This is a genomic window from Veillonella sp. (assembly GCF_041333735.1).
Lineage (GTDB): Bacteria > Bacillota > Negativicutes > Veillonellales > Veillonellaceae > Veillonella.
In genome coordinates this window covers 848,015-905,685 of the sequence record NZ_JBGKFB010000001.1, presented here as the reverse complement: position 1 = coordinate 905,685, position 57,671 = coordinate 848,015, and the positions used below count along the sequence as shown (strand labels likewise).

55 protein-coding genes, 3 pseudogenes and 1 riboswitch (2 of these 59 running past the window's edge) are annotated in these 57,671 nt (G+C 39.1%); of the genes and pseudogenes, 7 read left to right on the top strand and 51 right to left on the bottom strand.

Annotated features, from left to right (window positions below):
* The 6 genes from ACDF53_RS04045 to pta form a co-directional block, all read right to left on the bottom strand.
* Positions 1–405: the 5' portion of an MBL fold metallo-hydrolase gene (locus ACDF53_RS04045; protein WP_370815571.1), read on the bottom strand. 297 nt of this gene lie to the left of the window's left edge; 405 of the gene's 702 nt are visible here — the first part of the coding sequence; its start codon is at positions 403–405; its stop codon lies off the left edge, out of view.
* A 169-nt stretch (positions 406–574) separates the two neighbouring features.
* Complete coding sequence (locus ACDF53_RS04040; protein ID WP_105089883.1) at positions 575–931, bottom strand: helix-turn-helix domain-containing protein; 357 nt, start codon at positions 929–931, stop codon at positions 575–577.
* A gap of 261 nt (positions 932–1,192) precedes the next feature.
* Positions 1,193–1,735: a glutathione peroxidase gene (locus ACDF53_RS04035; RefSeq protein ID WP_295794532.1), complete on the bottom strand. Its 543-nt coding sequence runs from the start codon at positions 1,733–1,735 to the stop codon at positions 1,193–1,195.
* Positions 1,736–1,767: 32 nt separating this feature from the next.
* Positions 1,768–2,562: a hypothetical protein gene (locus ACDF53_RS04030; RefSeq protein ID WP_370815570.1), complete on the bottom strand. Its 795-nt coding sequence runs from the start codon at positions 2,560–2,562 to the stop codon at positions 1,768–1,770.
* A gap of 375 nt (positions 2,563–2,937) precedes the next feature.
* Positions 2,938–3,399, bottom strand: a complete 462-nt coding sequence (gene tnpA / locus ACDF53_RS04025) for an IS200/IS605 family transposase (RefSeq protein WP_005380067.1) — start codon at positions 3,397–3,399, stop codon at positions 2,938–2,940.
* Positions 3,400–3,624: 225 nt separating this feature from the next.
* Positions 3,625–4,623 carry a phosphate acetyltransferase gene (gene pta, locus ACDF53_RS04020; RefSeq protein ID WP_370815569.1) on the bottom strand — a complete coding sequence of 333 codons (999 nt, stop codon included), beginning with the start codon at positions 4,621–4,623 and terminating at the stop codon, positions 3,625–3,627.
* Between the two features lie 278 nt (positions 4,624–4,901).
* Between pta and ACDF53_RS04015 the strand changes: the two genes are divergently transcribed.
* Complete coding sequence (locus ACDF53_RS04015) at positions 4,902–5,579, top strand: lactate utilization protein (protein WP_370815568.1); 678 nt, start codon at positions 4,902–4,904, stop codon at positions 5,577–5,579.
* Here ACDF53_RS04015 and ACDF53_RS04010 read toward each other — a convergent pair.
* Both ACDF53_RS04010 and ACDF53_RS04005 read right to left on the bottom strand, forming a co-directional pair.
* Positions 5,557–5,832, bottom strand: coding sequence for a helix-turn-helix domain-containing protein (locus ACDF53_RS04010; protein WP_105089889.1), 276 nt, complete (start codon positions 5,830–5,832; stop codon positions 5,557–5,559). The two genes, ACDF53_RS04015 and ACDF53_RS04010, sit on opposite strands and share 23 nt — an antisense overlap.
* Before the next feature lie 346 nt (positions 5,833–6,178).
* Complete coding sequence (locus ACDF53_RS04005; RefSeq protein ID WP_370815567.1) at positions 6,179–7,531, bottom strand: FAD-dependent oxidoreductase; 1,353 nt, start codon at positions 7,529–7,531, stop codon at positions 6,179–6,181.
* A 377-nt stretch (positions 7,532–7,908) separates the two neighbouring features.
* Here ACDF53_RS04005 and ACDF53_RS04000 point away from each other — a divergent pair, with 377 nt between their 5' ends.
* Positions 7,909–9,102, top strand: coding sequence for a MalY/PatB family protein (locus ACDF53_RS04000; protein ID WP_370815566.1), 1,194 nt, complete (start codon positions 7,909–7,911; stop codon positions 9,100–9,102).
* Positions 9,103–9,266: 164 nt separating this feature from the next.
* Here ACDF53_RS04000 and ACDF53_RS03995 read toward each other — a convergent pair whose 3' ends face one another.
* The 7 genes from ACDF53_RS03995 to ACDF53_RS03965 form a co-directional block, all read right to left on the bottom strand.
* A complete protein-coding gene (locus ACDF53_RS03995) occupies positions 9,267–10,844 on the bottom strand; it encodes a DUF438 domain-containing protein (RefSeq protein WP_370815565.1) in 1,578 nt (525 codons plus the stop codon).
* Positions 10,845–11,183: 339 nt separating this feature from the next.
* Positions 11,184–11,804 carry a superoxide dismutase gene (locus tag ACDF53_RS03990; protein ID WP_296006869.1) on the bottom strand — a complete coding sequence of 207 codons (621 nt, stop codon included), beginning with the start codon at positions 11,802–11,804 and terminating at the stop codon, positions 11,184–11,186.
* Positions 11,805–12,119: 315 nt separating this feature from the next.
* Positions 12,120–12,659 carry an isochorismatase family cysteine hydrolase gene (locus ACDF53_RS03985; RefSeq protein WP_295838652.1) on the bottom strand — a complete coding sequence of 180 codons (540 nt, stop codon included), beginning with the start codon at positions 12,657–12,659 and terminating at the stop codon, positions 12,120–12,122.
* A gap of 94 nt (positions 12,660–12,753) precedes the next feature.
* Positions 12,754–13,272 carry a phosphatidylglycerophosphatase A gene (locus tag ACDF53_RS03980; RefSeq protein ID WP_370815564.1) on the bottom strand — a complete coding sequence of 173 codons (519 nt, stop codon included), beginning with the start codon at positions 13,270–13,272 and terminating at the stop codon, positions 12,754–12,756.
* Between the two features lie 10 nt (positions 13,273–13,282).
* Positions 13,283–13,678, bottom strand: coding sequence for a hypothetical protein (locus tag ACDF53_RS03975; RefSeq protein ID WP_370815563.1), 396 nt, complete (start codon positions 13,676–13,678; stop codon positions 13,283–13,285).
* Between the two features lie 107 nt (positions 13,679–13,785).
* Positions 13,786–14,130, bottom strand: coding sequence for a zinc ribbon domain-containing protein YjdM (locus tag ACDF53_RS03970; protein WP_105098866.1), 345 nt, complete (start codon positions 14,128–14,130; stop codon positions 13,786–13,788).
* Between the two features lie 502 nt (positions 14,131–14,632).
* Entirely contained in the window at positions 14,633–14,995 is a 363-nt protein-coding gene (locus ACDF53_RS03965; protein ID WP_370815562.1) for a MerR family transcriptional regulator, read from the bottom strand.
* A gap of 66 nt (positions 14,996–15,061) precedes the next feature.
* Between ACDF53_RS03965 and ACDF53_RS03960 the strand changes: the two genes are divergently transcribed.
* Positions 15,062–15,439 carry a carboxymuconolactone decarboxylase family protein gene (locus tag ACDF53_RS03960; RefSeq protein ID WP_295995640.1) on the top strand — a complete coding sequence of 126 codons (378 nt, stop codon included), beginning with the start codon at positions 15,062–15,064 and terminating at the stop codon, positions 15,437–15,439.
* Between the two features lie 105 nt (positions 15,440–15,544).
* On the opposite strand, the gene ACDF53_RS03955 is transcribed toward ACDF53_RS03960, so the two are convergent.
* Together ACDF53_RS03955 and ACDF53_RS03950 are read right to left on the bottom strand one after the other, a co-directional pair.
* Complete coding sequence (locus ACDF53_RS03955; protein WP_370815561.1) at positions 15,545–15,826, bottom strand: type II toxin-antitoxin system Phd/YefM family antitoxin; 282 nt, start codon at positions 15,824–15,826, stop codon at positions 15,545–15,547.
* Between the two features lie 62 nt (positions 15,827–15,888).
* The gene (locus tag ACDF53_RS03950) at positions 15,889–16,386 is read right to left on the bottom strand and encodes an ECF transporter S component (protein WP_295995643.1); all 498 of its coding nucleotides are present in this window, start codon (positions 16,384–16,386) and stop codon (positions 15,889–15,891) included.
* Between the two features lie 233 nt (positions 16,387–16,619).
* Here ACDF53_RS03950 and ACDF53_RS03945 point away from each other — a divergent pair, with 233 nt between their 5' ends.
* Positions 16,620–17,186 carry an NAD(P)H-dependent oxidoreductase gene (locus ACDF53_RS03945; protein ID WP_118353888.1) on the top strand — a complete coding sequence of 189 codons (567 nt, stop codon included), beginning with the start codon at positions 16,620–16,622 and terminating at the stop codon, positions 17,184–17,186.
* A gap of 137 nt (positions 17,187–17,323) precedes the next feature.
* On the opposite strand, the gene ACDF53_RS03940 is transcribed toward ACDF53_RS03945, so the two are convergent.
* The 17 genes and pseudogenes from ACDF53_RS03940 to ACDF53_RS03860 all read right to left on the bottom strand — a co-directional run bounded on the left by ACDF53_RS03940 (position 17,324) and on the right by ACDF53_RS03860 (position 33,820).
* Positions 17,324–17,611, bottom strand: a complete 288-nt coding sequence (locus tag ACDF53_RS03940) for a DUF2695 domain-containing protein (protein WP_295995648.1) — start codon at positions 17,609–17,611, stop codon at positions 17,324–17,326.
* A 57-nt stretch (positions 17,612–17,668) separates the two neighbouring features.
* Positions 17,669–18,433: a leucine-rich repeat domain-containing protein gene (locus ACDF53_RS03935; protein WP_370815560.1), complete on the bottom strand. Its 765-nt coding sequence runs from the start codon at positions 18,431–18,433 to the stop codon at positions 17,669–17,671.
* A gap of 78 nt (positions 18,434–18,511) precedes the next feature.
* Positions 18,512–19,019: pseudogene (locus ACDF53_RS03930) on the bottom strand (YfbM family protein).
* 31 nt (positions 19,020–19,050) lie between these two features.
* Complete coding sequence (locus ACDF53_RS03925; RefSeq protein WP_308694014.1) at positions 19,051–19,593, bottom strand: hypothetical protein; 543 nt, start codon at positions 19,591–19,593, stop codon at positions 19,051–19,053.
* Between the two features lies 1 nt (position 19,594).
* Positions 19,595–20,193: pseudogene (locus ACDF53_RS03920) on the bottom strand (hypothetical protein).
* A 56-nt stretch (positions 20,194–20,249) separates the two neighbouring features.
* Positions 20,250–21,057: pseudogene (locus ACDF53_RS03915) on the bottom strand (hypothetical protein).
* Positions 21,058–21,129: 72 nt separating this feature from the next.
* A complete protein-coding gene (locus tag ACDF53_RS03910) occupies positions 21,130–21,672 on the bottom strand; it encodes a hypothetical protein (protein WP_325191974.1) in 543 nt (180 codons plus the stop codon).
* A gap of 55 nt (positions 21,673–21,727) precedes the next feature.
* Entirely contained in the window at positions 21,728–22,408 is a 681-nt protein-coding gene (locus ACDF53_RS03905; protein ID WP_370815559.1) for a hypothetical protein, read from the bottom strand.
* 71 nt (positions 22,409–22,479) lie between these two features.
* On the bottom strand, positions 22,480–22,911 hold the full coding sequence (locus tag ACDF53_RS03900) for a hypothetical protein (protein ID WP_370815558.1): 432 nt from the start codon (positions 22,909–22,911) through the stop codon (positions 22,480–22,482).
* Positions 22,912–22,949: 38 nt separating this feature from the next.
* Complete coding sequence (locus ACDF53_RS03895) at positions 22,950–23,765, bottom strand: DUF2262 domain-containing protein (RefSeq protein ID WP_370815557.1); 816 nt, start codon at positions 23,763–23,765, stop codon at positions 22,950–22,952.
* Between the two features lie 119 nt (positions 23,766–23,884).
* On the bottom strand, positions 23,885–24,727 hold the full coding sequence (locus ACDF53_RS03890; protein ID WP_370815556.1) for a DUF6630 family protein: 843 nt from the start codon (positions 24,725–24,727) through the stop codon (positions 23,885–23,887).
* 256 nt (positions 24,728–24,983) lie between these two features.
* Entirely contained in the window at positions 24,984–26,714 is a 1,731-nt protein-coding gene (locus ACDF53_RS03885) for a YadA-like family protein (RefSeq protein ID WP_370815555.1), read from the bottom strand.
* Positions 26,715–27,043: 329 nt separating this feature from the next.
* On the bottom strand, positions 27,044–28,525 hold the full coding sequence (locus tag ACDF53_RS03880) for an LlaJI family restriction endonuclease (RefSeq protein ID WP_370815554.1): 1,482 nt from the start codon (positions 28,523–28,525) through the stop codon (positions 27,044–27,046).
* Positions 28,522–30,720 carry an AAA family ATPase gene (locus ACDF53_RS03875; RefSeq protein WP_370815553.1) on the bottom strand — a complete coding sequence of 733 codons (2,199 nt, stop codon included), beginning with the start codon at positions 30,718–30,720 and terminating at the stop codon, positions 28,522–28,524. The genes ACDF53_RS03880 and ACDF53_RS03875 overlap by 4 nt, the downstream gene beginning before the upstream one ends.
* Positions 30,713–31,783, bottom strand: coding sequence for a DNA cytosine methyltransferase (locus ACDF53_RS03870; RefSeq protein ID WP_370815551.1), 1,071 nt, complete (start codon positions 31,781–31,783; stop codon positions 30,713–30,715). Before ACDF53_RS03870 ends, ACDF53_RS03875 begins: the two co-directional genes overlap by 8 nt.
* Positions 31,784–31,786: 3 nt before the next feature.
* On the bottom strand, positions 31,787–32,503 hold the full coding sequence (locus ACDF53_RS03865) for a site-specific DNA-methyltransferase (protein WP_370815549.1): 717 nt from the start codon (positions 32,501–32,503) through the stop codon (positions 31,787–31,789).
* A gap of 327 nt (positions 32,504–32,830) precedes the next feature.
* Positions 32,831–33,820 carry a 5'-nucleotidase, lipoprotein e(P4) family gene (locus ACDF53_RS03860; RefSeq protein ID WP_370815548.1) on the bottom strand — a complete coding sequence of 330 codons (990 nt, stop codon included), beginning with the start codon at positions 33,818–33,820 and terminating at the stop codon, positions 32,831–32,833.
* 268 nt (positions 33,821–34,088) lie between these two features.
* Between ACDF53_RS03860 and ACDF53_RS03855 the strand changes: the two genes are divergently transcribed.
* Positions 34,089–34,970, top strand: coding sequence for a hypothetical protein (locus ACDF53_RS03855; RefSeq protein ID WP_370815547.1), 882 nt, complete (start codon positions 34,089–34,091; stop codon positions 34,968–34,970).
* A gap of 125 nt (positions 34,971–35,095) precedes the next feature.
* Here the strand turns inward: ACDF53_RS03855 and ACDF53_RS03850 are convergent, their stop codons facing one another.
* From ACDF53_RS03850 to purB, 8 genes are all read right to left on the bottom strand, one after another.
* Positions 35,096–36,559, bottom strand: coding sequence for a catalase (locus ACDF53_RS03850; RefSeq protein WP_325191982.1), 1,464 nt, complete (start codon positions 36,557–36,559; stop codon positions 35,096–35,098).
* Positions 36,560–36,852: 293 nt separating this feature from the next.
* Complete coding sequence (locus ACDF53_RS03845) at positions 36,853–38,121, bottom strand: pectate lyase (protein ID WP_346660530.1); 1,269 nt, start codon at positions 38,119–38,121, stop codon at positions 36,853–36,855.
* A 118-nt stretch (positions 38,122–38,239) separates the two neighbouring features.
* A complete protein-coding gene (locus ACDF53_RS03840) occupies positions 38,240–38,524 on the bottom strand; it encodes a hypothetical protein (RefSeq protein ID WP_316059314.1) in 285 nt (94 codons plus the stop codon).
* 109 nt (positions 38,525–38,633) lie between these two features.
* A complete protein-coding gene (dinB, locus tag ACDF53_RS03835; protein WP_370815546.1) occupies positions 38,634–40,127 on the bottom strand; it encodes a DNA polymerase IV in 1,494 nt (497 codons plus the stop codon).
* A gap of 2 nt (positions 40,128–40,129) precedes the next feature.
* On the bottom strand, positions 40,130–40,474 hold the full coding sequence (locus ACDF53_RS03830; protein ID WP_009352539.1) for a helix-turn-helix transcriptional regulator: 345 nt from the start codon (positions 40,472–40,474) through the stop codon (positions 40,130–40,132).
* Positions 40,475–41,014: 540 nt separating this feature from the next.
* Positions 41,015–42,298, bottom strand: coding sequence for an adenylosuccinate synthase (locus ACDF53_RS03825; RefSeq protein ID WP_024063803.1), 1,284 nt, complete (start codon positions 42,296–42,298; stop codon positions 41,015–41,017).
* Between the two features lie 115 nt (positions 42,299–42,413).
* Positions 42,414–43,562: an MFS transporter gene (locus ACDF53_RS03820; RefSeq protein ID WP_370815544.1), complete on the bottom strand. Its 1,149-nt coding sequence runs from the start codon at positions 43,560–43,562 to the stop codon at positions 42,414–42,416.
* Between the two features lie 208 nt (positions 43,563–43,770).
* Positions 43,771–45,066, bottom strand: coding sequence for an adenylosuccinate lyase (gene purB, locus ACDF53_RS03815; protein ID WP_370815543.1), 1,296 nt, complete (start codon positions 45,064–45,066; stop codon positions 43,771–43,773).
* A gap of 343 nt (positions 45,067–45,409) precedes the next feature.
* Here purB and ACDF53_RS03810 point away from each other — a divergent pair, with 343 nt between their 5' ends.
* Positions 45,410–45,820 (top strand): CAAX protease, encoded by a 411-nt coding sequence (locus ACDF53_RS03810; protein WP_370815542.1) that lies wholly within the window; start codon positions 45,410–45,412, stop codon positions 45,818–45,820.
* 154 nt (positions 45,821–45,974) lie between these two features.
* Here the strand turns inward: ACDF53_RS03810 and ACDF53_RS03805 are convergent, their stop codons facing one another.
* The 8 genes from ACDF53_RS03805 to ACDF53_RS03770 all read right to left on the bottom strand — a co-directional run bounded on the left by ACDF53_RS03805 (position 45,975) and on the right by ACDF53_RS03770 (position 55,119).
* On the bottom strand, positions 45,975–46,808 hold the full coding sequence (locus ACDF53_RS03805; RefSeq protein ID WP_370815541.1) for a hypothetical protein: 834 nt from the start codon (positions 46,806–46,808) through the stop codon (positions 45,975–45,977).
* Positions 46,809–46,812: 4 nt separating this feature from the next.
* Positions 46,813–47,217 (bottom strand): biopolymer transporter ExbD, encoded by a 405-nt coding sequence (locus ACDF53_RS03800; RefSeq protein ID WP_005385002.1) that lies wholly within the window; start codon positions 47,215–47,217, stop codon positions 46,813–46,815.
* The gene (locus tag ACDF53_RS03795) at positions 47,214–47,819 is read right to left on the bottom strand and encodes a MotA/TolQ/ExbB proton channel family protein (RefSeq protein WP_295199361.1); all 606 of its coding nucleotides are present in this window, start codon (positions 47,817–47,819) and stop codon (positions 47,214–47,216) included. Before ACDF53_RS03795 ends, ACDF53_RS03800 begins: the two co-directional genes overlap by 4 nt.
* Before the next feature lie 201 nt (positions 47,820–48,020).
* Entirely contained in the window at positions 48,021–48,278 is a 258-nt protein-coding gene (locus tag ACDF53_RS03790; RefSeq protein WP_370815540.1) for a hypothetical protein, read from the bottom strand.
* A 50-nt stretch (positions 48,279–48,328) separates the two neighbouring features.
* Positions 48,329–49,219 (bottom strand): DUF3829 domain-containing protein, encoded by an 891-nt coding sequence (locus ACDF53_RS03785; RefSeq protein WP_005384998.1) that lies wholly within the window; start codon positions 49,217–49,219, stop codon positions 48,329–48,331.
* A gap of 297 nt (positions 49,220–49,516) precedes the next feature.
* A complete protein-coding gene (gene meaB, locus ACDF53_RS03780; RefSeq protein ID WP_370815539.1) occupies positions 49,517–50,770 on the bottom strand; it encodes a methylmalonyl Co-A mutase-associated GTPase MeaB in 1,254 nt (417 codons plus the stop codon).
* Entirely contained in the window at positions 50,763–52,952 is a 2,190-nt protein-coding gene (gene scpA / locus ACDF53_RS03775; protein ID WP_295230905.1) for a methylmalonyl-CoA mutase, read from the bottom strand. The genes meaB and scpA overlap by 8 nt, the downstream gene beginning before the upstream one ends.
* Before the next feature lie 4 nt (positions 52,953–52,956).
* On the bottom strand, positions 52,957–55,119 hold the full coding sequence (locus ACDF53_RS03770) for a methylmalonyl-CoA mutase family protein (protein ID WP_370815538.1): 2,163 nt from the start codon (positions 55,117–55,119) through the stop codon (positions 52,957–52,959).
* 293 nt (positions 55,120–55,412) lie between these two features.
* Positions 55,413–55,589, bottom strand: a riboswitch (cobalamin riboswitch).
* A gap of 269 nt (positions 55,590–55,858) precedes the next feature.
* Here ACDF53_RS03770 and rarD point away from each other — a divergent pair.
* Positions 55,859–56,749, top strand: coding sequence for an EamA family transporter RarD (gene rarD / locus ACDF53_RS03765; protein ID WP_370815537.1), 891 nt, complete (start codon positions 55,859–55,861; stop codon positions 56,747–56,749).
* Between the two features lie 215 nt (positions 56,750–56,964).
* Here rarD and ACDF53_RS03760 read toward each other — a convergent pair whose 3' ends face one another.
* On the bottom strand, positions 56,965–57,671 hold the 3' portion of the coding sequence (locus tag ACDF53_RS03760; RefSeq protein ID WP_370815536.1) for a DUF3829 domain-containing protein. The gene runs 193 nt beyond the window's last position; 707 of the gene's 900 nt are visible here — the last part of the coding sequence; its start codon lies off the right edge, out of view; its stop codon occupies positions 56,965–56,967.

Below are 57,671 nucleotides of genomic sequence, written 5' to 3'. Positions count from 1 at the left end.
CCACCAGTTAAGGTCGCCAGCGTGGAAGATAGAATCAGAATCGATATTAGCAGTATTTGTCTTTACGTAGAAAGAGCCACCTTCATCGGTACTGCCATACATATGAATGCCTACATCATCTAATGTCGCATCATGACCTGGGCGCATGGTAATGCATTTCTTTACCTTGCCTTCTAAGGGTACATCTTGATGGCAAATGTAGCGTGTTTGAGGACCATCAAATTCCGTAATGGATGGATTAAAATGATCTGCATGAACATGGCTTACAAAGAACCAAAGCTCACGACCACGCTTTGCTAATTGCCAAACAATATTGTTAGGATCTTTATAATAATCAAACACATAGCAACGCTTACCGTCGTCTACAAGAAAGCCGCTATGCGCTAAAAAAGTAACATTCAACATTATTATCAATACCTCTCATTTATTGAGAATTTATATCATTCGTATTGTTTATTATACCATATTTTTCTTAATACATGGCATAAACAAAAGACCTTTTATACTTCGTACAAAGAGCTCTATAAAACACATATGTTTAATCGTAATAGGGCAGAAATGCCGCTGCCGCTTCTTACATGCGGCCAGCGGCTTTCATATAATCAATATATTGGTTCCCCCATATTTCAAGAGATGCAAGAACAGTTTTGAATCCAGCTCCGACTTCCGTAAGGCTATATTCAACCTTTGGTGGAATGGTGCCGTATACTTCACGGTGTACAAGGCCATCATCTTCTAATTGGCGTAACGCTCTAGTAAGTGTTGCTTGTGTAATTGGGTATAAGCGGCGCTCTAACTCACGGAAGCGCACAGGACCTTCAGATAATTCGTGCATGATCAATAAAGACCATTTGCCGGCTAATAACTTTTGGCTCGTTGCATAGGGACAGCGGCCCACTAAATCATGAACATTTACGAGTTGCTCTGCCATGGTGATTCTCCTTTTCGCTCTAATATAATTCAAATGTTATCACATATTTTTACTATTTCAAGCATTTTATGGTATCTTTTTTTAGGGTACAAATATTTATGTTCGCTAATATTACTATATACACAAAAGAACCGCTAGTTACAAAACTAGCGGTTCTTTTCTTTACCATACTAAGTACGCTACTAAACGAACACTTTTAAGAAGCAAGAGATATTATAAATCAATGTCACTTATTCCCTAAAATTTAGTCGTCTGCCAAAATCATAATAATGTTTTAATAAAAGATTCCATTTCCATCGGTTTTACAACAGGCTCAAAGCGCCCTACCACATTACCTTTACGATCTATAACAAATTTAGTAAAGTTCCACTTTACCTCATCGTCCGTTAGATAGTTAGGATCAATGTCATTGAGATAGTCTGTAAGCATTTCTGTCTTATCACTAGGCGGGAACCCTTTAAATGGTTGCTCTTTAATCATATATTTGAATAAATCCAAGGCACTTTCATCACGCACATCAGATTTACCCATCACAGTAAAAGTAACCCCATAATTTACCTTGCAAAAGGATTGAATTTCGGTATTAGAACCAGGCTCTTCCTCGCCAAACTGGTTGGAAGGGACCGCAATAATTTCTAAACCTTGTTCGTTGTATTTCTTATAAAGAGCCTCTAACCCCTCATATTGGTGAGTAAATCCACACTTACTTGCCGTATTAACAACAATAAGAACTTTGCCTTCAAAATTTTGTAGCGATTGCAATTCACCAGACTTATTAGGCAGAGAAAATTGATATACAGACATAGTAACTCCTAACTTTCACAATAAAACTAATATTATATTAATAATGTTTTTACATCGTAATTAAATTTAGCTGTAGTCTCAGCCGCAGTTTTTTGCCATTCTGTAGGTGCTGTACCGTCTTTTTCAAGGAAGAATCCAGAGTCAAGGTAGCGAATGATGATATAGTTGGAATCCTTTTGATCAAATCCGTTACCACGGGAGAAGTCGATGCCATGACCTGTATTGCGTGTTACGATGGCTTCCAATAATGGCAACGTAATAGCATTCAACGTGATTTTCATATCACATTTGTCGAAAATCTTTTTGAAGAAGGAACTAGGTTTTTCTTCCTTATAGACTAATAATTTGCTAATTGTACCATTAGAGGCACATACTACGCGGCGAATTTCATTAATAGGGATATCAATCTTACCATTTGAGATAACACCATTTTTAATGGTGATTTCTCGTTTCCCCATATAGGAGTAATCAAGTGGCAATTGAAGCGAATCTAAATTTGCAGGGAAGTCCGCTGTCAATTTATGGCGAGCAAAGGCAGCAATGATTGCTTTTGTTTCGCGGATATTGTGACCAGCATTAGATCCTTTACGGTCAGTATCTAAATCTTGACCTTCTATGTTTTTCCAATTGTGGTCTCTAAATATAATCGAATAGTTACTATTTGAATTTAAATATCTTGTAAGATATAGTTCATTTACATTTTCAAAATCAATGTCAGTTATCACCTGACCATTTGCATCTTTACAGAGCACACCATTGTAACTAATTGTTAACGTACGATCATTACCTTCAAAAACAACAGGATTTGTGTCGAATACAGAAATCATAGCCCTCTCCTTTTCACGACTCCAAACACAATGATACTTGTATGTATCAAACTCATTTAATCACTATATTGATTAAATATATTAATCAAATATTCTTAACTTAATGATACACCGTCTATATCAATTTGCACAAATACTAGATTTTTCTGATAATTTATTTTCTAAGATGTTTTACAATCACTATATGCTTTTACCAATATATGTATAAAAGTTATCAACCAATATATACATAAATCAGAACCACCCGTAAAACGGGTGGTTTGCTCACGGGCTATAAGCCCGTAGTACTAGGCCAGCGTCTAAAGGCGCTGGCTTTCACTACGTTCAAGCCGCATAGCCATTGACTCGTAACGTTCCCCTTAAAGGGGATGTGTATTACTTGCTACCCTTAAAAGGGTCCTCATATTCTTTTACACTAAGCTTATCTTTCATTTGGTCATGTAACTCTTGCTCACGTATATATTTCTTTACTGTAGCCTCATTTAAACCTACTGTACTAACATAATAACCCTCGGACCAAAAGTGTCGATTTCCAAATTTATACTTTAAGTTTGCGTGTTTATCGAACATCATTAGTGCACTTTTCCCTTTTAAGTATCCCATAAAAGATGATACTGATATTTTAGGTGGGATTAATACTAGCATATGCACATGATCAGCCATAAGCTCCCCCTCGATAATCTTGACGCCCTTATATTCACATAAACGTCTCAATATTTCACGTAAACTATTTCTGTATTGATTATATATAACTTTACGTCTATACTTAGGTGTAAATACTATGTGGTATTTGCATAACCATTTTGTGTGCGCAAGGCTCTGTGTCTTTGTTGCCATATAAAATCACCTTTCTTTTGCATATAATGCGGCTTGAACACCTACATTATACTTAAGCAAGGTGATTTTTTTGTATAACTTTCGTTGCCGCACCCGCATAGCGGGTGGTTTAATGATTCGCGACTACATCGCGAACCAGTCTAAAGACAATAAACAAAAAGCTGATTCCGAAGAATCAGCTTTTATTGGTTCATTGAAATGTTTCAAATGAAGTTATAGTTGAAATTACATGCTTTCAACAGCAGCGATAGCAGCAACATCTACAACGTCTTGAGCAGAGCAGCCACGGGAAAGGTCATGAACTGGTTTAGCCAAGCCTTGAATCAATGGGCCAAGAGCGTCAGCGCCGGAGAAGCGTTGTACCAATTTGTAACCAATGTTAGCAGCTTGAAGATCAGGGAAGATCAAGATGTTAGCTTTACCAGCTACGTTAGAGCCAGGAGCTTTCTTTTCTGCTACGGAAGGAACGATGGAAGCGTCCAATTGTAATTCGCCGTCGAATTTGAAATCAACATTGCGTTCTTTCAAGATGTTAACAGCTTCAACCACTTTATCTACTTCTGGAGTGGAAGCGGAACCTTTTGTGGAGAAGGACAACATGGATACGCGAGGATCTGCCATGCCAACAACTTTGCGAGCTTTTTCTACAGTGGATTCTGCGATATCAGCCAATTGTTCGCTAGTTGGGTTAGGCAATACGCCGCAGTCGGAGAATACGAGCATACCGTCGTCACCATATTCTTTTTTGCTTGTGAACATGAACATGGAAGAAGATACAGTTTTAAGACCTGGTTTAGTACCTACAACTTGCAATGCTGCACGCAATACGTTTGCAGTTGGGCAAGCGGAACCAGCAACCATGCCATCTACTGCGCCAAGACGAACGAGCATAGCGCCGAAGAATAAGCAGTCACCTTTCATAGTTGCGTCAGCTTTTTCAGGAGTCATACCTTTTTTAGCGCGCAATTCTACGAATGTATCAACCATTTCTTGGTAACGATCATAGTTAGCTGGATCGATGATTTCAGCACCTTCGATGGATACGCCAACAGCTTTAGCTGCTTCAGCGATTTCTGCAGGGTTACCAACGAGTACAGGTGTTACGAAACCTTCTTTCAAAATGATTTCAGTTGCTTTCAATACGCGTTCATCTTTGTATTCTGGCAACACGATTTTTTTACCTAATGGTTTTACTTGGTCTTTTAATTTTTGAATTAAATCCACGATTTTTGCCTCCTTAACATTGGCTTTATGCCATATCAATACTATTATTATAGCAAATTCAACCTATAGGTAAAAGTACAATTTATTTTCTTAGCCTATTATTCTAATTTTTATACTATAATTTTGATAATGGTAAAAGTTAATCTCATAACGTTACAATTAACAGCGAGTTGAATACTCCCCATGTAAAACGTTACAATTATAGTAATAGAACTCTTAATAGCAATAATCACACAAGATTTAACATTCTAATTAAGACAACTACTTTTGGAGGACTTATGGCCAATACAGAAACGACAATTAACGCTGTTATCCATCCCCAAATCAATGATTCACCCATCGATATAGAGAAAACGATTAAGGCCTTAGAGCGTAATAATTTCGTAGTTCATTATTTTGAAACAGGCACTGAGGCTGTTGATTATTTACAGTCTCGCATTCAGAACAAACGAGTAGCTATCGGCGATTCCCGCACCTTATTAGAGCTCAACGTACATGATGCCTTATCTGAGGTTAATAATGACATAACAGATATTCAACGTCCCCTTCCTGGTGAAAGCTTCCGTGACACTGCATTACGCACCATGGGCCGCGATGTATTTCTCACCTCTGTAAATGCATTATCTCAAACAGGGGAGATGGTCAACATCGACGGCACGGGCAATCGTGTAGCAGCTTCTTTATTTGGTTCCCAAGAGGTGTTCTTTGTGCTAGGTGTTAACAAGATTACCCCTGATTTAGCCTCTGCCATTTATCGAGCACGGAATGTAGCAGCTCCATTGAACAGTAAAAAGAACAAGAAAAGCTCCCTCAACCCTTGTGCCAAACTAGAAGAAAAATGTTATGACTGTGGTTCTCCGGATCGCATTTGCAACGCCTTAACAATTTACTATAAAAAGATGCGCAATATGCAAACCATGGAGATTATTATCATCAATGAATCCTTAGGGTTCTAATGGTTTGTGGCCCATTTAGAAAGTCTTGTACGCTCATCTGCCCTAATCCAGATACAACTCTATAAATAGTAGACCATCGCGGATCGATAGCGCCACTTTCAAGATCACTGATATAAGATTGGGCTAGACCTGACTTATCTGCCAACTGATACTGCGTCATGCCCAATTGTCTACGCCATAGTAAAATTAATACGCCTAGTTTGTGAACCTCTTGTCGAACCTGTATATCACGACAACATAGAATAGGATTCATAGCAACCTCTATCTACTTTCACACTCAACACATGGTTATGCCTTTACTATACCCATATCGTAGGTTGACTGACTAGTAGCAGTTGAAAAGTAATAACACAAAAGCCTTACTAAAAACTAATGTATCAATTAGTTCTAGTAAGGCTTTTTTCTATGCATATTATGTTCTGAATGTTTTCAACAATTCGTGTAATTATTGTATATATAGAGATAATTAGTACTAAACATGTACTATGTTATACCAATCAGCATAGATAATATCTAGATTTGTATAGTTTCTATACATTATCCATTCATTATGAATACACTTGAATAGTAAAATTGCCATATCATTATCCGCTATAGGATTATTGGTTAGCACTTTCTTGAGCTTTTTTGATTTCCATGTATTTAACCATGCCATCCACAGCTTTTTTTGCTTCGCGCATCGCCAATACTACAGTAGCCGGTTTATGTACAACGTCACCACCAGCAAAGACGCCATCACGGTTAGTCATACCATATGGATCTTCAGATGTAATGATGTAGCCTTTTTCGTCTACTTTTAGGTTATTACCTTCGCCGATAAGACGAGCATTTGGTTTATGACCAGCAGCGATGATGATTTTATCTACAGGCATAACTTGGAACTTACCAGTACCGTGGATGCCTGCACCATCTTCGTTAAGAGCCATCACTTCATATTTGAAGCCTTCTACCTTGTCTTTACCTTCTACGCCAACTGGAGAAGCGAACCATTGAAATTGGACGCCTTCAGCACGAGCTTCTTCGTATTCAGACAACAATGCTGGCATTTGTTCTTGGCTACGACGGTATGCTACAGTAACAGATTCACAGCCTAAACGTACGCATGTACGAGCCGCATCCATCGCTACGTTACCACCGCCGATGATGATAACACGGTCGCCTTTTTTAACAGGGATTTGCTCTGCATCAAGCTCGCCATTTTCTACCAATTGTACATTCGTCAACAAGTACATTGCTTGGAATACACCATGCACTTCATCATTTTCCATGCGTACTTCTTGAGGAATATGTGTACCAGTACCGATAAAGATGGAGTCAAAACCTTCTGCGAAGAGTTCATCCAATGTTTTATCTTGACCGATAAATGTATTACATACGAATTTAACGCCTAAACCTTCAAGACGAGCGATTTCACGACGTACAACGGATTTAGACAAACGGAATTCTGGAATACCGAATAAAAGTACGCCACCTGGTTCAGATTGACCTTCGAATACAGTTACCTTGTAACCAAGTTTAGCGATATCACCTGCTACGGACAAGCCTGCAGGGCCAGAACCTACAACGGCAACCTTACCAAGATCTTGTTTAATCTTCTTAGGTTTGCGAAGTTCATTGATACTTTCAAAATCAGCAGCAAAGCGTTCCAATTTACCGATATTGATAGGCGGTTTTTTCGCCTTATTCATGATACAGTTACCTTCACATTGGTTTTCGCGTGGACATACGCGGCCACAAATGGATGGCAAGTTTGTACGTTCTGCCAAAATGTCATTTGCTAAACCAAAGTTACCGTGTGCAATAGCTTGGATAAAACGAGGGATTTCGTTTTCAATAGGGCAACCCATACGACACAATGGTTTTGGACAATTTAGACAACGTTTCGCCTCAGCGAGCGCTTCCTCCATTGTATAATCCGCATCAAAATGTAGTGGTTTTAATTCGTTACTCATGGCACATGCCTCCTAACAAGGATCCAGTACTATACTTATACAGCGTTGCATGTACCTGAACAATCCGATGAGCCCTCTCACATAGGGATGTCGCCACATGCTGCTAAGATTTATCTTTTGTAACCATTCGATAGACGTGTGGTCACTGGTCAGACACACACTATTCTATAGTATATTCTAAATTGTGAAAGTCCCAACAGTCAAGCAAATAAAGCACCTTTTGTATACGAATATAGCCCCTATTCATGCAAGGATTGCATAGAAACAAAAGATACGGTATCAGTAATTTTTAAGTGTATATTTACATATATATCTATGCATGTATACTGAGAATAGATAAACTCCTCATGAATCTAGCAGAATATAAGAGGTTCACTATGAACACAGTAGACTTTACCGAAAAATACTATATTGATCGTCGCGGTTCTCATTCCCGCAAATGGGATGGCGAGCACTTAAAATTCAGCCGTACTGACCTATTACCACTATGGGTGGCTGATATGGACTTTATGCCCCCTCAGTGCATTCAAGAGGCCATTTGTAGCTATGTGAAAGCCACTCCTCTAGGTTATACCATGACAAATCCGGATTATATACAGGCAGTCATGAGCTGGTATAAACGCCGTCACCATTGTACGCTTCAAAAAGAGTGGCTCACCAGTGCTCCTAATGTTATTACAGGGATTATGTGGTGCATCGGGGCTTTTACAAAACCAAACGACGCCATCGCCCTTCTAAGTCCTGTGTATGGCGCTTTTGATACGAGCGCCAGCGATGCTCAACGTCAAATCATCGCTGTTCCTATGAATCACACTGAAGATAATCGCTACACCGTGGATTACAAAGTCTTTGAAACAGCGATTACCAAGCACGATGTTAAATTGTTCATTCACTGCAATCCGCACAATCCTATAGGCCACGTATGGAGTGAACAGGAAATGGAGCGAATATTCAGCATTTGCCAACGGCACAATGTACTCATCATTAGTGACGAGATCCATCAAGACCTTATCACAGGCCCAACGAAATTCACATCAGCCTTGACGGTAAGTAAAGGGGCCTATGCGGATAACATGATTGCCATGTCCTCCCTGTCCAAGTCTTTTAATATGGCTAGCTTACATCACGCAGAGGTTATCATCCCTAACGAACGACTAAGAAGCCAATTCAACGCCTATAAAGCTCATGTGTACCACACAGACTCGGACGTCATTGCGGAAGCGGCCATCACCGCAGCCTACACGCATCCAGAGGCGGAAGCATGGCTCATAGATGTACTAGCTGTCATTCGGGAAAACTATGAATATCTGTGCCGAGAACTTCGTACGGCATTGCCACACATCCGCATCAGCCCTATGGACGGCACTTATTTAGCATGGATTGATTTTGGCGCCTATATGAAATCCAAAGATATGCACGACCTATTCGAAAATAAATGCTGCATCGCACCAAGCTTTGGCGAATGGTTTGGAGGCGAAGACTACGCCACCTTTGTGCGACTTAACTTGGCAACGAGTCTTGAAAATATTAAGACTGCTACCCATAATATTATCAAGTGCGTACGTCCTTAATAGGCACCTCTCATCAGGAAATACATTAATTCAGGAAATACATTAATCATATTAGAGAATTCATTTTGTACAAATAAAAGAGGCTGCTCTAGCATCATTCAATGTTAGAGCAGCCTCTTTGTATTATAGCCTCACTGTATTAGCTACTAGTATTACACTAGTTCTTATTTAGTTCTAGCGAAATGTTCCTTTGCAAATTGCATGTCTTGTACGAGTTCTAATGTACCAATATAGTTATTATTTTGATCGCGTACAGCCATGTAGTTTACATAGAATGGACGACCTTGTTTTTCAAGCCATACTGCCACATTATCGCGGTCACCTTTACGGAAGGAGTCGATGATACCACGTACAATCGGTTCTACCTTTGGTGGATGGCAGGAGTACACATCACGACCGATAGCTGTAGTAGGACGTTTAAATACCTTTTCACCATCGTTGAAGTAGCGGTTGATGTCTTCATGGTCAACGAAGGTTACTTCCATTGGCATTGTATTGAGCATAGCATCGAGTTGATCTACAGTTAACGTACCACCAATTAAACCGATAGCATTGTCATCACCACTTTGTTTTGTAGTTTGTGTTGCTAATGCTGCATCAGCCTCTGACCATGCAATGCGTTTTACGCCAAAGATATCTTCATATTGTGCTGTATCTTTGTAGATTTGGTACCATTCTTCTTTACTGAAGTTTTCTGCACAGATTGGGAACAAGATATTTTGTTCTTTGTAGATCATTTCTTGAGCACGTGTAAGAAGCTCATCAAAACGTCTATACCAATCATCTACACTTTGACTAGATTTTGCTAAATCGCCTAATTGGTCGCGAATGTCACCATCAACAGTCCACATAACCATGGATGGGCCACCGATTGCATAATCTACCTTCAATTTTGGATATAATAAATCGCCTTTTTTAGCATAATGAACAGATACTTGGCGTACTGTATTTACATCATCAATAGTAGCAGTTTTATCGGCTACTTTAGGGCGGATAGATTCAATCAATGCATCGAGAGCTTTATTTTCCTCTGTTAATTGGTTGAGTGGATGACCTACAGTCTCTACCAATGTTACTACACTCTTGCTCTTTTCTTGAGCTTCTAGAACGGCCTCTACCTTAGCATGTTCAGCATCCATTTGTTCATGAATAGTAGAACCATGGAACAATGCAGAGTGAAGGTCACATAATTGTTGTACCTCTTCTAACGGTGTACCTTCGCGCATAAGGCCTTGTTCGGCTTTCATAATTTCACTAGCTTCAACATGCTTGAATTGGCTCGCAAAATCTTCACGAACAGAACCAAGTTCTTCGCCAGTGCCTAAACGTTTCAAGAAACCTTTCAATTGCTCTACACGTTCGCTATCTGTAACAGTGTCCTCTGCGTTAGCTTCTGTATTTTCGTTGGTATTAGCTTCTGTATTTTGAGTAGCGTTAGATGCCTCTACGTGAGTAGCAGCAGCCTCTACAGGAGCATCCTTAGCAGATGCATCATCACCATGTAGGTTTGGCATTTCACCTTCCAAGGTAAAGCCGGCTTTCATAAATGCGCTCACGATATCAATCATGGATACGCCCTTCATCTTAGCTCCTTTAGGAATAGTCATGATTTTACCAACAGAGTTCAACATCACCTTGTTAGTGATTTCACTGAACCCTAAGCTTTTCATAATCTCTGTTACTTCAGGATATTCTTTTACCAAATCATATACAGATTTGGACAAATCTAATTTCTTTTCCATTTTGGTCCCCTCGTGTCAAAAATATTGTGTATTACTTATGTGAGTAACCCTCTATACAGCTTTGTATACAAGGCAATTTATATTCTGAAAGGTACATCTTTAATAACCTATGGCTCTATGATAAACGATATGAATTAAAAAATCTGTGCCCATGGCTATACTTTTGAAAGATATTCCAAAAATATCGAAAATTTTTCATATAAAAATAACGGATAGCTGAGTATGCAAAGACATCTAACCATTTAGAATGCTTTGAACCAACTATCCGTTATCTATTAACATAAGTATCTAGTTTTAAGAGAGATGAGAGTTCTAAGAGATTTATTAGTTTTGAAAGGTTTAGCCTTTTAATGCTTTTTCGTAGTTTTCAGAAACCTTATCCCAGTTAATAACGCGGAAGAATTCCTTAATGTAATCTGGGCGACGATTTTGGTAATGCAAGTAATATGCATGTTCCCAAACGTCTAAGCAAAGGATTGCTGTTTTACCTTCTAGTAGAGGGTTATCTTGGTTCGCAGTAGATGTCACTTCTAATTTGCCATCTTTGTTTACCACAAGCCATGCCCAACCAGAGCCGAAGCGTGTTGCTGCAGCAGCGGAGAAGCTTTCAACAAAAGCATCATAACCACCAAGATCAGCGTCGATAGCCTCTTTCAAAGGACCTTCCAATTTAGAAGTGTCTGGTTTTGTCATGATGTCCCAGAACATAGTGTGATTCTTATGACCACCACCGTTGTTGATAACTGCTTGACGGATATCCTCCGGAACATTAGCAATGTCACCGAGGATGCAATCTATGCAACCATAGGCAAGATCAGGATATTTAGCGATAGCTGCGTTCAAATTATTAACATACGCTTGATGGTGCTTGTCATGATGCAATTTCATTGTTTCTGCGTCGATAACAGGCTCAAGATAATCGTAAGCATACGGTAATGGTGCGAGTTCGAAAGGTTTCATAGTAGTCCTCCTTAAATTTAGGGCATGGAACGATGTGTATCAGTACGTATCGTTCTTGTGAAAGCGTTTCGATGCACCTGCATCTTTTATTCATTATTGATATGAATTATCATTCTTCATTTATTGTACACTCTATATAGAAAATCGTCAATGTAAATACCCATAGAAAAAGGCTATAGGAAATCCTATAGCCTTTGGGTTCGTTACCAATATAAAACTCTAATTATCAATGCTATATGTTTACTATGCATCAATAGTATATGTTAATCACTATACACCGATGTAATTCAATCTACTATAGTGATAACAAGATAATTATTCAACGATACATTGGCACATTTTCATTGTTGTTAATGCTGCTTGATGGGATTCTTCCGTAACGCCAGCACAGCAGCTAGAATCTACGTAAACAGGGATTTCTGGCAAACCTGCTTTCAGTATAATCGCATTAGAAACAACGCAAATATCAGTACATAAACCAACGAGCGTGATAGACTCAATAGGGTTCACCGAATTCATACCTTCCAAACGTGATAATAGTTCAAAGGATCCAAAATTTGGCTTATCGATAAAGGATACAGGGCTCATGATAGGACGCCCTTCTGCTGCCTCGATTAAGCCAGACACAATATGCCAACCTTCTGTATTCTTCACACAATGTGTCACAGGTAAGAACTTACCCTCTTGGCTTTCAAGATAATTAGTATCATGTGTATCGCGTGTAAATATGATAGGCCCGTCAAAGTTCTCAATTTTTTTGCGCACATTGTCTACAATTAACTGTGCTTGCGCTGAACCGAGGGCGCCATCTACGAAATCTTTTTGCATATCGATAACAACCAGAACCTTTTGCATAGTTCCTCCTGTATATAGTCTACAAAGAATACATTAATTATTCACTACACTACTAGTTATACTCTTAATTCTAGATAACTTCAATAGCAGGCGTTTATTCTTTTCCCTCAGCCAACGCATGGCGCACCCGATGAGGTTCGTTATGAGCAAGTTTCCCCGCTGCAGCGGCCGCTACGGCGCCTACAAGATCATCGAGGAATGTATTGCAGTGACCGCCCTCTTTACTATCAAGTTTTTTGATAATACCCGGCTTTACCTTGTCTAAATAGCCATAGTTCGTAAAGCCAATAGAGCCGTACAGATTAACGATAGAAAAGGCCAAGATTTCATCGATGCCATAGAGGCTTTCATCATTAGCCAAAATGTGTTGCAACGGCTGAGACAATTTATTTTGTTCCGTTAACTTGTCGAGCTCGATGCCCGTAATAATCGCATTGTGTACCTCTCGTTTTGAAAGCACGGACACCACATGCTCACGGCACTCTTCAATCTTTAAATTCGGCATATATGGTTTTTGAACGTATAAAACGAGCTCTGCAATATCCTCTAGCGTAACGCCACGCTCCGCCAGTAAGTCATACGTATATTTCTCTAAATCTTTTGTAGATTCCATAAGTGCTCCTTTATTTTTTCTTAGGCTTATCTCCGGATAACATAACAATACTAACTGGAATGGTTATCACCAACTCTTCCTCTGTATCGACATGCTTTGTATTCCAAGCCGCCTCTTTGGCAGCCTCTTCAAAGATAGGGTAAGCCTCTCGATCTAATTTCCAATTATTAGGCCCTGCTTCAACGGCCACAATATTACCCTTATCATCAGTCTTAATTTCCACTGGAACAATCAAGGTACCGTCAGCGCTCGTTTTGAAAGCCTCACTAGGAATGATGACATTATAAGAGATTTGTTGCTGTAATTCATAGGCACGCTTATCTGTAGGCTTTAAATCAGCCGCCAAAGAACTAACAGTTCCCATCGTAGAAGCCAATAAGGCCAGTAACACAACACGTTTTAACATAGTTTCCTCTCGATTAAATATTCTCACGCTACACGCAGTATACGTTGATTATATCATTTATGATATGAAAAAATCCCTACCGAATATATCGGTAGGGATTGCTTACATTAGATTTTCTTAACCATTTCGGATTTCAATGCCATCGCACCGAAACCATCGATTTTGCAATCGATATCGTGGCCATCACTAGCATCAGTGATGAGACGAATATTTTTTACGCGCGTACCTTGTTTCAAGATGCCCGCACCTTTTACTTTGAGGTCTTTTACAACAACAACTGTATCGCCATCAGCTAGCTCGTTGCCGTTAGCATCGCGAATGATACCTGCTTCAGCTGCAGCTTGTGCGTCAGCTGCTGTCCATTCATTGCCACACATAGGGCAGATAAACATATGACCGTCTTCGTATGTGTACTCGTCGCCACACTTAGGGCAGTTAGGTAAATTTGCCATTTAGATCTCCTTTTCTCACTACATAATGAAAGTATTATACCATATAACACATATTCCACTAAAACATTATAACTACTCTATAAAATAGTTATATCTCTATTAATCAATGCTTATTGTATCGCATATTAGTTCGCATTATAATAATAGTGTAGCCGACGAGGTTGGGCCTCTCTTCTTTTTAGAAGGGGGTGAAACTATGAGTGATTTTGAAATTTTATCAATTGTCATAGATATTTTGACAATTCTCATTTCATTCGGCTCACTTATTGCCCTTATTTGCTTTACAAAAAGCAAATAGCCCTTCGTTACAGCTCGTAGCTAGATAAAACGAAAAGGCCATTTCCTGATTTTTTCAGTTTTTTGAGATGAGCCTGACGTCTCTACTCGCTCGGCTATCTACTCATATTATAGGTTGAATACCATATATCGTCAAATTATGATTAATAGGAGGTACCTACCTCCATATTGATACAAGTGCTATATACCATCTACAATAAAAAACCTAATCAATCTCATTTTTCTTTACTAAAGTTTCATACAAATCCAACTTATCTTCAAGATTATTCTTATAGCCTTCCAATCGTTTGATTTCGGCCTCAATAAATCGATAGTGTTCCTGCAACAGTGTCATTCTTTCATGGACCGTATGAGATCCGGCATACCGTAAGTCCGCATATCGCTTGATATTCGCAAGCGGCATTCCCATGTCTTTCAAGCGTTTTATAAACTGCACAAAACCCACATCCTCCGCATGGTAATTGCGAATGCCGTTCTGTCGCTCAATGTGAAGGAACCCTTGATCCTCGTAATATCGCAATGTAGAAATAGACAGTCCCACCAATTTTGAAAATTCACCGATTTTCATACTTTCACCACCTTGACCTCAAGTATACTCGAGCATATATCATACGTCTAGACGGAGGTAATAATTATGAAAGAAACACGTTTTAACATTGGTATGAACACATTGAAACAAATTGACGGACTGCACGGCGAGGAGGTGTATAACACAATTCAAGAGATTTCACCGGCCATAGCCGATTTATTAGTCGAGCTATTCGGCGACATCTACACGCGCCCCAATCTGGATTTCAAGGAACGGGAACTGATTACGCTCGCATCCCTTTTAACGCTGGGCGGTTGCGAGGCACAGCTGAAAGTACACACCAATGCGGCACTCAATGTCGGTATTGCGCCCGAGCAAATCGTAGAGGTCTGTACCCACTGCATCCCCTATGCGGGATTTCCACGCGTGCTGAACGCACTGTTTACGGTGAAAGCGATCTTTGAAGAACGCAACATACTGTAATTAAGGAACGACCGCAACAAAAAATCTATTACTAAATATTAGTCTATTTATAACTAACAAAGGGAGACTCAGAACGGAGCCTCCCTTTATTCATCTATACCATAACTATTCGGCCTCAGCTAACAACTGTTCTATGCTGAAAAAAGTATCCTCAATAGGACCCATTCTACCTTTTCGTTCGTCTTCCTCAGCCAATGCAATAGCCTCTAATAATTCTATCTGTGCTTTCAATTTATTATAGGTTTCATATCCCATACATACCGTATCACCACGACCATTCACCGTCATAATACAAGCTTCATCCCTTGTTTTCAAAACTGTAGAGATTTCATTATATTTATTTCTTAAATCCGACGATGGTCGGATACTTTCACGTAATAACCCCATAAAAGCACCTCCTCATATACAAATTACATCATAATTTGTATATGAATTGTGAATCAGTAATCCTATCCCAATCGTTTACGCAAAATCGCATAGAGTATCATGCTCACGATAACGCTCATAACGGCTTGAATGGTGTTAGTTAAAATACCGGCAATGGCTACGCCTGGATCAAATACGAAGTATTCGGCGATGAAGTAGCCTGCTACGATAATAATACCACCTACGACAGTTGCTACCAACGCAGAGGTAGTTGTCTTATTGTTATAGACAGTCCCGACAAGATAGCCTTCAATGCCTTTCACCACAAAGGTGATTGGTACAAAAACTGCGTAGCCAAGGAACAAATCAGCTAGCGCTGGGCCAATAGCACCGATATAGGCACCATATTTTCGACCTAATAATAAAGCGGATGTCATGATAACGACATCTCCAACATTGAAATAGCCGCGTATGCCAGGTACTGGAATTTTCGTATACATTGTAAGCAATGTAGCGAGGGCAATCAATACGGCTGTGAGTACTAACGCGGATGTAGTACTGCGGGTTTGAACGTGTTGCATAGCGTCCTCCTTATAAAGAAAATAGGCATGTGAATAATTACATCACATGCCTATACTATAAACCTTTATGGTAACACTTGCAAATACAAGGAATTAACAATACATCCTCAGCAAATTCTATCGTCATTTACTTTCAGAATAAATGTTCTTCACTAGACTTTAACTTAATATAGATACCATTTTATTATACAGATTCTCTCAAGCAACGATAATTAATCAGAAAGGAACTAGCCATGAACATTTTAATCATTTACACCTATCCTAATCATCAAAGTTTTAATAGTGCTATTCTGAAAGTAGTGCAGCAGAATCTTTCAAAAGACCACAATGTAAAAACCTTGGATCTATATGAGGAGCAATTCGATCCTGTATTGCGATTTGATGACACGCACAAACGTCGAGATTTAAGCACTGTGCCGGACATGGAAAAGTATCGTAATTTGATTACTTGGGCGGACCATATCATCTTTATCTACCCTATTTGGTGGGGCGGCATGCCAGCTATACTCAAAGGCTTTATCGATCGCGTATTTACAGCGGGCTTTGCCTATTCATATGGTAAAAGAGGCCTTATAGGTCATTTACAAGGAAAATCCGCTTGGATCATCACCACCCACAACACGCCATCCTTTGTAACGCTATTTATACAAGACTACGGCAAAGTCATGAAAGATCAAGTACTAAAATCCTGCGGTTTCAAACCGGTTACACATACCCAGTTAGCGGGCACAGAAAACAGCTCAGATGAAAAACGCCGGCGCTTCTTAGACAAAATCGCTAACATCGCCGGAAGTATATAAAGTTTCTAGTATACTATGATTTTTTACCAAAGATTACTTGGTTGCCAAAATCACAAATAAATTTACATTAGACTGCTTACAGTTTGCTCTAAATCAAAAACAAGCTGTATACGAAGATCTCCCCAATTACATAGATATTACTCTTCAAATCTCTCTTCTACATTGTAGAGAACCTCGCAATCACAACCGCCACCTTCGTTGATAATCCAGTCTAGTACACTTTCAACATCTACCTTTTGTTTTTCTAAAAACTCTCTTGTGAAAGTCAGACTATGATCGCAACCGTCATTGGTCTCTAATTTCTCGTCTACATAATCAAATAATTGCCAAAATAACTCTTCATCCATAGGTAAACTATCTTTAAACGATTGCCTTTGCTCGTCTGCATAAGCTTTTAATAATTCCTTTTTACGCGCTTTATCCATTATGATTACTCCCTTTTATGGCTTATAAGTTATAGCTCATGACTTATATTTCAAGCCTTATTTCTCATATAATTCTGGTCGTTCTAAAACTGTACCATATTTTAATTTTGGCAGTTTAACGAATTGAGGATACAACTGCTTAACCTCTTTACAAGACTTTAATGTAAGATATTCTAAATTATTAAGTTCTAAAATGGGAGAGTAGTCTTTATCTATCACCTTTGCCGTTAAAAAGCTAAAAAAGCGCAACTGTTTCATATGGCGTAAAAAGTCTAAGGATTGAACCTTAAGAATTTTAGGAGCCGCGAAATCTCCTTCTAGAGCAAGACTTTCAAGGTGCTTCAAATGCGCTAATGGCGTATAATCATCAATCTGTTGAAAGTTCTCAATCGACAGAGCCACTAATTTTTCTAATTTTGATATAGGCTCTAAACTCGATACACTTCTACCGGATCCAATGTGTAAATATTCTAGTTCTTGTAAGTTCTCTAATTTTGAAATATCTGGATAGACGCCCCATTTTATATGTAATTTTTTGAGTTTCCGTTGGGTACATACCGCATCAAATAAATTCTGGGGCATTCTTGTGCAAAACATAAGCTCTGTAAAAGCATCCGGATTCTCTAGTAAAAAACTACACCACTCCTGTAAAATACGTTTCTTATCTTTGGCAGAATAAGGCGCATCTAGCTGAGTGCAGTTAATCATCAGTCTGTCTTCACCTTCATATTCAGAAACCTCAACCACAGATTTTAACTGTGTCTCATCCTTATGATAGTAGTCAAAGCCATATTTAATTTGCTTTTCTGTTAATACTACCATGTTATAATGCCTCATCTTCGTCAGTCCCATAATTAGTTTATCTATAACGAGAGCCATAGCCAACAGATTACAACAGGCCTAGCAAATCGATACAAGCACATGCCCGTTAGCCTCTAGCACTTGTTTATAAAAACGTTTCATTTGCTCGAAATCATGAAGAAGTTCATCTTTGATTTCTTCCTCTTCCTCATCGTAGTCCCAGATATCTGGATATAGCTCTGCCTCTTTGCAGGCTGTCATATCAAAAGATTCGAGTAGCGCTTTCCATATCAAACTGATCTAGAGCTGCCACGATATTGGCTAAATGATTGTGTTCTGTATATGCTACATAGTCTGATATATTCTCAACAGCCGTTACGCCTAGTACCGCTTGGCTAAGAGGGTTTTTATCGTCCTTATGGTCAGTGCCCACGCCAGTTAGCACAAAGTGGAGTACATCCCACATCTTGTCGATATCAAGCAATAACTCATCGTCGTCATTCCACTCTTCAACACTTTCAAGAATTTCCTCTTCTTCTGAGCCCATAGCTTTAAGCTCTTTTAAATTCGCATCGCTTAAACAGCTATAATTGGCAATTAGTCCCATAATTAAATCCTTTCATAAACTCTTCTAACCATTAGAAAAATAAATTTTCCGATTCTGTAATACTTCTATCATCTTCATGGAAATAGCAGGTATATACAGGTTCACGATGCGCCGCATCATAGAATTTCTGTAATACAAGTGAAAGTTTCATGTCTATTGGCATATGTAAAGCTTTCACAATGGGTTCCCATAGTTCCATTGGCGAATAAGAGATAATCTGAGACTGCTTATTCTGACCATATTCTTCAAGTACTGCCGCATCAGAATACTTACTTGAGTCACAGTAATCATGCCAACAAATACTAAAAACGATTAAGTGAAATAAATCGTCTATACTTTCAGCTAAACGGCCAGCGGCACCCTCGCTACTCCAATACCCTATGGATCCGTCCTCCAATAGATGATATTCACCGCCAGCGCCATCTACAGCAAATGCCATACCGGGCACAGAGAACGTGCAGCGACCTTCAGCCGTATCTCGTTCCTCCAACGCATCTAGCAAGCGAAAATCAAATAGTGTATCAAAATTTTCAGCTAACTTGGCATCATTTCGCAATATATCTAAATAACCCATCTTACACGCTCCTATTAGCAGAAATTATTCCTAGCAATTTAGCCTCTCCTTCATCAGATGTATCTAATAGCGGAATAGCTAACAAAAGTACTTGCAAGGAGTAATAATAAAAGCTAAAGAATAAATCATCAGGGAATACGTCCTCTTCCTCATATCTAAGAACATCTTCATCTTCATCATATTCTTCAGACCAAAGGTATTCTTCGTTGAGCATATCCTCAAAGTTCGGCAATGGATCTGCATGCTCTAGCATAAGACCATCTCGAATGCACTCAGCAATCACAGTAAACAACTCAACCAATTGTTCTGCTAAATACTGAGCTACCTCATTATGAGCGCTCTCTTCCTGGGCTTTCTTAAAAATACGAAGCAAGAAAATCATGGCAAATGGTGTAGCATGCCACAACGTGGATTGGTGCTCAATATTTAGTGCTATCGTCCTCACCAGCCGCATCAACAGCTTCAATACTTTCCATGTTCCACAACACATCAAGTTCATGTAGGAAAATCTGTAGCACGGCCATAGGTTGTGGTTAACCGATGCCACGGTATATCACTGACTTTTACCGTTTCTATATATTGTTTCGTCATAGTATCCATTATAGTTATACCTTTATCAATATACGCCCTATGTAGAAATCGCCTTCGGTCACTGATTATTTCTCAATAACCTCTTTCACCAGTTCATAGGTATCTATAAGACGTAGTTTTCCAATCCGGGGCTCATCTGTAATCTCCTCATAGATATCCTCAAGCGTTCCTCTTGGTGCTAGTGTCCATAGTTTACACGGATATAGTTCAACTGTCCCGATAATTTCCAAATTATCCAGTAACAAGCCTAAGTCCTTATGATTGAACCAACAATCTGTATCGATACCAAAATTTGTATTATCTTTCCGGCATGCGATTTTGCTATTTAAAAAGTGCTCCATTGTTGGTTTTTCTTCTTGTAAAAGCCGCGTACAGGCTAAATGATATTCGATTTTCCGCGGCGATTGATCCACGTCAGAGACGAATATAGCACCATACTCGTTTTCAAACTTAACAGCTAATACGTCGCCCATCTTAAAATGAGGTTCTCTCTTCGTTTTAGATTTACGAACCTTAACAGGCTTCGGATTTTCGCTCTGTAGCTGCAGGGCTAACTTATCTAATACCTTTTGACGCTGTTTAAGGGCCTTACTCATCGATTTCTAGCCAAAACTCATGAGGGCCCTGAGCGATTATATCTAAGGCTTTCTGTTTGACGTCATCTGGTAGATGCCCTATCTTCCACAACGAATAAGCCACAGCAGTCCAATAAATCTCTGTATAAAACTCGTCAGTACAAAAATTTTGTTCCTCACCTAAAATGTCAGAAATGATCGTATCTACACTGACACCATCCTTGTACCGCTCAACAATGGCATTATAAATATCATGACCGTCGTCACTATCTATGATCTTCACTCCGTCAATTGCCATACGATTCTCCTATAACAACACAAAACCGCTTGAAATACTCTTTTATTGCTGATTATTTTCCCATTTTACATATTAAAAGAATAGACTTTCATAAGGCGTAATGCTACCATCCTCTTCATGGTAAAAGCCTTGATACAGAGGTTCTCGATGTGCCGCATCATAGAACTTTTGTAATTCAACAGCCACATTTGCTTCGGAAGGCATACCTAGCGCCTTGACAACCTCTTCCCATATATCCATTTCTGTATAAGAAGCGATTTCATCATGACGCTCATTGGCATAGGCTTCGAGAGTACCCATGTCTGTATATTGGCTAGAATCACAATAATCATGCCAGCAAATGCTATACACCAACAAATGGATTAAATCATCTATACTTTCAGCTATACGACCACATTGACCTTCGCTGCTGACATAACCGATAGAGCCATCCTCTAATTGATGATATTCACCACCGGCACCATCTCGAGCAAAAGCCTTTCCATCCAAGGAAAAGGTGCATCGCCCCTCTACCTCATCCCGCTCCGTTGGCTCATCAAGCAAAAAGAAATCAAATAGAGCATCAAAATCTGCCGCTAAGCTAGAGTCTTCCTGTAATATTTTTAAATAATCCATATTCTTATCCCTTATTCTCCTATTTGCTATCTCTTATCGTCTCTATCTGATTGCCTTAATCCATCTCACCATGAGCTGCTACAAACTCATCTTTAATCTTTTGAATTTCTTTTTTAGCGGCCACATATTGCTTTAAGTCTATTTGTCCGTTTTCTTTTTGTTCAGTTAAGGCTTTTTCTTTGTTTATGATTGTAATCCAATCTAACTGTACACTAAAGTCAGTATTCACACCGTCACTATTTTCTCGTAATGCCAGTAATGCAAATACTTCGTCCATATCGAGATTAAACATGTTACTTTCAAGATTGATAGGTTCAAAATAGTAACGAACCGTATCTACCCCAAATTCGTCGTTTAATTTAGCCCATTCTGCCCCTGAAAGCACGGTAAACCCAAGCGTATCGTTTCCAAGGCTTTCAGTAAACCAACGCACCTCATAATCAGGCTGAACGAAGTCGTTGAAGTATTTGATAGTTACATCCCGATCTTTCTCATCACCGTAAGGAATTAAGAGTTCTTTATCGTCCTTTTGTAGCACAATATCGTCACCATAAGGCTTGCCATTACTAACGGTTTGAATATGGATAGGCTCATCCATCATATCATTGAAATAGTTCACCACATCTTCGTCATCCTCGCGCCAGTCAATCCAGATAATAGCCTCAGAATCAAATAAATCATCTAAATCCATATCATGACTAAAGAAATCTTTGACTAATGTATACATATCTTCCATAGTCTCTCTCCTGCATATCACTTATATTTTTAGGTAGAATACAACACCAGTATCACCACTGTAAAACAACTCTATAAGGTTTCGTATATCACATCTTGTTGAGCCGTAAAGCTTTCATCAAAAGGAACCAAAATATATAGATGTCCTGCTGGGGATTCTCCCACATCATAGCCTAGTGCAAATGCGTCGTAACAACCTGATTTATCTAACATTATATCCGTTAAGGTTAGTACAATAGACTCTTCTTGCGGTATTTCCTGTTGTATGATTTCCTGCGCTAGTTGATCTAATTCATCTAATTCAACATATAATTGCTCCCACAGTGGTAGTGAAAACACCTCAGCCTCAGTATAATTGGTGCAACTAAAATTAAGTTTTTGAAAGACTTGTCCTACATTCTCTAAACGATTGGTGCCCAATCGGCGAGATACAAAGTAAACCCCATACGGTTCTACAGTCCAGCTTTCAACGTTCCATAATGTCATTAATTCAGATTTTATCATTATGATACCCCACTAGTTCGCCACACTCCACTAGTTCATTATCCTGCAATATCCGCATCAACAGGGTTCCCATCCGCATCAATATTGGCTATGATGCAGTGTCCCCAGAAAATATCGTCATCGTCATAATAGACCTCTATGGTACCATCATTGCGAAACGCCAATTCGCCCATCGTAATACGCTTGGCAAATATTTCTGCCGTAATCGGATCTTGGTCATCATTATCGAGCCAATCATTAGCGAGATCTAATAAGGTCTCACTAATATAAGTACTAATTCGTTGCTCAAATGCTTTGAAATTATCGATTTTATTGAAAGCCGCCAATGCCACTGTGCAGCTTTCATCAGAACCCTCGTCTACATCAAGGGTGAATGCATAATCATCAATTCTCGCTGTGTAATATTGATACTCTCGATTTAGCAGGAAGTCACCCCTATCAGTATGAAGATATTTAGGGGTTTTCAAATAAGCCGACAACGCCTCTAACTCGCTATGTTTAGCATGTTCCTCTAACACCTCGAGCACATAATAACGATTATTCCAAGAGGGACGCATATAGCCTATATCCTCTACAGGTTTTACTTTCTTAACTAATAGTTTATAGACACCATGGGGCTCAAAAGAATAACCCCATCTATCATCAAGGCCCTCAATAATCCACGTCAAAATGCCTTCGCTACGGTCAAGCACGCCAGTTCGGGTATCTAGGATAGCATCGGTAAACACTAATGGTCTATGGTACTTATCTAAATAAGGACTAGCCCCATTTGCATCACTACGCGGCAATGCATAAATCTCAAACACTTCCGGCTCAAACTCGGCTTCATATTCTGGTAGACGTACAATACTCATAATACTCTCTCCTATTCATCACATTTATACAGTGCAAATTGTTTACAGTTAAGAATTACAACCTTTTTATAGATACGGCCACATTATAATCGTGCCACTACATTATAATTTTCGTTATATCACAAACGTTCAGCTACATCGATTCTATGTAATAATTCTTTCGCTAGTTCTTGGGCTCTTTTAAATTCCTCATTTGAAAGTACCATGAGCACCAAACTATCTGTACCGATGTCCATACCTACTAACTTATGGTTTTTCCACGTGGAATTAAAATGTGCGCACCAGTCCCCAATACATTGACTGTCATCAAATGCGGCTGTATCAATAGATACATCGCCAGTTAAATTTTCACCAGTAGATAAATTTTTATTATGGATTAACTTCTGCACATGATAAAGAAAATCCTCTAATTCGATTTTCAAAGATAACTCTACAGCACGACCAGTAGATAGCAACTTCTCATAGAGATTCCACCAGCTATCTTCTAGTTCTTCCATGGAATGTAACTTTGCTTTGGACATGAATGATTTGGCTTGTTTAGCATCGCCTAGCAACAACGTTGCTAACTCTGTAAATGTAGATCGCATCTGATCGATATCTTGATACGCTACTTCTACACACAAACTACAATCAGGTACTCTGCGTTTTTTCACAAAAGCTCGCATCATCTTCACTGCGTCAGGATAACTTACATCAGCCATACGATAAGTCTTGCCATCTATATCTAAGAATAAATCTACTGCATCCTGCTTTTTACCTACACGTGCTTTCATGGCTGTACATCCATCGATGGCATGAGGTGGGTATAGCTCCATATACATGAAAAATCCATCTTCCATAGCCTTGAGGGTATTATCTATACCTACGATATTAAAACCATTTCGATTATAATCAGGGCTCTTCATACGCCATTCTTCGTAATTGTCGAAAAGTTTTTCTTGAATCCAATTGTAAAAGCTCATATATACTCTCCACTATATACTGCAACTTATATGTAATACATATCTTAATTAATGTCTTAATATATATCTTAATTATAGCATTATTAAGGAATACTTATAATAAAAGCACCGTACTTTTACATTTAAAAGAAATACATATTATATAGACACTGTACTTTCATATTTAATAGAAAAAAATACCCCTACAAGATACGTCTTATAGGGGTATTAATCACACTATTTAGATTCTTATTTAGATTCTTATTTAGGTTCTAATTTATTTAGATTCTAATTTAGCTGCCAATTCATTATATTTTTGTGCTAATTCATTATACTTTTCAGATAGGTCTTTCATATCTTTCTTGAGTTGTGCCGCCTCTTCAGTAGTTACCTCTTCGGAGCTTTTACCAAATTTGAAATTAGCACCTAAGCTGATAGTGTTACGACCATTACCAACGGTAGTGGCAGCATTAAACATTGTGTTTTTATTAGGACGGTAGAAGGCACCTAACGCCGCTGCATTAGCATTTTTATAGTTACCAAAGCCAACGGAGTAGGACCATTTATCATGTTTATCGAAATCTAATGGATGTAAACCAGCAAGCGCTGCAGAAGCGGCCGCTACACTAGATACTTGTTCATCAGTATACGCTTTAGCTTCATTTAAGCTATTAGCGCCGCCATTAATAATACGATTATTTAATGTATTAATATCACCTTCTATAGTAGTGATACGGTTTTCATGATTATCTACCACGTCTTTAATGGCATGTAGTTGGGAGCCATTAACTGCATCAGTAGATGTAGCAGATACACGGCCTGCTGCTACATTTGTAATCGTACGTTCTGCACCACTATCACCAATGCTCAATGTGCCAACCGCATTTCCACCAGCAAAGTTATAAGTTCTGCCGCCGATAACACCAGAATTAGTAGACACTGCTGTAGCAGTAACAGACTTAGCACCTAATGCAATGCTATTGTCTGTAGCAGCCATCGCATTTGTACCGATAGCAATGCCGTTTTCCTTTGTTGTAGTTGCGCTATGGCCGATTGCTAAGGAGTCCTTTTCTGCTGCATTCGCTAATGTACCAGCAGCAAAGGCACTTTTACCAGCACTAGTTGAATAATTACCTAATGCTACAGCATCTTCATTAGAAGCCACTGTTTTAAAGCCTAACGCTGTGGAGTACGCACCACTAGCATTTGCATAAGAACCAACTGCAGTCGTATTCATAGCCGTTGCTTCTGCATTAAACCCAAACGCAGAGGACTGATTACCAGAACCTGTAGAGCTATAACCTACTGCTGTAGCATAATCATTTTTTGCTTTTGCATTATAACCAATCGCTGTACCCATATCGTTATTGGCCTTTGCATTATTACCGATAGCAACAGTATTTTGAGCAGTTGCTTCAGCTTTACGACCAATAGCATACGCATCGTTGTATGTTGCTTTCGCACTGTCACCAAAGGCAATAGCATTGTTACCTTGAACCTTGGCACCAGTACCACCTACCAAAGCATTATTGCCTTTAATGGTGTTATTCATGCCCAAAGCTACAGAGTTCTGACCATCAATACTATTACGGTTACCAATTAATAAAGAGTTAATTGCATTGTCATTATTAATATGGTTAAAACCACCTGCGATATTATTAGTACCGCCAACAGTATTGCTAGTACCTACTACCAAGCTGTGAGTAGCAGAGTTTTTATTATACCAACCTGATACGATACTGCCTGGGCCAGATACAGTATTATTAGTACCAGAGGTGATCGTATCATTAGCGGAAGATCGAACTGTATTCTTGTCTCCACCAAGCAATATATTTTTTACAGGGGAGAACATATCCTGCTCAACTTTATTATCCCCACCATACGCAATAGAATTTTGCATGTTTAATGGCGCAGCAGTTGCAGCGCTAATATCTAAATTAGATGCAGCAAACGCTGTTGTAGTAACACTGGCGGTAATCATAGCCGTTAAAAGCAATTCTTTTTTCATAGGTTGTACCCCTTTTAAGACAACAAAAACAATACACTCAAAAAAAGATTCAAAGTTACCTAATGAAACCTGAATCGTATAGCACCCCTCTATGCACTATTCATGATTTAACATGAATAAAGTATGAATATTACTCTAATATTATAATTCTAGCTCATAAGAAATGCAAGAAAATGCAAATTTCCAGTAAAATAAATAAATTTATGCTTCACGACCGCTCCACAAAGCAGTCTAAAGACACAAAAAAAGAGCCAAGATTTAAATCTTGGCTCCTAAAAAGACATAAACATAAAAAGATATATAATTTTTATGTTTATGTCTTTCGTTATTTACAAATTCAATTCACTTATAGGCATCTTTTTTCTTTGCAAATAATATTCAAACATTCTATGTGCAGGAAGTTCACGTACTTGAATACATTCTAACCCAATTTTATCAAGCATTTCTATTTGAACATAGCCTACACAATTAATATTATTTTTTTCAGTAGGCATCAAAAAACAATTTTTCACCTTATGTATATTATTCAACTCAATAAAAGATTTATATGCTAATTGATATAAATATTGTTTTGTAATATCTCCGATACCTGGTTGGCCCTCTACCTTATTATTTTTTAAATACATCGTATAATATTTGGCATCTAAAATAACAAAGATACATTCATTATTATATCTTTCTACAGAAATTAAATCTGGTATTAGCGTATCTGAAAAAGTTGTATTACTATCTTTAGATACCCATTTGGGACGTTCTATTAAATCTTTTAACGTCTTAGGATTATTATCCTCCATATCACTAGGAATTTTTAATGGTTGTAATAATGGCAATGATAACAAAGGGGCCACAAGCTTATTATCAAAAACATCTGCGCAAACAGTTTCCCATACTAAATTAAAACTAGTTGTCCCAAATAAAGCAATGCTATCAGTATCACTTACTGATGTATTCTCCAGCAACAAGGCAGCCATAAGTTTTAGTACATACTGTTTTCGAGAGTTAAATTCGGTATTAAGCTCATTGAAAATACGATGAAGAATGTATTCTTGATCACCAAAATCATCTAATAAAAAGTCTGTCAAATAAACCCCATGCATGTCCAATAAATCCATCAAGGATATTTCTTCAAGTTCACGACTACACTTAGTAAGCAAACACTCATGAATACGCTGAATAAAATTGTCATCATCAATGATATTCTTTCGTGTCCAAAAATTTATATAATAAGGTTCCTCCTCTTGCCAAAGGGGATGAATAAAGTCAATTGTTCGATTCCAATTGATTTCGCCATCACCATTGAGTTCATGTGTGCTCTGTGTATTGATATAAATCCCATTTTGAAAATAGTCATCTAACAAAGCTATGATTAATGCTATTCTACTAAATGCTGCCAATTGGTTACTCTCACTATATAGTTGTATAGATTGATTATTTGTATTATATCGATGTAAAACTTTAAGAACTTGTTTTAATAACTTTCTACATTCAGTTTTATCATCCTTATTATCATGTGAAAATAAGTATTTAGGATAACAACATAACAAATAGCCTTCAATAATTATAATACCTACATAGTTAAACACATAACAAGAGTTATCTTGACCATCAATTCCATCAACTAGCTCTTCATCCAATGTAACAAGATTTGATAACTCTAAATTCTTAGGCATACCTTTAACTGACTTTAAAATCCCATAAACCTTGAGATTTCTAATGAATAGATCTAATTGATTACTATCTATCTCAGAAAACAATGTCATCAACTCTGACTTTGTGTAAGGTTTCCTTTCACGGATATAAACCGACTTCATACCTCTGAGACCTTCGTTTCACTATCTTCCAATATTGTTTCTTCTTTATTTTCTAACCATTTAGAATTGACAACACCCTCTGGGAAAATTTCTATCCCAATCTCATCAAAAGCACTACAAATAGATGAGTATCGGCAATTACCTTCACACTTAAAGAACAATCTTCTTTTTTGTTTAACTACATCATCAAATAAGTACATTAATACCTTATTTTTAAATACTTCTTTAAAGCTATCATTATCTTGTATTGTAGACTCTTTCAAGAAGAATGGACCCATCAGTTTATCCTCATTAATACTATAAGCTTCTGTAGATAACTCATCATTGATTGCCTTACGCAGGCTATTCCACGAAATTAATGTATTCGATTGTCCAAGTTTAAATTTTGGCTTAGTAGAAATATCGGATAACTTATCTTCCCCATCATCAATACCATAATATGAAAAATTCCATCGACGTTTAAATGCTGTATCCATAGGATATACACCTTGATCAGCACTATTCATCGTAGCCCATATAAACATATTTGATGGTATTTTAATAGTATTAACATCTATAGCAACACCTAATTGACGTTGTAAATACCCTCGCATATCATTGGTTGTATTAATACTATATTCACTCTGTCCATTATTATCTCTATCAAGAAGTTGGAATACATCTCCAAATACTGCGGCAACATTGGCACGATTAATCTCTTCAATGATTAATACATAGGGTTTATCTGGATTTTGTAATGCTTTCACTAAAGTTCGCATAAATGGGCCTGGAACGTATTCATATGCAATTTTCTCTTTATAAGAATCTTTCGACATTAATCGGACATACTTCCGCAATGCTCTACCATGATTCCGTTCAACTGAATTATTATTGGCAGCCTGAGTTCCATCTTGCTTAATCGTTGTGAACTCATCATCAAAATATAATCCTAAAAGAGCAGGTAACCGTGTCAAATCATTATTATTTTGAAAGGTTTCTACAAGAGCATCATATTTTTCTTGTGTAGTCTTAGTCTCATCTAGTAATACTGAGATAACATTTTTCGTATCTTCATCTAATCCATCCAATTTACTTGTCTTCATAATCGGTTTATAAGAACCTACAAAATTTGCATACGTATAATCTGGATGAAATGTTATTCTTTCAATCTGTTCATCATTATTGCTAACTAGAGCCTCTGCTTCTAGCTTTAATGCATAAGATTTCCCTGTCCCTGGTGCGCCAAAAAAAATTCGTTGTCTAGATATATTATTATCGATATAGATAGGCTCATCTAATTTTGAACTAATGGCTGAATCTACATTAGATTGATTGGAGTAACTAGTATTAATATTGTTAGAAGATAAACGCAAAAAACATCTAACTCTGCTCTCATATTTCTGTAAATCAATAACTCTATTAGGCACAATATCAACTACATTATTGGAATACTCTAAAAAAGAATTTAAGTTATCCTTTAACAATGACTTTAATATTCTTAATGAGCCCTTAGGCTCTTCATCACCATTAATATCTATTGGTCCATTAGCATCAAGAATTTTTCTATATATGCTATCCAAATTAAAAATAATATCCTTATTATTATCTACAAGTTTAAATACGGCAGGTTCAGATAATACAGTTATTATCTCTATCAAATTCTTTTCTGCTTGTTTCAAACGGTTTGCATAATTATCTTGTTGACTATAATCTTTTTCAACACCTAACCAATATAACAACACACCTAAATATAGCTCTCTATCAGTTTCAATCAAAGAATTAATAATGTCTATATTGATTGTATATATTAATTTTTTAGGGTATCTAACCCTTCCTGTTCTCTCAGCACTATAGGGCTTAGAACTATCTAAAAATTCGACTTTAGCCAATCTCCAAATCAACTCAAAAGCAACAATTAAAGATTCTATTTGCGCTGTAAATATTGGGTTTGCATTAAGATTACTCAATAGATTATCTTTATCAATACTTATAATTTCAAAAGTATCTATCATACTAATTATTTTTTCACTTAAATCATTAGTTAAAATAATCTGATCCTTATCTTGAACTGAATACTCTAATTCTCCTGGAGAATCAGAAACGACCCATAGGAAAATAATCATAGCTAAAGCACTTCTAATATTAGGGAATGAAGATTTTATCCCTAATTTTAAATCAATATCAGGATATATAGTCAAAGGGTTTGGTCTATTCATTATTATCTCTCTTTATATCATGCATAATTACACGTGCTATTTTTCTAGCTAATAACGGCGGAACAGCATTTCCAACTTGCTTCATTTGGGACATTTTACTGCCAATAAACTTAAAAGTATCAGGAAAAGATTGTAATCTAGCCGCCTCTCTTACAGTAATAGCTCTATTTAAAAATGGGTGAGTAAATTTTCCAGAGGAAGGAGTATCAAATCTAGTTGTTATTGTTACTGCGACATCATTCTGTTTCATTCTACTCCAAGTCCCACTATATACAGACTTCGTAATATGTTCCTTTGGAAGTACTTCTTTCCCCGCATTTGGAGGAATCAATGATAAACGCTCTAATGCCAATGCAGAGTGTTTTGTTGCCATATGATTATATAGGATTTTAGATCCTTTACGCATTTTCTTTTCATAATCACTCTTAGGTGAATTTCGGTATTCCTGTTCAAATTCACCTTCACCAGATTCAAGATATGCTAAGTCACTTATCGCATCCCAAATAGTAACCTTTTGCTTACACGGTAAGGGCAATTCAGGTGGAGTCGCTAAATATTTTCCAATAATAATGGCTCTTCTACGATTTTGTGGTACCCCATAGTCTGCTGCATTCAGAATGCCATATCGTATAGAGTATCCATAGCCCTTAAACAACCCCTTAATTTCATTAAGGAAGAAACCTTTCTCTGCTGTTAATAAATTAGGAACATTCTCCATTACAAAATATTTAGGCTTTACGAATTTTACTACTTCAACATAATGTTTAAATAAAAAATTTCTTTCATCATTTATTGTTTTTCTTTTCCCCTTTTGTGAGAATCCTTGACAAGGTGGTCCACCTATTACTACATCTATTTTATTAACATATTCTCCAAATACTTTGCTCAAATCTAAAGAAGTTATATCGCCCACAACAACGTTTGTTCTCTTGTGATTCTCCTTATATGCAGTCGCAATTGATTGATCAAACTCATTTGCTAATAATATATCAAACCCTTCCATCTCAAATCCCAATGAAAGTCCTCCTACGCCTGCAAACAAATCTATAACAGTAGGTTTCATAAGTTATCCTTTTATTCTAGAAACAGCTATATCAAAATACTTTTTATCTAACTCAATTCCAATAAATTGTCGATTATTTTTCTGTGCTACAACACCTGTAGTTCCACTTCCCATAAATGGATCAAGTACACAATCCCCTTCATTAGATAGAACATCAATAAAGTGTTGTATTAAAATTTCGGGTTTCTGCGTAGGATGCTTTCCATATCGTCTCTCACCATTAGGGGTAACCGAAGTTTCGATAAAATCATGAATAAGTCTTCCCTGATTATTAAAAACACCCGTTCTCTTTTTATACGTAAAATATATCCAAGCCTCAGTAGAATTCACAAAGTGTAGGTTCATATTTCTTGGCATAGGATTAGTTTTATGCCAAATCCCCGTTGTCTTATAATAAAATCCATGCTTCTGAGCTAATCTTATAATTGTCTCTACCTTTATAATAGCCATAAAGACAATCATTGAACCGCCTTTTTTTATAACTCTAGCTGACTCTTCAAAAAAACAGTCCATAGATTTTTCCCATTCCGAAAAGTCCATATCATCCCAGCCTGCTGATCCAAAAAAATTATCTCTCATTTTACTAAGATTTGTATCGCGGTTTCTCATAAAATTTCCCAAATTATAAGGAGGATCTGTGATAATTAGATCAATAGAGTTTGTATCAATTTTTTTCATTGCTACTATACAATCTTCATTATATAACTTCGTTTCTAACACTATATTAGCCTTCCTAAATGGGTCCATAATAATTAATTGTACAAATTGTTTATTTGCACCCTTCATTATACAAAAATACTATCAATCTTTTTATAATATAAAAAACACACTATAAATACAAGGTTACCTATTTATAACAATATTAAATGGTAAAACAAAAAGACACAAGGCATTTAAAGCCTTATGTCTAATAGATTTCAGTTGGCGCGCCTAGAGGGAATCGAACCAGTGACACGCAGTTTAGGAAACTGCTGCTCTATCCTACTGAGCTATAGACGCATGTATACTTTATTATATCGTTTTTAATAAAGTATACGCAAGGCGTCCTTATTGTTGTAGGTATTGGTTATTCACTTGTTTTTGTTCTTCTGGGCTAAGGTTTTGGTAGCCTTTTGCTAATGCACTAACCCAGGATCCGTAGGAAGGATTTGGGAATACAACAAAGGTAGTACCAAAGTCTTCTTTATGTTCATCGATGATAGCATTTCTTTCAGCTAAGGTCTTACCTTTTGTACCAATTGGGAAGTCACCGGCATTATCCCCCATAAACAAAATGACGTTGTATTTCTTAGTGATTGCATCAAAACGAGGTTGTTTGTCTGAGTCTTTTTCAAATAGTAGTACATGGTCTTTATCGACAGATGGGAATCCTAGTTCCTTAAAGTTTTGTACTGTTGCATCATAGTTAACAGGTGCATATCGATTTGAAACGTAGAATATTTCAACACCTTGTTTATGTACTTCATTTAGAAATTCAGCAGCGCCTGGCATCGCTTGTGATTTACCTTGATGCACAGCTTGACGCCACCAAGGAGAATCGAAGCGACCATTGCCATTAGCAACGCTTTCACCCATCAGTTTAGTATTATCCACTACGGTTTCGTCCGCATCAAGAACGATAGCAAGAGGTTTTCTTTGATGAGATGGATCAGTAACGGCCATCTTAACAAGATTTAGCGCCACATTGTACCCTTGATACGCCAGAGCTCTGTACTCCGCAGAGGTACGCATCCATAAGAGACCCATTGTTTCTGTTTCGGCTTGATACTGCTGTTTTTGCTTCAGTGCTGCCTGCTCATCTAGTACTACTGCAGCTTTTGTGGGCTCACTGTTAGCAGCTACAGTATTATCTACCGTATTCGTAGCCACTATACTATTAGTCGGTTGAGTTGATTGAACCTGCGTTACCATCACTGTAGGAACTACAGGATTTGCTTTCACCGTCGTCAGAGAATCCGCCTGCACTACAGAACCTACGCAAAGACTACCACCAAGACAAGCCACCGCTACGTACCATGCTAAACTACTACGTTTCATAATTGCCTCCTATCCACATTGGCTCTCTGTATACATACAATACATAATGTAATTCTACATAGTTATGCAAAATCCCTCTATGGATTTGTATGTATTCCCAAAATAATAAAGAACCTATACATAATATCTCCAGTCAATTCAATTTAGGTAGCTGTATACACTCTTTTAGAGATACGTAAATACATCTCTAAATCTATCTACACAAAGAATATGCTATAATACAGCTGTTGATAGTATTAGAGAGTTCTTATAAAAAGAGGTATATGTAATGAAAGTATGTAAAGGATCGATTATTACCAGTTCACTATTAGCTATATTGGCTATATCATCTGCGTACGGGGCTACACCTGTACAGCCAAGTGAAAGCACAGACGCTGTAGTGGTTGATATGGATTATTCTAATATTCCAGAGCTAAAAAGTTCTATTGAAAGCGCAACTCCAGCCATAGTGCAATCTACGCTTGATGCGTCTAAGGGAAAACCTACTAAAGATAAGCCCGTCTATTCAACAGTGACTATGTCTGGTAACCGTGTTGTATCCGTAAAAACTTACAAAACTAAAGAAGAACAAGAAAAGGCCATGTTAAAAGAACGTAAACGCTTAGACAAGGTCACTGCAGAACGTCAGGCTAAAAGAAAAGACGAAACACGCACATATATGCTAAAAGGTTTAACACCCATACCGTCCTATCCACCTGTAAGCGAAACACGCGTATTACAAAGTGAAATGTTCTCTAGACCATTCGGCAGACAACTTGATTTGCGTTTAGTGGAGGCTTATACACAAGATTATGACAAGGCTAAACCTGGCAATATTTATGTCTATGCAGATTATGTAGACTACACATCTAAGCAGCTGTTAGGTGAGAAAGATGGCACTACTGCTATTTCAGCTATGATTCTACGTGTAATCATGAGAAAAGACGAAAACAAAGCTTTCAGCATCGATGTAAATGCATACTTCATTAATCCCACAACACATACCATTTCCATAAGTCGGTCCGAAGATGTAAAGGGTATCGATATTAAGAAAGAGGAAAGAGCTGAAGCTGTATTTAAGCTACCATCCCACCAATTACAAGCTGGTGATCCACAGTATGAAATCGCTAAGCTTATGTATCAAGACCTAACAAATAAAAAATTTGATTAATAATATTTAAATACACTCACCATGACAAAAGCCCCACCTTACTATGAGCTACATAGCGAGGTGGGGCTTCGTCTTAGTTTAAGAGAGTTTTGTAAGGGATTTATAAGTTTGAGAGATTTATTAGTTTATTTTACATCGCTGAAATCGATGTTCATGCCCAAGGCTTTAGCTACGCCTTCACCATAAGCTGGATCGCATTGGTAGCAATGTTTTGCATGGCGTTCTTTGATGAAATCAGGTACACCATCCATAGCGGCAGCTGTATTTTCAAACAAGATTTGTTGTTTTTCTGGGCTCATGAGACGGAACAATTTACCTGGTTGTGTATAGAAATCGGAATCGTCTTCGTAGAAGTCGTATTGGTATGCTGCACCAGATACGTCTAGGCCAGGGTTTTTGAATTGTGGTTGTTCAGCCCATTCGCCAAAACTATTTGGTGCATAACCAATAGTAGAGCCATGGTTACCATCTACACGGCCTTGTCCATCACGATGGTAGATATTTACAGGGCATTTAGCGGCATTAACAGGGATTTGATAATAATTTGCCCCTAGACGATAGCGTTGCGCATCGGCATAAGAGAACAAACGACCTTGAAGCATTCTATCAGGAGAGAAAGATATGCCTGGAATGATAGTTGTTGGTGCAAATGCAGCTTGTTCTACATCTTGGAAATAATTTTCTGGGTTGCGGTTAAGTTCCATCACACCAACTTCAATCAATGGGAATTCGTCATGATACCATACTTTTGTTAAATCAAATGGATTGTATGGCATATTGTTAGCTTGTTCTTCCGTCATCACTTGGATGCATAATTTCCATTTAGGAAAATCGCCTCTTTCGATAGCCTCAAAGAGGTCACGTTGGTGGCTTTCACGGTCACTAGCTATCACATTAGCCGCCTCAGCGTCGGAAAGATTTTCAATCGGCTGTTGGCAAACCCAATGGAATTTAACCCATACACGCTCATCGTTTTCGTTGATAAGACTGTATGTATGACTGCCGAAACCATGCATTGTGCGGTAGGATTTAGGAATACCACGGTCACTCATGACGATTGTTACTTGGTGGATTGCCTCTGGCAAGCTAGTCCAGAAATCCCAGTTTGCTGTCGCATCGCGAAGATTTGTTTTCGGATTCCGTTTTACAGCGCGGTTCAAATCAGGGAATTGCAATGGATCGCGGATGAAGAATACTGGTGTATTGTTACCTACAAGGTCCCAGTTACCTTCTTCAGTGTAGAATTTTACAGCAAAGCCACGAATATCGCGTTCCGCATCAGCCGCACCACGTTCGCCCGCCACTGTAGAGAAACGTACGAATAATGGTGTTTGTTTACCTACTTCAGAGAAAATTTTCGCTTTTGTATATTTTGTAATGTCATTGGTTACTGTGAAAGTACCAAATGCACCGGATCCTTTAGCATGCATGCGGCGTTCAGGAATCACTTCGCGCTCAAAATGAGCTAATTTCTCCATGAGCCAAACATCTTGCATCAATACAGGACCACGTTTACCTGCTGTAGCAGAGTTGCGATTATCTGGTACGGGAGCGCCAAAGGCGGTTGTTAGTTTCTTTTCATCACTCATGTTACAAACTCCTACTTAGAATAAAAATAAGTAATAATATGCAACCTTAAAAATTGTATGAAGCATAGCATTACATAAAAACAATAAATATTATCAATTAATAATCATTATTCATAATTACGATTAAATCATAACACATAAATGGCGATTGTACAATACAAAATCTTGTATACATGCTCTCATATAGAAACAGTACATGAGAAAAGCCTATAGGAAATCAATCCTATAGGCTGTCTTCATCGTTATTAGGCGTAACACTTACATATGCCATCTATACATATAACTAGAATATATCATCTATGAATTTTATCTGCCCCTGCATCATGCAAAACATTTTCTTTTACTTCATTTACAGGATCTATTTTAGTAAACAGTTCAGGTTTCCAATCTACAGGTGTTAACGTATCATTAAATGTATCAATAATTTGTCCGTTAAACATATTATTAACTGTAGTAAGTTGTTTTCCTCCAAAGACTTTCACAAATGATGTATAGTCTTTACCTGCTATATCCGCCACATTGTCTTCAGCATAGATTTGGGAGTTTTTCCCAACACCAAGGGAGTAAGCATATGCATATTCACCATTGGTAGTATCTGACGCAAAGTAATTGTTATACATATGAACCTGTCCATACCGTACTCTTGGTACGCGTTGCACTACATTATGGAAATAATTATGATGCAAGGTTACATGTAATTTTCCTTCATCTGCTACGTTTGAATCACTATTGCCTATCAACATAGTCTTATTATGGTTTTCAAATGTTGAATAAGAAATCGTTATATAGTCAGCTTCATTGGTAATATCAACCAATCCATCTCTATGCTCATATTTACGACCAAAGTATTTTTCTACTGTTTCAGGGCCATCTTGGAAGGAGCAATGATCTATCCAAATGTGTGTACCACCTTTTATAGAAAGACTGTCATACTGAGAATTCCAATTGCCCTCTGGTCCATCCTTAGGATCCCAAGCAGGAAAATAATCATAAGGCGATTCAAAGCGTATATTTCGTATGATGATATTATCTGAATCTAGAACCAAATCTACACCCTTTAATTTCGCATTGTCCATGCCAATGATACTTGTATTGGCTGGCACATGAACGGTAATAGACTGACTTTGATTCTTTTGTGACGCCTTCTGCTTTGCTTCTTGCTCATCTTTTAAACTCTTAGGCGCTGTGCTTTTCGGCTTATGAGTTTCTAAATATTGTTGAAAGTCATAGCCATCGACCATGTAGTCTTTCATAGTCAATGGTTTACCATTATCATCGGTATCAAAATCTATAGTTCCATAGACTAATACAATCTTAGGTGTAGTATTTTTCCTATTCTTAAGAGCTGATACAAATTCTTTTTTATTTGTTACTTTAAACACATTCTGCTCTGTAGCATTAGCACCACCAGTAGTCCCATTGCCTATAGAAGCAAATCCATCCTGTTTCGGTAATGCTTCACGCATAAAGGTAGGACTTTCAGCTGAGCCACGAAAAGAGGTTATCATTATAACAGCAATTAATGTAATAAATAATCCAAAGAATATCATTATCTTTTTCATACATCTAGTTCCTTAATTTCTACTACACCATAGTATGCTATGTCCTCATTCTCCTCATAGCAACAATAAGAGAACCCCTTCATAGTACCAATAGGCCTATAAAGGGGTATCATTTTATTTACGCTGGGCGGCTCCAGTCGACTTGTACGTCGATGGCTTCCCACATGCGTGTTAAAGCTAATTTGAAATTGTCTAAAGACTCTAAAGGTTTTACAGTTAACCGTTCATAGGTATCAAGACCTGTAGCATGCTCGATAGCGTGTTCATCGTTCAAGTAAGCGATAACCTTATCGGCCCATTCTTGTTCAGGTAACTCTACGGATACTGTTTTTGCTTCTGTATCATAGGACAAGAAGCCATTGCTGTTGATGCCATAATGGATGGCTACACGAAATAAACTCATATCTATACCTCTCTTGCGGTAATTTCTAAACACTATATCCATATTGTAACATGAACATTTATATTAGCGAAAGTATTCAATATAAACTTTATAAGTCTATTGTAAAGAATTATACATCCTCGTTAGTCTCCCCTACCTCATCGTCTTCAAGACCTACTTTCATGTTATCAGATGTCTCATTCGCTTTACTAGAATCCACATCCGCTTTAGTAGATTGTGCATCTACTGCGGCCTTAAGTTCTGATCTCTTTCTACGCGCCCCATTTTCTCCGTGAAAGCGCTGCCATAGAGCGCCGCTCATAACTGCAGTCTCACCGAACTTAGATTCTAAGGAGTCTAACACACCAGCCAGCTTATTTTCGTTTTCATTTTGAGAAGACTCAAAGAGGCTATCCTGCATCGGTACCTCTTCATCGAGACCACTAACAGTAAGACCTAATAGGCGTATAGGGCCGGGAGGATTCATAAAGGCAATCCCCTTAGAGCTACAATAGTTCGTTCCACTATAATTAGACTGACTATAATTAGATCCATTATAGCTAAGATTCCTAGATTTTATCTTTGTAGTAGCCCCTAGTGCTTCCACATCTTTCTTCGTCCCTTTAGGCTTCTTGCTCGTCTTATCTTGCATCAGCTTGTTCCACAAAAGCAGTGCTGTTTCAAAGAACACATGCTCATGATCTGACGGAGTATCTAATCGTTTCTGCCGTGATACGGTAGTGAAGTCATCATAGCGCACCTTAATCGATACGGTGTGCCCCAAAAGATTGCGTTTCCGCAAGCGTTTTGATAGACGATTGGCAAAATATCTAAACTCAAGTTCAATGGCACTGCCATCAACGAGGTCCTCTTCATAGGTTTCCTCTGCTCCGATGGATTGTATTTTACGATCTGTTTCGACTGGCCGTTCATCAATACCATTCGCCAGTTCCCATATGCGTCGCGCCTGATTGCCTACAATGGGAATGAGCCTCCGTTCATCAGGCAATGCTTGAATGTGACGCATTAAGTGAAAGCCTCCTGTTTTCAAGATTTTTTCTGTACGAGGACCTACGCCCCAAATGCGTTTAATCGGCAACGGTGCTAAGATTTCTTTCTCACGACCATAAGGAATCACTACAAGGCCATCTGGTTTGTCTAAATCAGAGGCTAGTTTAGCTAAAAATTTATTAGGTGCTAATCCCGCCGAGATGATGAGCCCTGTCTTTTCATACACACGGTCCTTAATGGCACGCCCTAACGCTTTAGGCCCACTATACATAGTAGACATGCCACTTACCTCAAGAAAGGCTTCATCGATAGACAATGTCTCAATGTAGGGAGTAAATTCCTTCATAATAGAAAAAATCTGATGTGATACCTCTTTGTAGCGGTCCATACGCGGATACACATAAATTCCATCAGGACATAATTTCTTAGCCCTCGAGATAGGCATGGCAGAATGAACCCCAAATTTACGAGCCTCATAGGAACAAGTAGCAACAACGCCACGTGAAGAAAGACCACCCACGATAACAGGGTGGCCTTTATACTCTGGATGATCCAGTTGTTCGATGGACGCGAAGAATGCATCCATATCAACATGCATAATCCAACGTCTCATTGTTACGCTTCTTTTTCGTGCTCAGAAATACGGCAGTATTTAATTTGCGCACAAATGCACTCATCCTTAGATTTATATAATTGAGGGATGATTTCTAGAATGTCGCCAAATGTAGCTTCGTTAATGGAGTAACGTGTCCATAAGCCATTACGTTGAGAGTTAACTACACCTGCATCAATTAAGATTTTCATATGGTAGCTCAACGTAGATTGGGATAAATTGAAGCTAGCTAAAATATCAGCTGCACATAATTCATTGCAAGACAACATGTCGATGATGTGTAATCTTGTTTCATCGCTTAATGCCTTAAAAATCGTCGCTAAACGTTCATAAGAAACTTCAACCATATCTTTAACTCCTCAAATCCGTATCAAAAAATGTCAATCTACTTATTGATACTATTATATACTATTTCTTAATGTAAATCTATTTTTTTCTTTATATTTGTATCTTAATAATTTATTATGAATACCAAATAATTATATATGAGTAAATTTTACCACATTATAAACTAATTTCAGCACACTATAGGCTATTCGCTATGAATATTTTAAATAAATTTTCATCTCATAGATTTATTTAGTTATACACTAAAATGTATATATAAAGATTTTGTGCAATTATTTTCTATAGAATTTTCGATATAGCGATTTTCTAATAACCATATAGCATACTTCGATATACCGCACTACATTAGCAACCGAAAGGATTAGATATAAACTATACTCATTCTATCCATTATAAGATTTCAATACAAAAGGCCCCTCATAGAGGGGCCTTATCTGTATAATTCTATAAATCGATTGCATAGTAGAAAAACCATAGAATTTATAATGATAAATTCCAGTCTACCCTAGAGCAATCCTATTATATCAAATTGGTATAGCTTAGAATACGTTTACTAAATCGATTGTTTGGTTACGGTTAGGGCCAACGGATACGATACCCAAAGGTACACCTGTTACTTCTGCAATACGTTCTACATATTTGCGAGCGTTTTCAGGAAGATCTTCGTATTTACGGATACCAGAAATATCTGTTTCCCAACCTGGCAATGTTTCGTAAACAGCTTCGCATGCTTCAAGATCTTTCAAGTTAGCTGGGAAGCCTTCTACATCTTTACCATTCAATTTGTAACCTACGCAGATTTTCAATTCTTTGAAGGAATCAAGGATATCCAAGCGTGTAATAGCGAGGTAATCCAAGCTGTTAAGACCAGCAGCATATTTTACAACCATAAGGTCTAACCAACCGCAACGACGAGGACGACCAGTTACAGTACCGAACTCATGACCAAGTTCACGAAGGTTGTCGCCAGTTTCATCAAGAAGCTCTGTAGGGAATGGACCTGCACCAACGCGTGTTGCATAAGCTTTTACAACGCCGAAGATATTTTTCAAGTAGTTTGGACCAATACCAGCGCCTGTGGAAGCACCACCAGCGATTGGATGAGAGGATGTTACGAATGGATATGTACCATGGTCAAGGTCAAGCATAGTAGCTTGAGCGCCTTCGAATAATACCTTTTTGTCCTCTTTAACCGCTTTAAGAACAGCGATGTTAGTATCTGTTACATATGGTTTCAATGCTTCAGCATATTTGATGTAATCCGCTAAGATTTCATCATAGTTAACTGGTTCAGCATCATAAACTTTAGTAAGCATTTTATTTTTAAATTCTACATTGTATGCTAATTTTTGTTTGAATGTTTCAAGGTCATACAAGTCGCAGATACGGATGCCGATACGGTTAATTTTATCAGCATAGCAAGGACCGATACCGTTTTTAGTAGTACCGATTTTAGCATCACCTTTAGATGCTTCCTCTGCATTATCTAAAGCGATATGATATGGCATGATAACATGCGCACGGTCAGAAATATGAAGGGATTTTGCAGATTTACCTTGTTTTTCAAGGCCTTCGATTTCTTGTAACAATACTTTAGGGTCGATTACAACACCAGTACCCACGATATTTTGTTTGTTATCGTACAAAATGCCGCTTGGTAAAAGGCGAAGAGCAAATGCTTTATCATCTACCACAACAGTATGACCTGCATTATTACCACCTTGACTGCGCACTACAACGTCTGCACGTTCCGCGATCCAGTCAACGATTTTACCTTTACCCTCGTCACCCCATTGAGTGCCGATAACCATACTTGTTGCCATATCTATATCCTCCATGTGAAAGTCTAAATAATTCACTAACATTATACAACAATGTTCGGACTCTGTGAAAGTATTTATACAAATTCAATCTTTAGTTTCTTCCCAAAAGCGTGAGCTATTTTGGTTCTTTCAGCCAAAAGCTCATAAGTAGTCCTACAGCCCCTACAGGGATCAGTGTCATCAATGCAGTTTGTACATCATAGATATCAGCTATATGACCTACATATGGCGCTACAAGTCCACCTAAGGTAATACCAAGGCCTAGTGTAATACCTGACGCAAAGCCTGCATTTTTAGCAAGGTATTTTTGACCTAGTACCGTAATTGGACCGTATTGAGAGAATACGCCAAAAGCCATTGGGATCATGGCGCCGAAGAAGCCCCAGATGTTAGGCACAAAGATAAACACTAAAACAGATGGCAAGAAGATAAGATTGCCTAAGCGAACTGTTTTAAGGAAGCCTAATTTATCAGATAGAGCCCCGCCCATATAGGTAAGAACAGCGCCCATTGCAAAGTACATAGTGAGGGCCAAGCTAGAGGCACCAGCTTCGCCGTTAATAACGGTAATGTACAGAATAGGAATAAAGATGGATAACACAGAGAATAAAATAGATCGAGAAGCTATTACAAAGAACAGTTTCCCAAAGCTAACCCAATCGTTGATCCCACTATCAGTAGATTTAGCAGAGCTTTTACTTTCACCAATAGCATCGGTATTTGTAGAGCCAGTAAAGGCATACACATATAGCAACACGCCAATCAATGCAATCGCCGTGAACAACCAAAGGAATTGGCCGCCAAAGACGTACACACCACCAGCAAGGAGCGGGCCCAGTGCAAAACCAGCGCTGCCACCTACCGCAAAGCGCCCCATGGCATTACCAAGTTCATTGGATTGCGTGCGGTTCACGAGAAGAGCCGCCTCAGGATGGAACAATGCAGCCCCAATCCCTGCAATAAGCGATAGAGCCAATATCATTTCATAGCTCGTCGCCAGTGCAATGGCGCTGATAGAGACTAACGTTACGGTAAAACCTACAGGAATGAACCACGGCACGCGCCACCGATCCGCCACATATCCCAAGATAGGTTGAGCAACAGAAGCCACTACGGTGTTACAGAAAATAATGGACGCCGATTGATAGTAATTAAGGCTAAAATTAGCGATAAAGAACGGTATGAGCGCCGCTAGTGAACCTTGTCCAAAGTCATTAATACAGTGAAAAATAGGCGGTCCGTACTTTCGTATGATACGTTTCATATAACCTCCTAATACAATAGCTAATTTTCCTAAGATACAGAAATTCTTACTAGGGAACCTACTCATAATTGTCCGTAAACAGTATAAATAACCGGTTACTTTCAAAATAAAAAGGGTAGATATAGCCAACACCTAATGCACGTGCCATAGGCTTGTTGGTCTATACCTACCCTAGTCTTTCATATGTTATATGGGAAGTACCCTACAATTATAGGCCAAAGCGAGCCATGATTGTATCAACATGTTTCAATAATTTATGTGGATCGAAGCATGCATCGATTTCTTCAGCAGTCATGTATTTCTTGATATTTTCATCAGATTTAAGACCTGTAGCGAAATCTTTGCCTTCAAGCCAGCGTTCCATAGCGTATTTTTGAACCCAACGGTATGCTTCGTCACGTACCGCACCTTTATCTACAAGGTGAGTCAAAATTGTTTGACTGAATACAAGGCCACCTGTAAGGTTAAGGTTTTTAAGCATTGTTTCAGGATATACCAACAATTTATCGATAGTGCGAATTGTAAGGTGAAGCATGTAGTTCAATGCAATTGTTGCATCTGGCAAGATAACACGTTCTACAGAACTGTGGGAAATATCGCGTTCATGCCACAAAGCTTGGTCTTCGTAAGCAGATTGAGCATAACCACGAAGCAAGCGAGCCATACCACAAATTCTTTCACAAGTGATAGGATTGCGTTTGTGAGGCATCGCAGAGGAACCCTTTTGTTTAGGGCTGAAATATTCTTCCGCTTCGCGTACTTCTGTGCGTTGCAAGTGACGGATTTCTTTGCCGATTTTATCCAATGTGCCGCCAACAACAGCGATAGTAGACAACAATTCAGCGTGACGGTCACGTTGTACGACTTGCGTAGCGATTTTAACAGGTTCAAGACCTAATTTTTCACATACGTATTGCTCTACGAATGGATCAATGTTGGAGTACGTGCCAACTGCGCCGGACAGTTTACCTACAGCAACGCTTTTACGAGCATGTTCCATGCGTTCGATATCGCGTTCTACTTCAGCCATCCATAACGCTAATTTCAAACCAAATGTAGTTGGTTCACCGTGGATACCGTGAGTACGACCAATCATAGGTGTATATTTGAACTCAGCTGCGCGACGACGCAATACTTCGTGCAAGCGTTTCAAATCAGCAATCAAGATGTCGCACGCTTGTTTCATCATGTAACCAAGCGCTGTATCTTTAACGTCTGTAGATGTCAGACCAAGGTGGATATATTTAGCCGCTTCAGGACCTACGTATTCGCCTACTGCTGTTACGAAGGAAATGATATCGTGGTTTGTTTCCTTTTCGATTTCATGAATGCGCTCAACGTCGAAATCGGCTTTTTCGCGAATTGTTTTTGCCGCTTCTTTAGGGATAATGCCCAATTCAGCTTGCGCCTCGGATGCGAGGATCTCCACCAATAACATTGTGTCGAACTCGTTGCGCTCGCTCCAAATATGGCCCATTTCTTCTCGTGTATAACGTGGTATCATGATGTCTCCTTTGCATGATAAAAGCTAGATTTATAGGATTATTGTACCATATGTGAAAGCTCCATTCAACGAAAGACCGACAATTTTCCGAATGATAATTATATTAAATTTACTAATCGTTCGTATTTATTAAAGATGACAGCCATTCATTGAAGTCTTATGATACGTTTCGACTTATGATGACTTGACTTATAATGACTTTACTTATGACGTCTTTTCTAAGTAAACAATTAATAGAATTGAGTTATATTAACTCCGTCTCTATGTATTCGTGCTAATAAAATGATATACTAGGATTATCTTAAATATACATAGACTTGTATATCATTATCGGGAGGCTTTCATGGCAAATTTAAATCGCAAAGAGCGTCGTGCACAGCGCAATGAATCGAATACTATAGGCATTTTATTACGCCTATTCTTTGGGCTCAGCTTTATCGGCTTGGCTGTAGTTCTATTTGGAGAGTTTGATCTCAATTATGTATTCTCCATCTTTACAGCAGATATCATCGTATCCTTAATTTACGTAGTACTCAATAAATCTCGCATTACTACGTCCCTAGCAGTTAACACCAATGTACGCGTTATCATCGCATTCCTCATCATGCTAGTAACAATGTTCTTCTACGCCTTTGCGTTATGGCGTGTCGATCAATTTAGTGCACCTATGCAAGTTACATTATTTATCGGCGGTGCTATCGTATACCTTGCGGTATTCAACTCTACCAAAACAATGCTTACAAACCAAGATTAATGGGATACAGTTTTTCCGTATGAATTATATTTCCATAATATTCTGGAGAGTATAAATAACACGCTACAATTAACTAATACTGCAAAAGTAAAATAATTAATACTACAAAAGTAAAAGAGGCATATCTTACATACATAGTATGTGATATGCCTCTTTATTGTCCCATAACGACAGGGATTGTTAAGGTTTGTATACGTCCAGAGTTGTTGACGATGCTGCCACTAGTTTTAACAATGCGCAGTGCTTCTTCCATCACATCAGGCGGTACGCCATCCACCACGATGCGCGGTGTATTCGGAGCAACGATAACATGACCATCTTCACCAAAGTTCACCTTCACCGTAACAGTACCCGTCACGGAAGATCTCGCACCTTGTTCTTGGACACGACGAAGATATGCACTTGGATTGATAGCAGGTTGTCGTAATAATTCTTGCTGACCTGGGGTCAACAGGCTCCACGCAAGATCTGATAAGAATGATAAGTCAGCTGATTCCGTACGACCATCACCATTGGCATTAGGGTCAGATGTAACATCCTTACCCATAGGCGCTTCTTTCGGTTTTGATTGTTTGTCATGAGTCACAACTGCTTGCTCTACGCCAGCCGCTTCAGATTCAATGGCCTTAGGAATAGCCCATTCTCGTCGCTGCTCTTGTGTACTAGCATTTGTATCTAATGTTTTAGTTCGTTCATTTTCACCAGGGGTCACTTCCTCCATCCCAGATCGTGGCTGAGATTGAGGTTTTTGTGCTGCCCGTTCAGGATCTGCCTCTACTGGTGCTACCTTCTCCTCAGGTTGTGGAGTCTGTTCAGTCACCTCTGCGCTACTTTCACTATCATCAGGCAAGTCAAAGCTAATTTCTGCCGCATCATGAGCTGCACCAGTGCCCGCCATACCTCGCAAGGAAAACCCCATCCCAGATACGAGTATCGTCGTAATGCCTAAGGACACGATGAACGGTTTCAAATAATGCGATTCAAACATAGAATCACTTCCGTTCCGTTGCGACACTAATATATTTAGCGCCATTAACCTTGAGCATATCTAACAGAGCGATAACCTCGCTGTAATACACATCCTTAGATGCACGGATAACAAAGGCTTGTCGCGGTGCTTGTTTAACGATAGACCGCACCTCTTCCGCCAAGCGTTCCGAAGAAATTTCCTGATTATCGATATATAACGTATGCGTTGTAGTTAAGGTAATCGTAATAGGCTCGATAGATTTTGCCGTAGATGTAGATGCAGATGGCAAATTTAGAGGAATTTGCTGTTCTGTATTCATGTACAGCGTACCCACCATGAAAAATACCAATAAGAAGAATACGATATCGATCATAGGGATAATCATGATTGTCGGTTCTTTTTTAACCCCTAATGTGCGTCGTCTCATATATCATGTTCCTCGTTGTACGCATCGAGGATATTACCACACTCATGCTCTAATGTAGTAATAGAATCGTTGACCTTTGCCGCACAGTAACTGTGAAAGCCAAGTGCAATGATGGCTACGGTCAAGCCTGTCGCCGTTGCTACCAAGGCTTCAGATACCCCGCCCGTAATGATGGTAGGAGCCCCAATATCGCCACCTACGACAGCAAAAGCGCGAATCATGCCAAGAACGGTACCCAACAAGCCCAATAGTGGAGCCATAGTTACAATCATGCTAAGCCAGCTTAAACCGCGTTTCAAGCGTTCATCTGCATAGGATACGATATCTTGCAAACGATTTTCCAAGCTATTGTAGTTCTTCGCACTGCGAATGGCACGGGCAAATAAAGAGCCTAGCTCCAATGTGTCACGTTCCAATACGCTCGGCAACATAACCCAGCTTTGGTTCTTTTCTAATACCTTATTAAAGCGACGCAAGTCCTTTGTAAACTTGCGATATAAAACGATACGCTCAATGCCAATCATCAACGCAAAGAGCAAAAAAATTACTAGCGGATACATTACAAATCCACCAGCCACAAATAAATGCGCTATGCTACTCATACTAACCTCCAAAAGCCGTTACCCTCTAGGCCCCATTAGAGTTAATTATATCACGTTTTAAGGCATCTAAAAATATGTATGGGACAAAAAAAGGCTATACTAATAGTGATATACCTATTAGTATAGCCTTTAATGTAATCTTAATTTAGCTATAATCCTGATTTAATTTAACCTAGGAGGCTTGTAATCTCTTACATCCTATTAATCTTTTTTAAGGAATTTCACAAGTATGCCACCGATTGTTAAGGACACGCCAAAACCAGTAAAGAACATACCGAGGGAATACATCCATGCATAGGTTTGATTATTAGAAGAAATCGCTTTAGCTGCGTCTCGTGCATTAGTAGCGTTTCTTGCAATTTCCAAATTTGTTGTAGCTGGATCTGGATTTAATAATAAGATGATAACACCTATAATCAGAACAACTATACCAACGGGTAATAACATTTTCTTGCTCATTTAAATGTTCCTCTCCTAACATTACATAACATGGTATATACGATTAGATATTATTTATCAAGTTTATTCATATCCAAGCGATTTACACTGCCAATAAAGCTATTGTAGGATTCAATCATATCATTGTAATGATCAGCTGTTTGGTCACCTAAGAATGTACGAATTCTACCAATAGTTGTATTTAAATGATTTTTAGCAGAGTTATAGTCCGGACTAGTAATGCTACTGGACACATCCATGATACCTTGCAACTCTTGGTTCGCCGCATTTACATCGATTTGCTTGCCTTCTTCAAAGCTATCCAATAATGCAGTTAAACGTAAATGAACTTCTTGAGCAGCAGCTGCATTTTTCTTACCGGAATCTTTAAGTTCTTTCAATTGTTCTTGTTGATTTTCCGTATTATGTTTGTGAATTACTGCGTCTAACTGATTATATGCTGCATAGAATTGATCATATAGTTGAACGTATTTAGGTCCTAACTGTTGTTCCTTAGCATAATTATCTGCTTGATATGAATTAGTTTGGTAGTACGTATCCAATTCATTTGCTACTGGTACAATGTCCTTTAATACGGCTAATACGTTATCAAGAGGTTCCTTCATATCATCATATGGTATACCCGCATCTTTAGCGGCTTGTAATTTTTGTTGTAAGCTATCAAACTTTGGTGCCATAAAGCTTGATAAATGTTGACCCTCTCTTAGTTTTTGAATGGAAGGATTAATAGCATATCCAAAGCGTACGGTACCACTGTTAAAATTACCAACTGCTTCTATATACTGATTAAAGACTTGAATGTCTTTTTGCGATGCCTTTTGAGCGCCTTGCTGCACCCCATTGGCAATCTTAGAAAAACTACAACCACTCAAAAATAATGGAGCTGTTAGAGTAGATGCACACAATACGGCTGTTAACATTTTCTTTACTAGTGGTTTCATAATGAACCTCTCTTTTTAATCACACACACAAGTAACAGTTCATGATTAAATTATATATCATATATGTTATTTATGAAAGTATCAACCGTATTTTTTATGAAATTTGTTTCATGAATATGCTTTCACAAGCACATAAAAAGGCATAGTATACATCTCCATTGGGGTAAACCCAATAGTAATGTTTATACTATGCCTTTTCTGGATACATCTTATATGTCTAAATCAGTATGATAGCTAATCGGAGTGTCTTAATAGATAAGTTATGCCAGCTTATCAAATAGGTATGTAGCTATCTACTTATTTAATGGACTTATCGAAAACGCCAATTAATTCTTCAACGGCTTGAGATTCGCTCATTTCACCATCTAAGACGGCTGCTTCCACTTCGCCCATACGACCTTGAATGACGACATTATTAAAGAATAGGTTGTGCAAGTGTTCGTCAATCATATCGCGTACCCAACGGAGGGATTGTTCTTGACGGCGTTTTAAGAAGACCCCATTTTCTTTACCTTGTTCAGTAAATTCTTGGATTACATCCCACAATTCATCGAGGCCATCCTTTGTAACGGCTGAGCAAGTGTAGGCTTGGGTTTTCCATTTTTCCGTAGCAGGACGAATGTAATGCAACATCCGATCGTAATCGCTACGAGCGATGAGAGCGCGCTTGAGGTTATCCCCATCAGCCTTGTTGACCACAATAGCATCGGCCAGCTCCATAACGCCTTTTTTGATGCCTTGTAATTCATCGCCTGCACCTGTTAATACGATGAGCATAAAGAAGTCTACCATGGAACGCACGGTAACTTCACTTTGCCCAACCCCAACGGTTTCAACGAGAATGATATCGTATCCAGCAGCCTCGCAAAGTAGCATGGTCTCTCTACTTTTACGAGCTACACCGCCTAGTGTACCACCTGCCGGCGATGGACGGATATACGCGTCAGGATGTTTCGTCAATGTTTCCATCCGCGTCTTATCGCCCAAAATACTACCCTTTGTGACTTGGCTCGTAGGGTCTACAGCAAGTACGGCTACCTTGTAACCAGCTTCAATGAGCATGTTACCAAAGGCTTCTATAAATGTACTTTTACCGGCCCCAGGCACACCTGTAATACCGATGCGCAACGCCTTGCCCGTGCGAGGCAATATAGCTTGCAATACTTGTTGAGCTAATTTAAAGTGTTCCTTATTATTACTTTCTACTAACGTAATAGCCCGTGAAAGTATAACGCGGTCCCCCTGCTCGATACCGCGTACATAATCAGCGACAGTTAATTTCTTTCGCCGCTGTACGGGACGTACCGACGGAGCCAGATGAGCGGAACTAGATAAGAGGCCGTCGTGCATTTCCTTGACGCCTTTCATAACGTGACACGCATAGGTATCATCTTTCTTCGCATCTTCTGGCACCCAATCGGGACGATAGGTACTACCCTCGGCATTTGCATTTTTTACACCTAATTCAGGGGCCTTTCCTTCACCAGTGGTGAAGGTAGCATCCTGAGTCGTATGCAATGCGTCCGGGGTAGGCCGTTTGTTATCAGTCATTAGACTCGTCTTGAACGTGACTAGTCAATGTTTCTAGCAATTTCTTAGCCGCTACAGGCAAGACTGTACCAGGGCCAAAGATAGCCACTGCGCCATGTTCGCGTAGGAATTCATAGTCCTGAGCAGGGATTACGCCACCAATGGCAACCAAAATATCTCCACGACCTCGTTTGTTGAGCTCTTCCACAAGTTGAGGTAACAATGTTTTGTGACCTGCCGCAAGGGAACTGAACCCGACGATGTGCACGTCATTATCCACCGCATCTTGAGCTGTTTCTTCTGGAGTTTGGAACAAAGGTCCGATATCCACGTCAAAGCCCATATCCGCGAAGGACGTAGCAATAACTTTGGCACCGCGGTCATGACCGTCTTGGCCCATCTTCGCAATCATGATACGAGGGCGACGACCTTCGAGTTCTTCGAAATCATCTGCCATTTGACGTACTTCTTTGATAACATCGTCATCTTCATATTCGCTGGAGTATACACCGGAAATAGAGCGGATAACCGCTTTATGACGGCCACAAACTTTTTCAACAGCAAAGGAAATTTCACCCAAGGATGCACGAGCACGAGCTGCTTCAAGTGCAAGAGCAAGCAAGTTGCCTTCCCCAGATTCTGTAGCATTAGTAATCGCTTCGAGACAAGATTGAACCTTATCTTCATCACGGTTAGCACGCAATTGTTCGAGGCGACGGATTTGAGCTTCTCGTACAGCCGTATTATCTACGTCGAGGATATCCAATGGATCTTCTTTATCTAGACGATATTTATTAATGCCGATGATTGCTTCACGGCCAGAGTCGATACGAGCTTGGCGACGAGCTGCCGCTTCTTCGATACGCATCTTAGGAAGGCCTGTATCAATCGCTTTCGCCATACCTCCAAGGGATTCGATTTCTTGGATATGACCCCAAGCACGGCGGATCAATTCATCAGTCAATGCTTCTACATAGTAGGAACCGCCCCATGGGTCGATAACCTTACATACCTTAGTTTCGTCTTGGATGTAAAGCTGAGTATTACGGGCGATACGTGCAGAGAAGTCCGTAGGCAACGCAATGGCTTCATCAAGCGCATTGGTATGTAGAGATTGGGTATGGCCTAATGCAGCGCCCATCGCTTCCATACATGTACGAGCTACGTTGTTGAATGGATCTTGTTCTGTTAAGGACCACCCAGATGTTTGGCTATGTGTACGAAGAGCCATAGATTTTGGATTTTCAGAACCGAAGCTCTTAATAATCTTAGCCCACAACATACGAGCTGCACGCATTTTCGCAACTTCCATGAAGTAGTTTTTACCGATTGCCCAGAAGAAGGACAAACGTGGCGCGAATTTATCTACGTGAAGGCCTGCATTTACACCGGTACGGATGTATTCAAGGCCATCGGCCAAGGTGTAACCTAATTCGATATCTGCCGTAGCACCTGCTTCTTGCATATGGTAGCCAGAAATGGAGATACTGTTAAACTTAGGCATGTACTGAGAAGTGTACGCAAAGATATCACCGATGATGCGCATGGATGTAGCCGGAGGATAAATATAAGTATTACGTACCATGAATTCTTTCAAGATATCATTTTGGATCGTACCAGCCATAACCTTTTTATCAACGCCTTGTTCTTCACCAGCTAGGATGTAGAACGCCATGACAGGCAATACGGCGCCATTCATTGTCATGGATACGGACATTTGGTCGAGAGGAATACCGGAGAATAGAATTTCCATGTCGAGGATGGAGTCTACCGCAACACCCGCTTTACCAACGTCACCCACTACGCGCGGATGGTCAGAGTCATAACCACGGTGTGTGGCAAGGTCAAAGGCGATAGACAAACCTTTTTGGCCCGCTGCCAAATTACGACGGTAGAATGCATTGGATTCTTCGGCTGTGGAGAAACCAGCGTACTGACGTACTGTCCAAGGACGAGTTACGTACATTGTGGAATAAGGTCCACGCAAGAATGGAGGTACACCAGCCATGTAATCAAGGTGTGTCATTCCTTCATAATCCATCTCTGTGTAGAGAGGTTTTAGTTGGATTTGCTCCATTGTCGTATTATATAAATCTTCAAAGCTTTTTCCTGTTTCTTTTTGAAGTTCAGCAAGCCATGCATCGCGAGATGTCGGCGACTGAGATCCCAAGCCAAGAGAGGAGAAGTCTGGATTTTTAAACATGAGCTCACATCCCTTTCTTATCTTGTAACGTATGTAAGATTTCGTAGCAATTTGCACGAACGGAAATGAAGTCGTCTACGCCAGCTTCACGGTATACAGGCTCAAGGTCCTTAGGAGGTGCCCCTGCCAAAATAACTGTTACATTCGGCATAGTTTCTTTCAACTCTTTAGCGAGTGGTGGTACTAATTCTGGATATGTATCATCTGTGGAACAGATAACGACAACATCGGCACCACTTTCACGAGCAGCCTTCGCCGCATCAGCCGTTGTTTCATGGCCATCATTTTTAATAACTTCAAAAGCACCTACTTCGAAGAAGCCTGTGGAGAAGTCCGCACGAGGTTTATGTTGAGGGATTGGGCCCATATTAGCCAAGAATACCTTCACATTATCTTTCGTACGTTGTTTATACGCTTCCGTACGCATGCGAAGTGCTTCGAATTGTTCAGTCCAGCGATGTGCTGTAATTGGTTCGATTGTTTCAGAAGCAATATCGCCAGCATCTAAAGCCTTACGGATTTGGCGGATTGTCAATTTTTGTAATGCTCCAAGTTCGATGAGGCCGATCAACGCACCTGGTTCTGTTGTACTTGCTTCTAGAGTAGCCTGTGCTTTCACAACTGCATCAGCCTCTGCACCTGCCAAGTACTCATCGATTTGAGCAGCTCGTTTTTGACGCAATGTTTCTTGATTTTCTGGTTTTGGATCAAGCAATTCTTCCGTCATGTTCGCATACATGTTGTTACCAACTGCAACGTCCTTACGGAATGCAAGGTTCTTGAAGCGTTCATCGAGGATGGCTTTAACTTGAGCTTGAGGATAGCCTTCTTTCAACGCTGCGATAATGCCACCTTTAGACTCGATGGTTTGGAACTCAGCCCAGATTTTTTCACAGAGTTCAGCGGCCAATGTTTCCACATACCAGGAACCGCCTACAGGGTCTACAGGTTGGCGCAACTCGAATTCAGTTTGCAACATAACTTGGATGTTACGGGCAATACGACGAGAGAAATCGTCCGCTTTGCGAATTGGTTGGTCAAATGGAGATACTTCAAGGCTATTCAAACCGCCTACAACACCGGAGAATGCTTGTGTTGTATTGCGCAACAAGTTTACATATGGGTCGTATACAGTTTTTGTGAAAGCAGATGTTCTGCCGTGTACATGAACAGCGCGATCCGCTTCTTCAGCACCGAAAGCTTCCATAATGCGAGCCCAAAGTACGCGCAAGGCACGTAATTTAGCAATTTCCATAAAGAAGTTAGCACCTAAGGAGAATGTGAACATCAAGCTCTTCGCGATGGTGTGAATATCGATGTTGCGTTGTGCTAATTGACGTACGTAGCACACAGCTGTTGCCAATGCATAGGCAACCTCTTGCACATCGTTAGCGCCGCCATTAGCGTATACATCGCCGGATACAAGCACTGTTTTAAGCTCTGGCGCTTGTTCTTTAGCCCATACAACAGTATGTGCCATTTCATCAAAGGCTGTATCTAAGGAAATGTGCAAAGCACCATCCTTCGCCAAAACACCGATAGGGTCGGTACCAACGAGACCTTTCAAGTCAGACGTTTGTTTTTTAGCGCCTTTCACTGTAGCCGCTAACATGCCAAGCAAGATGGCTGCAGAAGCACCAGTTTCAATGTACAAAGGATTTTCCTTCAAATTGAAGCGGTCAATCAATTGTTTGCAGTCATCCATGGTGGATACAGATGTACCACCAACGCCAACAGATGCGCCTACTTGCACATCTTGATCATGACGTGTTGCTTCATCGAGGCGGATATTGTGAATGGTGCCACCTTTTACAATCTCGTATAAACTTGCATGATTAGCATCTTTAGGCAAAGAGTCATCTACATATTGGGATACACCCCAAGAGTCTTTAATATAACCACTTGCCTTAGTGCCACGTAGGAACTCACCTGCCCCAGGGTATACGCCCTTTGGAATTGCTTCTGCATGCAATGCAGGTGTGTAAATTGGCTGCAACGTAATACCTTCATAGGTTTTCGTGAACATCTTCTTGTGGAAGTCGCCACCCTTTAAGGCCTTTTCAACCTCTGCCTGCCATTGTTCATACGTAGGTTTCTCAAATTCATCAAAGGATACAGGAGCTAATAGATCGCGTTCAGCATCCTTTGAAGTCTTTTTGTCAGACATATATGTGCCTCCTTTTCAACTCGAAACCATACCGAGAAACAGCGCACCGTACCTGCGAAGTTTTATATCTATGAATCACTCGAGCTTTCCTGTTTTTGGACCACATCAACCTCAAATCTGTGTCCAGTAATTCAATAATTATAAAGCCTGATTCATACGCTCAACAGTCACTTTCAAGGGCAACAAAAAACGTGCCACCCAAAAGTGACACGTAAGGTTTCTTATTGAAAGGTACGCCAAAAAATACTGAAACCAGCATACCTCAATCCCCTTCCTATCGCTCGTAGGTACATAACGGTGATTATCAAATAGGCAGTTCTCCTGGCTCGGGCTCATCGCCTTGCTTTCGCCTTCCCAGATTGCTCCAGTGACATTTTTGAAAGCAGGCTCGTCCTTACAGTGGCGGGACCGCATCGGCTTGTACCGATTTCTCTATTAAGTCTTGCGACACCTATTCTCTATATTCGTTGTTCTAAGTCCAATATAGTGTAAGATTATGCACAAAGTCAATGAACATAACAGTTAATCATAAGTATCAAATTTTAGGTTATAACTAATGCATATTTAAAATGATAAAAACTCATCACTTTCAAATATACGTATTTATCGCTATCAAATATACGTATTCATTGTCTGCAAATCGAGTTATAAATCGAGTACAAATCATCATAAAATCTAAGCCCACGCACAAACGCACCCACAATGCGTGATATAATAAATACAATCACAAGGAGGCATTATGGAGCACACAAGTAAAAAAGGTCTAATGACAGCCCTTAGTTGCTATATCATCTGGGGCTTACTCCCTCTCTATTGGGCATTACTAAACCATGTTTCACCATATAATATACTGGCACAACGCATTATCTGGTCAGGCATTTGCATGGCCATCGTCGTATTTGGCCTACATTTTAAACAGTTCAAGAAAGACTTTCAACTACTAAAAGAACAGCGTTCACAACTATTGCTACTGTTGCTAGCATCAGTCATCATCAGCGTAAATTGGTTTACCTATATTTGGGCCATCGCCAACAACCAAGTTATGGACACGAGCCTTGGCTATTACATCAACCCACTCTTTAATGTGGTGTTAGGTGTCATCCTATTTAAAGAGGTTCTATCTGTACCGAAAAAGCTAAGCGTCCTCATCGCTACCATCGGCATCGCCTTGCTCACCTATCAAGTGGGATCCTTGCCGTTAGTGTCGATGATCCTCGCCGTTTCCTTTGGCCTCTATGGGGTCGTAAAAAAGAAACTGCTCATCTCTCCCTTTACGAGCATCGCCTTTGAGGCTTGGCTATTAACACCACTAGCCTTACTCTATACAACCATGGTCGATAATACAGTGTGGTCCTATTTCGGCACAGATTGGTATACGTCCATGCTGCTCATAGCCTGCGGTCTAACTACATCGGTTCCATTAGTGCTATTCTCCTATGGTGCTCAACTATTGCCACTCAACCTTCTAGGCTTCCTACAATATGTCTCCCCTACCATTGCCTTGTTGCTGGCTATTTTCTACTTTGGTGAAAGCTTTGGCACACCACAAATGATCGCCTTTGGTTGTATCTGGATAGCCTTAGTGTTGTTCTCATTATCAAATCAAATTACAACCATTAGAAAAATGTAGTTAAGTACAAGAAAGCGTTTGCTATCTGCATGCAATCTCACAAGAGATTTTAGCAACTATATCTAGCCTATAAATACATAAAAGCTGTATCAAATGATATCCTCATTCGATACAGCTTTTTATAATATAATACTTACTCTAAGTTACGCTTATATGATGCTCATACTTATATTAACTCATATATAACGTATCCGTCTTAAACCGTATTAACTCTATTAATCCAATTCATTCATATTGATTGTATTCATATTTGAAATATAACGGTTATAGGCCTCAACCATATGTTTATAATCGTTATCTTGTTTGGACCCCATATAGGTACGGATCGCACCAATCGTAGAGTTTACAGAAGTCTTAACAGTGTCATACTGAGGGCTAGAAATACCATTCGCTAAATCACCAATAGCTTGTAGCTCTTGATTGATAGCATTTACATCTGGTTCTTTTTCACTATCTAGCTTTTCTAGGACTGCAGTAAGTCGCAAAGAAACCTCTTGTGCAGTGGCTGCATTTTTCTTACCTGCATCGCGCAATTGTTGTAACCGTTGTTGCAATCGATCCGTGTTAATCTTATGCATTAAATTATCAAAGTCAGCATAAATAGGAATAAATTGTTCATATAACTGAACATATTTAGGTCCTAATTGTTGCTCCTTAGCATAGTTATCTGTAGTATACCCTTTAGATTTATAATATGCATCAAGTTCTTCCGCAACCGGTGTTATTTCGTTCAATTTTGAAAGTAGCTTATCTAAAGGCTCTTTCATTTCATCATAAGGAACACCTGCTTGCTTAGCCTCTTCTAATTCTTTTTGTAGCTGTTTAAAGTTCGGTGCATTAAATACAGTTAAATGCTGTCCCGCTTTTAACTCATTAAGAGTTGGCCTATTTGCATAATCAAACATTACAGCCATACGATTAA

What these genes read in the sequence shown, in the direction of transcription:
- ACDF53_RS04040 (WP_105089883.1), bottom strand. Translation starts at nt 931, where the DNA reads ATGGCAGAGCAACTCGTAAATGTTCATGATTTAGTGGGCCGCTGTCCC.
- ACDF53_RS04035 (WP_295794532.1), bottom strand. Translation starts at nt 1,735, where the DNA reads ATGTCTGTATATCAATTTTCTCTGCCTAATAAGTCTGGTGAATTGCAA.
- ACDF53_RS04030 (WP_370815570.1), bottom strand. Translation starts at nt 2,562, where the DNA reads ATGATTTCTGTATTCGACACAAATCCTGTTGTTTTTGAAGGTAATGAT.
- tnpA (WP_005380067.1), bottom strand. Translation starts at nt 3,399, where the DNA reads ATGGCAACAAAGACACAGAGCCTTGCGCACACAAAATGGTTATGCAAA.
- ACDF53_RS04015 (WP_370815568.1), top strand. Translation starts at nt 4,902, where the DNA reads ATGGCCAATACAGAAACGACAATTAACGCTGTTATCCATCCCCAAATC.
- ACDF53_RS04010 (WP_105089889.1), bottom strand. Translation starts at nt 5,832, where the DNA reads ATGAATCCTATTCTATGTTGTCGTGATATACAGGTTCGACAAGAGGTT.
- ACDF53_RS04005 (WP_370815567.1), bottom strand. Translation starts at nt 7,531, where the DNA reads ATGAGTAACGAATTAAAACCACTACATTTTGATGCGGATTATACAATG.
- ACDF53_RS04000 (WP_370815566.1), top strand. Translation starts at nt 7,909, where the DNA reads ATGAACACAGTAGACTTTACCGAAAAATACTATATTGATCGTCGCGGT.
- ACDF53_RS03995 (WP_370815565.1), bottom strand. Translation starts at nt 10,844, where the DNA reads ATGGAAAAGAAATTAGATTTGTCCAAATCTGTATATGATTTGGTAAAA.
- ACDF53_RS03990 (WP_296006869.1), bottom strand. Translation starts at nt 11,804, where the DNA reads ATGAAACCTTTCGAACTCGCACCATTACCGTATGCTTACGATTATCTT.
- ACDF53_RS03985 (WP_295838652.1), bottom strand. Translation starts at nt 12,659, where the DNA reads ATGCAAAAGGTTCTGGTTGTTATCGATATGCAAAAAGATTTCGTAGAT.
- ACDF53_RS03980 (WP_370815564.1), bottom strand. Translation starts at nt 13,272, where the DNA reads ATGGAATCTACAAAAGATTTAGAGAAATATACGTATGACTTACTGGCG.
- ACDF53_RS03975 (WP_370815563.1), bottom strand. Translation starts at nt 13,678, where the DNA reads ATGTTAAAACGTGTTGTGTTACTGGCCTTATTGGCTTCTACGATGGGA.
- ACDF53_RS03970 (WP_105098866.1), bottom strand. Translation starts at nt 14,130, where the DNA reads ATGGCAAATTTACCTAACTGCCCTAAGTGTGGCGACGAGTACACATAC.
- ACDF53_RS03965 (WP_370815562.1), bottom strand. Translation starts at nt 14,995, where the DNA reads ATGAAAATCGGTGAATTTTCAAAATTGGTGGGACTGTCTATTTCTACA.
- ACDF53_RS03960 (WP_295995640.1), top strand. Translation starts at nt 15,062, where the DNA reads ATGAAAGAAACACGTTTTAACATTGGTATGAACACATTGAAACAAATT.
- ACDF53_RS03955 (WP_370815561.1), bottom strand. Translation starts at nt 15,826, where the DNA reads ATGGGGTTATTACGTGAAAGTATCCGACCATCGTCGGATTTAAGAAAT.
- ACDF53_RS03950 (WP_295995643.1), bottom strand. Translation starts at nt 16,386, where the DNA reads ATGCAACACGTTCAAACCCGCAGTACTACATCCGCGTTAGTACTCACA.
- ACDF53_RS03945 (WP_118353888.1), top strand. Translation starts at nt 16,620, where the DNA reads ATGAACATTTTAATCATTTACACCTATCCTAATCATCAAAGTTTTAAT.
- ACDF53_RS03940 (WP_295995648.1), bottom strand. Translation starts at nt 17,611, where the DNA reads ATGGATAAAGCGCGTAAAAAGGAATTATTAAAAGCTTATGCAGACGAG.
- ACDF53_RS03935 (WP_370815560.1), bottom strand. Translation starts at nt 18,433, where the DNA reads ATGGTAGTATTAACAGAAAAGCAAATTAAATATGGCTTTGACTACTAT.
- ACDF53_RS03925 (WP_308694014.1), bottom strand. Translation starts at nt 19,593, where the DNA reads ATGGGTTATTTAGATATATTGCGAAATGATGCCAAGTTAGCTGAAAAT.
- ACDF53_RS03910 (WP_325191974.1), bottom strand. Translation starts at nt 21,672, where the DNA reads ATGGATTATTTAAAAATATTACAGGAAGACTCTAGCTTAGCGGCAGAT.
- ACDF53_RS03905 (WP_370815559.1), bottom strand. Translation starts at nt 22,408, where the DNA reads ATGGAAGATATGTATACATTAGTCAAAGATTTCTTTAGTCATGATATG.
- ACDF53_RS03900 (WP_370815558.1), bottom strand. Translation starts at nt 22,911, where the DNA reads ATGATAAAATCTGAATTAATGACATTATGGAACGTTGAAAGCTGGACT.
- ACDF53_RS03895 (WP_370815557.1), bottom strand. Translation starts at nt 23,765, where the DNA reads ATGAGTATTGTACGTCTACCAGAATATGAAGCCGAGTTTGAGCCGGAA.
- ACDF53_RS03890 (WP_370815556.1), bottom strand. Translation starts at nt 24,727, where the DNA reads ATGAGCTTTTACAATTGGATTCAAGAAAAACTTTTCGACAATTACGAA.
- ACDF53_RS03885 (WP_370815555.1), bottom strand. Translation starts at nt 26,714, where the DNA reads ATGAAAAAAGAATTGCTTTTAACGGCTATGATTACCGCCAGTGTTACT.
- ACDF53_RS03880 (WP_370815554.1), bottom strand. Translation starts at nt 28,525, where the DNA reads ATGAAGTCGGTTTATATCCGTGAAAGGAAACCTTACACAAAGTCAGAG.
- ACDF53_RS03875 (WP_370815553.1), bottom strand. Translation starts at nt 30,720, where the DNA reads ATGAATAGACCAAACCCTTTGACTATATATCCTGATATTGATTTAAAA.
- ACDF53_RS03870 (WP_370815551.1), bottom strand. Translation starts at nt 31,783, where the DNA reads ATGAAACCTACTGTTATAGATTTGTTTGCAGGCGTAGGAGGACTTTCA.
- ACDF53_RS03860 (WP_370815548.1), bottom strand. Translation starts at nt 33,820, where the DNA reads ATGAAACGTAGTAGTTTAGCATGGTACGTAGCGGTGGCTTGTCTTGGT.
- ACDF53_RS03855 (WP_370815547.1), top strand. Translation starts at nt 34,089, where the DNA reads ATGAAAGTATGTAAAGGATCGATTATTACCAGTTCACTATTAGCTATA.
- ACDF53_RS03850 (WP_325191982.1), bottom strand. Translation starts at nt 36,559, where the DNA reads ATGAGTGATGAAAAGAAACTAACAACCGCCTTTGGCGCTCCCGTACCA.
- ACDF53_RS03845 (WP_346660530.1), bottom strand. Translation starts at nt 38,121, where the DNA reads ATGAAAAAGATAATGATATTCTTTGGATTATTTATTACATTAATTGCT.
- ACDF53_RS03840 (WP_316059314.1), bottom strand. Translation starts at nt 38,524, where the DNA reads ATGAGTTTATTTCGTGTAGCCATCCATTATGGCATCAACAGCAATGGC.
- dinB (WP_370815546.1), bottom strand. Translation starts at nt 40,127, where the DNA reads ATGAGACGTTGGATTATGCATGTTGATATGGATGCATTCTTCGCGTCC.
- ACDF53_RS03830 (WP_009352539.1), bottom strand. Translation starts at nt 40,474, where the DNA reads ATGGTTGAAGTTTCTTATGAACGTTTAGCGACGATTTTTAAGGCATTA.
- ACDF53_RS03825 (WP_024063803.1), bottom strand. Translation starts at nt 42,298, where the DNA reads ATGGCAACAAGTATGGTTATCGGCACTCAATGGGGTGACGAGGGTAAA.
- ACDF53_RS03820 (WP_370815544.1), bottom strand. Translation starts at nt 43,562, where the DNA reads ATGAAACGTATCATACGAAAGTACGGACCGCCTATTTTTCACTGTATT.
- purB (WP_370815543.1), bottom strand. Translation starts at nt 45,066, where the DNA reads ATGATACCACGTTATACACGAGAAGAAATGGGCCATATTTGGAGCGAG.
- ACDF53_RS03810 (WP_370815542.1), top strand. Translation starts at nt 45,410, where the DNA reads ATGGCAAATTTAAATCGCAAAGAGCGTCGTGCACAGCGCAATGAATCG.
- ACDF53_RS03805 (WP_370815541.1), bottom strand. Translation starts at nt 46,808, where the DNA reads ATGTTTGAATCGCATTATTTGAAACCGTTCATCGTGTCCTTAGGCATT.
- ACDF53_RS03800 (WP_005385002.1), bottom strand. Translation starts at nt 47,217, where the DNA reads ATGAGACGACGCACATTAGGGGTTAAAAAAGAACCGACAATCATGATT.
- ACDF53_RS03795 (WP_295199361.1), bottom strand. Translation starts at nt 47,819, where the DNA reads ATGAGTAGCATAGCGCATTTATTTGTGGCTGGTGGATTTGTAATGTAT.
- ACDF53_RS03790 (WP_370815540.1), bottom strand. Translation starts at nt 48,278, where the DNA reads ATGAGCAAGAAAATGTTATTACCCGTTGGTATAGTTGTTCTGATTATA.
- ACDF53_RS03785 (WP_005384998.1), bottom strand. Translation starts at nt 49,219, where the DNA reads ATGAAACCACTAGTAAAGAAAATGTTAACAGCCGTATTGTGTGCATCT.
- meaB (WP_370815539.1), bottom strand. Translation starts at nt 50,770, where the DNA reads ATGACTGATAACAAACGGCCTACCCCGGACGCATTGCATACGACTCAG.
- scpA (WP_295230905.1), bottom strand. Translation starts at nt 52,952, where the DNA reads ATGTTTAAAAATCCAGACTTCTCCTCTCTTGGCTTGGGATCTCAGTCG.
- ACDF53_RS03770 (WP_370815538.1), bottom strand. Translation starts at nt 55,119, where the DNA reads ATGTCTGACAAAAAGACTTCAAAGGATGCTGAACGCGATCTATTAGCT.
- rarD (WP_370815537.1), top strand. Translation starts at nt 55,859, where the DNA reads ATGGAGCACACAAGTAAAAAAGGTCTAATGACAGCCCTTAGTTGCTAT.